This is a genomic window from Aliihoeflea sp. 40Bstr573 (assembly GCF_024105655.1).
In the GTDB taxonomy this organism is placed as follows: Bacteria; Pseudomonadota; Alphaproteobacteria; order Rhizobiales; family Rhizobiaceae; genus Aliihoeflea.
Genome location: NZ_JAAAMH010000002.1, coordinates 219,939 through 273,088, shown reverse-complemented (window position 1 = coordinate 273,088; position 53,150 = coordinate 219,939). Strand labels below are relative to the sequence as shown.

61 protein-coding genes, 1 tRNA gene and 1 pseudogene (2 of these 63 cut by a window edge) are annotated in these 53,150 nt (G+C 63.3%); 17 read left to right on the top strand and 46 right to left on the bottom strand.

All coding sequences use genetic code 11. The annotated features are described in order from the left end of the window. The 4 genes from GTK01_RS04595 to aceA all read right to left on the bottom strand — a co-directional run. Positions 1 to 1,162: the 5' portion of a glutamine synthetase family protein gene (locus tag GTK01_RS04595; RefSeq protein WP_252924667.1), read on the bottom strand. The gene continues 206 nt to the left of window position 1, outside the view; only the first 1,162 of its 1,368 coding nucleotides appear in the window; its start codon is at positions 1,160 to 1,162; its stop codon lies off the left edge, out of view. A 132-nt stretch (positions 1,163 to 1,294) separates the two neighbouring features. Next, positions 1,295 to 1,762, bottom strand: coding sequence for a response regulator (locus GTK01_RS04590; RefSeq protein WP_252924666.1), 468 nt, complete (start codon positions 1,760 to 1,762; stop codon positions 1,295 to 1,297). Positions 1,763 to 1,957: 195 nt separating this feature from the next. Continuing rightward, complete coding sequence (locus tag GTK01_RS04585) at positions 1,958 to 2,194, bottom strand: hypothetical protein (RefSeq protein ID WP_024588397.1); 237 nt, start codon at positions 2,192 to 2,194, stop codon at positions 1,958 to 1,960. A 61-nt stretch (positions 2,195 to 2,255) separates the two neighbouring features. Then, the gene (gene aceA / locus GTK01_RS04580; protein ID WP_252924665.1) at positions 2,256 to 3,545 is read right to left on the bottom strand and encodes an isocitrate lyase; all 1,290 of its coding nucleotides are present in this window, start codon (positions 3,543 to 3,545) and stop codon (positions 2,256 to 2,258) included. A gap of 198 nt (positions 3,546 to 3,743) precedes the next feature. On the opposite strand from aceA, the gene GTK01_RS04575 reads away from it, so the two are divergent. Continuing rightward, complete coding sequence (locus GTK01_RS04575; protein ID WP_252924664.1) at positions 3,744 to 5,177, top strand: short-chain fatty acyl-CoA regulator family protein; 1,434 nt, start codon at positions 3,744 to 3,746, stop codon at positions 5,175 to 5,177. A gap of 345 nt (positions 5,178 to 5,522) precedes the next feature. Here GTK01_RS04575 and GTK01_RS04570 read toward each other — a convergent pair whose 3' ends face one another. Next, positions 5,523 to 6,500: an NADPH:quinone reductase gene (locus tag GTK01_RS04570; protein WP_252924663.1), complete on the bottom strand. Its 978-nt coding sequence runs from the start codon at positions 6,498 to 6,500 to the stop codon at positions 5,523 to 5,525. Beyond that, on the bottom strand, positions 6,497 to 7,084 hold the full coding sequence (locus GTK01_RS04565) for a ferric reductase-like transmembrane domain-containing protein (RefSeq protein ID WP_252924662.1): 588 nt from the start codon (positions 7,082 to 7,084) through the stop codon (positions 6,497 to 6,499). The genes GTK01_RS04570 and GTK01_RS04565 overlap by 4 nt, the downstream gene beginning before the upstream one ends. A gap of 100 nt (positions 7,085 to 7,184) precedes the next feature. On the opposite strand from GTK01_RS04565, the pseudogene GTK01_RS04560 reads away from it, so the two are divergent. From GTK01_RS04560 to GTK01_RS04535, 6 genes and pseudogenes are all read left to right on the top strand, one after another. Beyond that, a pseudogene (locus GTK01_RS04560) lies at positions 7,185 to 8,129 on the top strand (DMT family transporter); the annotation flags it as partial. Between the two features lie 158 nt (positions 8,130 to 8,287). Then, positions 8,288 to 9,646 (top strand): glutamine synthetase family protein, encoded by a 1,359-nt coding sequence (locus GTK01_RS04555; protein ID WP_252924661.1) that lies wholly within the window; start codon positions 8,288 to 8,290, stop codon positions 9,644 to 9,646. Between the two features lie 107 nt (positions 9,647 to 9,753). Next, entirely contained in the window at positions 9,754 to 10,839 is a 1,086-nt protein-coding gene (locus tag GTK01_RS04550; protein ID WP_252924802.1) for a polyamine ABC transporter substrate-binding protein, read from the top strand. 54 nt (positions 10,840 to 10,893) lie between these two features. Beyond that, positions 10,894 to 12,036, top strand: coding sequence for an ABC transporter ATP-binding protein (locus GTK01_RS04545; RefSeq protein WP_252924660.1), 1,143 nt, complete (start codon positions 10,894 to 10,896; stop codon positions 12,034 to 12,036). A 5-nt stretch (positions 12,037 to 12,041) separates the two neighbouring features. Next, positions 12,042 to 12,953, top strand: coding sequence for an ABC transporter permease subunit (locus GTK01_RS04540; protein WP_252924659.1), 912 nt, complete (start codon positions 12,042 to 12,044; stop codon positions 12,951 to 12,953). Then, positions 12,950 to 13,765, top strand: a complete 816-nt coding sequence (locus tag GTK01_RS04535) for an ABC transporter permease subunit (RefSeq protein WP_252924658.1) — start codon at positions 12,950 to 12,952, stop codon at positions 13,763 to 13,765. Before GTK01_RS04540 ends, GTK01_RS04535 begins: the two co-directional genes overlap by 4 nt. Before the next feature lie 38 nt (positions 13,766 to 13,803). On the opposite strand, the gene GTK01_RS04530 is transcribed toward GTK01_RS04535, so the two are convergent. Further along, positions 13,804 to 15,657, bottom strand: a complete 1,854-nt coding sequence (locus tag GTK01_RS04530) for an AsmA family protein (protein WP_252924657.1) — start codon at positions 15,655 to 15,657, stop codon at positions 13,804 to 13,806. Positions 15,658 to 15,854: 197 nt separating this feature from the next. Here GTK01_RS04530 and GTK01_RS04525 point away from each other — a divergent pair, with 197 nt between their 5' ends. Beyond that, positions 15,855 to 17,813 carry an acetoacetate--CoA ligase gene (locus tag GTK01_RS04525; protein ID WP_252924656.1) on the top strand — a complete coding sequence of 653 codons (1,959 nt, stop codon included), beginning with the start codon at positions 15,855 to 15,857 and terminating at the stop codon, positions 17,811 to 17,813. A 259-nt stretch (positions 17,814 to 18,072) separates the two neighbouring features. On the opposite strand, the gene GTK01_RS04520 is transcribed toward GTK01_RS04525, so the two are convergent. The 3 genes from GTK01_RS04520 to GTK01_RS04510 form a co-directional block, all read right to left on the bottom strand. After that, positions 18,073 to 19,551 carry an iron ABC transporter permease gene (locus GTK01_RS04520; protein ID WP_252924801.1) on the bottom strand — a complete coding sequence of 493 codons (1,479 nt, stop codon included), beginning with the start codon at positions 19,549 to 19,551 and terminating at the stop codon, positions 18,073 to 18,075. Between the two features lie 303 nt (positions 19,552 to 19,854). Next, positions 19,855 to 20,913 (bottom strand): extracellular solute-binding protein, encoded by a 1,059-nt coding sequence (locus tag GTK01_RS04515; RefSeq protein ID WP_371924267.1) that lies wholly within the window; start codon positions 20,911 to 20,913, stop codon positions 19,855 to 19,857. A 143-nt stretch (positions 20,914 to 21,056) separates the two neighbouring features. Next, positions 21,057 to 24,242, bottom strand: a complete 3,186-nt coding sequence (locus GTK01_RS04510; RefSeq protein WP_252924655.1) for a histidine kinase dimerization/phospho-acceptor domain-containing protein — start codon at positions 24,240 to 24,242, stop codon at positions 21,057 to 21,059. Positions 24,243 to 24,520: 278 nt separating this feature from the next. Here GTK01_RS04510 and GTK01_RS04505 point away from each other — a divergent pair, with 278 nt between their 5' ends. Both GTK01_RS04505 and GTK01_RS04500 read left to right on the top strand, forming a co-directional pair. Beyond that, positions 24,521 to 24,976, top strand: coding sequence for a phasin (locus GTK01_RS04505; RefSeq protein WP_252924654.1), 456 nt, complete (start codon positions 24,521 to 24,523; stop codon positions 24,974 to 24,976). A gap of 309 nt (positions 24,977 to 25,285) precedes the next feature. Next, a tRNA-His gene (locus GTK01_RS04500) sits at positions 25,286 to 25,362 on the top strand. Positions 25,363 to 25,686: 324 nt separating this feature from the next. Here GTK01_RS04500 and GTK01_RS04495 read toward each other — a convergent pair. Together GTK01_RS04495 and GTK01_RS04490 are read right to left on the bottom strand one after the other, a co-directional pair. Next, entirely contained in the window at positions 25,687 to 26,103 is a 417-nt protein-coding gene (locus GTK01_RS04495; protein ID WP_252924653.1) for a twin-arginine translocation signal domain-containing protein, read from the bottom strand. Next, the gene (locus tag GTK01_RS04490) at positions 26,103 to 26,648 is read right to left on the bottom strand and encodes a hypothetical protein (protein ID WP_252924652.1); all 546 of its coding nucleotides are present in this window, start codon (positions 26,646 to 26,648) and stop codon (positions 26,103 to 26,105) included. The genes GTK01_RS04495 and GTK01_RS04490 overlap by 1 nt, the downstream gene beginning before the upstream one ends. Before the next feature lie 525 nt (positions 26,649 to 27,173). On the opposite strand from GTK01_RS04490, the gene GTK01_RS21040 reads away from it, so the two are divergent. The 5 genes from GTK01_RS21040 (at position 27,174) to GTK01_RS04470 (ending at position 28,538) form a co-directional block, all read left to right on the top strand. Continuing rightward, a complete protein-coding gene (locus GTK01_RS21040) occupies positions 27,174 to 27,395 on the top strand; it encodes a helix-turn-helix transcriptional regulator (protein ID WP_371924266.1) in 222 nt (73 codons plus the stop codon). Further along, positions 27,382 to 27,681: a hypothetical protein gene (locus tag GTK01_RS04485; protein WP_252924651.1), complete on the top strand. Its 300-nt coding sequence runs from the start codon at positions 27,382 to 27,384 to the stop codon at positions 27,679 to 27,681. Before GTK01_RS21040 ends, GTK01_RS04485 begins: the two co-directional genes overlap by 14 nt. Beyond that, positions 27,678 to 27,899 (top strand): hypothetical protein, encoded by a 222-nt coding sequence (locus GTK01_RS04480; RefSeq protein WP_252924650.1) that lies wholly within the window; start codon positions 27,678 to 27,680, stop codon positions 27,897 to 27,899. The genes GTK01_RS04485 and GTK01_RS04480 overlap by 4 nt, the downstream gene beginning before the upstream one ends. Before the next feature lie 32 nt (positions 27,900 to 27,931). Beyond that, a complete protein-coding gene (locus GTK01_RS04475) occupies positions 27,932 to 28,144 on the top strand; it encodes an AlpA family transcriptional regulator (RefSeq protein ID WP_252924649.1) in 213 nt (70 codons plus the stop codon). A 64-nt stretch (positions 28,145 to 28,208) separates the two neighbouring features. Continuing rightward, positions 28,209 to 28,538 carry a DUF982 domain-containing protein gene (locus GTK01_RS04470; protein ID WP_252924648.1) on the top strand — a complete coding sequence of 110 codons (330 nt, stop codon included), beginning with the start codon at positions 28,209 to 28,211 and terminating at the stop codon, positions 28,536 to 28,538. A gap of 517 nt (positions 28,539 to 29,055) precedes the next feature. Here GTK01_RS04470 and GTK01_RS04465 read toward each other — a convergent pair. Genes GTK01_RS04465 through GTK01_RS04450 form a run of 4 tightly spaced genes read right to left on the bottom strand, consistent with a single transcriptional unit; the run spans position 29,056 to position 30,673 of the window. Further along, positions 29,056 to 29,361, bottom strand: coding sequence for a hypothetical protein (locus tag GTK01_RS04465; protein ID WP_252924647.1), 306 nt, complete (start codon positions 29,359 to 29,361; stop codon positions 29,056 to 29,058). Next, entirely contained in the window at positions 29,345 to 29,803 is a 459-nt protein-coding gene (locus tag GTK01_RS04460) for a hypothetical protein (protein WP_252924646.1), read from the bottom strand. The genes GTK01_RS04465 and GTK01_RS04460 overlap by 17 nt, the downstream gene beginning before the upstream one ends. After that, the gene (locus tag GTK01_RS04455; RefSeq protein ID WP_252924645.1) at positions 29,803 to 30,006 is read right to left on the bottom strand and encodes a hypothetical protein; all 204 of its coding nucleotides are present in this window, start codon (positions 30,004 to 30,006) and stop codon (positions 29,803 to 29,805) included. The genes GTK01_RS04460 and GTK01_RS04455 overlap by 1 nt, the downstream gene beginning before the upstream one ends. Before the next feature lie 4 nt (positions 30,007 to 30,010). Continuing rightward, positions 30,011 to 30,673: a hypothetical protein gene (locus GTK01_RS04450; protein WP_252924644.1), complete on the bottom strand. Its 663-nt coding sequence runs from the start codon at positions 30,671 to 30,673 to the stop codon at positions 30,011 to 30,013. A gap of 131 nt (positions 30,674 to 30,804) precedes the next feature. On the opposite strand from GTK01_RS04450, the gene GTK01_RS04445 reads away from it, so the two are divergent. Continuing rightward, the gene (locus GTK01_RS04445) at positions 30,805 to 30,999 is read left to right on the top strand and encodes a hypothetical protein (protein WP_252924643.1); all 195 of its coding nucleotides are present in this window, start codon (positions 30,805 to 30,807) and stop codon (positions 30,997 to 30,999) included. Between the two features lie 85 nt (positions 31,000 to 31,084). Here the strand turns inward: GTK01_RS04445 and GTK01_RS04440 are convergent, their stop codons facing one another. The 26 genes from GTK01_RS04440 to GTK01_RS04315 form a co-directional block, all read right to left on the bottom strand. Next, positions 31,085 to 31,543 (bottom strand): hypothetical protein, encoded by a 459-nt coding sequence (locus GTK01_RS04440; RefSeq protein ID WP_252924642.1) that lies wholly within the window; start codon positions 31,541 to 31,543, stop codon positions 31,085 to 31,087. Positions 31,544 to 31,554: 11 nt separating this feature from the next. Further along, a complete protein-coding gene (locus GTK01_RS04435; RefSeq protein WP_252924641.1) occupies positions 31,555 to 32,907 on the bottom strand; it encodes a hypothetical protein in 1,353 nt (450 codons plus the stop codon). Next, positions 32,907 to 33,110: a hypothetical protein gene (locus tag GTK01_RS04430; protein WP_252924640.1), complete on the bottom strand. Its 204-nt coding sequence runs from the start codon at positions 33,108 to 33,110 to the stop codon at positions 32,907 to 32,909. Before GTK01_RS04430 ends, GTK01_RS04435 begins: the two co-directional genes overlap by 1 nt. 19 nt (positions 33,111 to 33,129) lie before the next feature. Then, positions 33,130 to 33,582 carry a hypothetical protein gene (locus tag GTK01_RS04425; RefSeq protein WP_252924639.1) on the bottom strand — a complete coding sequence of 151 codons (453 nt, stop codon included), beginning with the start codon at positions 33,580 to 33,582 and terminating at the stop codon, positions 33,130 to 33,132. Further along, positions 33,582 to 33,989 carry a hypothetical protein gene (locus GTK01_RS04420; protein ID WP_252924638.1) on the bottom strand — a complete coding sequence of 136 codons (408 nt, stop codon included), beginning with the start codon at positions 33,987 to 33,989 and terminating at the stop codon, positions 33,582 to 33,584. The genes GTK01_RS04425 and GTK01_RS04420 overlap by 1 nt, the downstream gene beginning before the upstream one ends. A 41-nt stretch (positions 33,990 to 34,030) precedes the next feature. Continuing rightward, a complete protein-coding gene (locus GTK01_RS04415; RefSeq protein WP_252924637.1) occupies positions 34,031 to 34,504 on the bottom strand; it encodes a hypothetical protein in 474 nt (157 codons plus the stop codon). After that, positions 34,504 to 37,056, bottom strand: a complete 2,553-nt coding sequence (locus GTK01_RS04410; RefSeq protein WP_252924636.1) for a phage tail protein — start codon at positions 37,054 to 37,056, stop codon at positions 34,504 to 34,506. Before GTK01_RS04410 ends, GTK01_RS04415 begins: the two co-directional genes overlap by 1 nt. A 6-nt stretch (positions 37,057 to 37,062) precedes the next feature. Then, positions 37,063 to 37,458 (bottom strand): hypothetical protein, encoded by a 396-nt coding sequence (locus tag GTK01_RS04405; protein ID WP_252924635.1) that lies wholly within the window; start codon positions 37,456 to 37,458, stop codon positions 37,063 to 37,065. After that, complete coding sequence (locus tag GTK01_RS04400) at positions 37,455 to 38,045, bottom strand: DUF2163 domain-containing protein (RefSeq protein WP_252924634.1); 591 nt, start codon at positions 38,043 to 38,045, stop codon at positions 37,455 to 37,457. Before GTK01_RS04400 ends, GTK01_RS04405 begins: the two co-directional genes overlap by 4 nt. Beyond that, entirely contained in the window at positions 38,042 to 38,689 is a 648-nt protein-coding gene (locus GTK01_RS04395; RefSeq protein ID WP_252924633.1) for a hypothetical protein, read from the bottom strand. The genes GTK01_RS04400 and GTK01_RS04395 overlap by 4 nt, the downstream gene beginning before the upstream one ends. Then, entirely contained in the window at positions 38,689 to 40,596 is a 1,908-nt protein-coding gene (locus tag GTK01_RS04390) for a phage tail length tape measure family protein (protein ID WP_252924632.1), read from the bottom strand. The genes GTK01_RS04395 and GTK01_RS04390 overlap by 1 nt, the downstream gene beginning before the upstream one ends. Before the next feature lie 223 nt (positions 40,597 to 40,819). Next, the gene (locus tag GTK01_RS04385) at positions 40,820 to 40,969 is read right to left on the bottom strand and encodes a hypothetical protein (protein WP_252924631.1); all 150 of its coding nucleotides are present in this window, start codon (positions 40,967 to 40,969) and stop codon (positions 40,820 to 40,822) included. Next, entirely contained in the window at positions 40,969 to 41,373 is a 405-nt protein-coding gene (locus GTK01_RS04380) for a gene transfer agent family protein (RefSeq protein ID WP_252924630.1), read from the bottom strand. The genes GTK01_RS04385 and GTK01_RS04380 overlap by 1 nt, the downstream gene beginning before the upstream one ends. Next, positions 41,373 to 41,828 carry a phage tail tube protein gene (locus tag GTK01_RS04375; RefSeq protein ID WP_252924629.1) on the bottom strand — a complete coding sequence of 152 codons (456 nt, stop codon included), beginning with the start codon at positions 41,826 to 41,828 and terminating at the stop codon, positions 41,373 to 41,375. The genes GTK01_RS04380 and GTK01_RS04375 overlap by 1 nt, the downstream gene beginning before the upstream one ends. Before the next feature lie 30 nt (positions 41,829 to 41,858). Continuing rightward, positions 41,859 to 42,251 carry a DUF3168 domain-containing protein gene (locus GTK01_RS04370; protein ID WP_252924628.1) on the bottom strand — a complete coding sequence of 131 codons (393 nt, stop codon included), beginning with the start codon at positions 42,249 to 42,251 and terminating at the stop codon, positions 41,859 to 41,861. Next, positions 42,248 to 42,694, bottom strand: coding sequence for an HK97-gp10 family putative phage morphogenesis protein (locus tag GTK01_RS04365; protein ID WP_252924627.1), 447 nt, complete (start codon positions 42,692 to 42,694; stop codon positions 42,248 to 42,250). The genes GTK01_RS04370 and GTK01_RS04365 overlap by 4 nt, the downstream gene beginning before the upstream one ends. Beyond that, positions 42,694 to 43,050 (bottom strand): head-tail adaptor protein, encoded by a 357-nt coding sequence (locus GTK01_RS04360; protein WP_252924626.1) that lies wholly within the window; start codon positions 43,048 to 43,050, stop codon positions 42,694 to 42,696. Before GTK01_RS04360 ends, GTK01_RS04365 begins: the two co-directional genes overlap by 1 nt. Then, positions 43,034 to 43,213: a hypothetical protein gene (locus GTK01_RS04355; RefSeq protein WP_252924625.1), complete on the bottom strand. Its 180-nt coding sequence runs from the start codon at positions 43,211 to 43,213 to the stop codon at positions 43,034 to 43,036. Before GTK01_RS04355 ends, GTK01_RS04360 begins: the two co-directional genes overlap by 17 nt. Before the next feature lie 9 nt (positions 43,214 to 43,222). Beyond that, positions 43,223 to 43,558: a head-tail connector protein gene (locus tag GTK01_RS04350; RefSeq protein WP_252924624.1), complete on the bottom strand. Its 336-nt coding sequence runs from the start codon at positions 43,556 to 43,558 to the stop codon at positions 43,223 to 43,225. Between the two features lies 1 nt (position 43,559). After that, positions 43,560 to 44,081, bottom strand: coding sequence for a hypothetical protein (locus tag GTK01_RS04345; protein WP_252924623.1), 522 nt, complete (start codon positions 44,079 to 44,081; stop codon positions 43,560 to 43,562). 14 nt (positions 44,082 to 44,095) lie between these two features. Then, positions 44,096 to 45,445 carry a phage portal protein gene (locus GTK01_RS04340; protein ID WP_252924622.1) on the bottom strand — a complete coding sequence of 450 codons (1,350 nt, stop codon included), beginning with the start codon at positions 45,443 to 45,445 and terminating at the stop codon, positions 44,096 to 44,098. Between the two features lie 2 nt (positions 45,446 to 45,447). Continuing rightward, on the bottom strand, positions 45,448 to 45,684 hold the full coding sequence (locus GTK01_RS04335) for a hypothetical protein (RefSeq protein WP_252924621.1): 237 nt from the start codon (positions 45,682 to 45,684) through the stop codon (positions 45,448 to 45,450). A 64-nt stretch (positions 45,685 to 45,748) separates the two neighbouring features. After that, on the bottom strand, positions 45,749 to 47,749 hold the full coding sequence (locus GTK01_RS04330; RefSeq protein ID WP_252924620.1) for a phage major capsid protein: 2,001 nt from the start codon (positions 47,747 to 47,749) through the stop codon (positions 45,749 to 45,751). A gap of 34 nt (positions 47,750 to 47,783) precedes the next feature. Further along, positions 47,784 to 49,601: a terminase large subunit gene (locus GTK01_RS04325; protein WP_252924619.1), complete on the bottom strand. Its 1,818-nt coding sequence runs from the start codon at positions 49,599 to 49,601 to the stop codon at positions 47,784 to 47,786. Continuing rightward, positions 49,573 to 50,007: a P27 family phage terminase small subunit gene (locus tag GTK01_RS04320; protein WP_252924618.1), complete on the bottom strand. Its 435-nt coding sequence runs from the start codon at positions 50,005 to 50,007 to the stop codon at positions 49,573 to 49,575. The genes GTK01_RS04325 and GTK01_RS04320 overlap by 29 nt, the downstream gene beginning before the upstream one ends. 122 nt (positions 50,008 to 50,129) lie before the next feature. Beyond that, entirely contained in the window at positions 50,130 to 50,516 is a 387-nt protein-coding gene (locus GTK01_RS04315; RefSeq protein ID WP_252924617.1) for an HNH endonuclease, read from the bottom strand. Between GTK01_RS04315 and GTK01_RS04310 the strand changes: the two genes are divergently transcribed. Then, positions 50,515 to 50,694 (top strand): hypothetical protein, encoded by a 180-nt coding sequence (locus GTK01_RS04310; RefSeq protein WP_252924616.1) that lies wholly within the window; start codon positions 50,515 to 50,517, stop codon positions 50,692 to 50,694. The two genes, GTK01_RS04315 and GTK01_RS04310, sit on opposite strands and share 2 nt — an antisense overlap. 177 nt (positions 50,695 to 50,871) lie before the next feature. Here the strand turns inward: GTK01_RS04310 and GTK01_RS04305 are convergent, their stop codons facing one another. The 4 genes in view from GTK01_RS04305 to GTK01_RS04290 are tightly spaced (at most 47 nt apart) and all read right to left on the bottom strand, a layout consistent with a single transcriptional unit that may run on beyond the window. Further along, entirely contained in the window at positions 50,872 to 51,501 is a 630-nt protein-coding gene (locus GTK01_RS04305) for a hypothetical protein (protein WP_252924615.1), read from the bottom strand. A 47-nt stretch (positions 51,502 to 51,548) separates the two neighbouring features. After that, positions 51,549 to 52,598 carry a hypothetical protein gene (locus GTK01_RS04300; protein WP_252924614.1) on the bottom strand — a complete coding sequence of 350 codons (1,050 nt, stop codon included), beginning with the start codon at positions 52,596 to 52,598 and terminating at the stop codon, positions 51,549 to 51,551. Further along, the gene (locus GTK01_RS04295) at positions 52,595 to 52,762 is read right to left on the bottom strand and encodes a hypothetical protein (protein ID WP_252924613.1); all 168 of its coding nucleotides are present in this window, start codon (positions 52,760 to 52,762) and stop codon (positions 52,595 to 52,597) included. Before GTK01_RS04295 ends, GTK01_RS04300 begins: the two co-directional genes overlap by 4 nt. Then, on the bottom strand, positions 52,759 to 53,150 hold the 3' portion of the coding sequence (locus GTK01_RS04290) for a hypothetical protein (RefSeq protein ID WP_252924612.1). Its footprint extends 172 nt past the window's final position; only the last 392 of its 564 coding nucleotides appear in the window; the start codon falls outside the window, past its right edge; it ends in the stop codon at positions 52,759 to 52,761. Before GTK01_RS04290 ends, GTK01_RS04295 begins: the two co-directional genes overlap by 4 nt.

Here is a 53,150-nt window from a genome sequence, read left to right as displayed (position 1 = left end):
TCGGCGCGTCGCATTTGGTCTCGCGCAAGATGCCGATGAGGCCGCAGGCGAGCGAGGCGGCGAGCGCGAGATAGGGGTTCGCGTCCGAGGAGGGAATGCGGTTTTCGACGCGCCGCGACGCCGAATCCGAGCGCGGGACGCGAAATGCCGTCGTGCGGTTGTCGTAACCCCAGCGCGTGTTGACCGGCGCGGCGGAAGCCTGGGTCAACCGGCGATAGGAGTTGACATAGGGCGCCAGCATGACGAGCGCATTGGGGATATGCCGCTGCAACCCGCCGATGAAATTGTAGAACGTGTCCGTCTCCGACCCGTCCTCGTTGGTGAAGACGTTCCGGCCGGTCTTCGCGTCGACGATCGACTGGTGGATGTGCATGGCCGAGCCGGGCTCGCCCTGGATCGGCTTTGCCATGAAGGTCGCATAGGTCTCGTGCTTCAGCGCAGCCTCGCGGATCGTGCGCTTGAACAGGAACACCTGGTCGGCGAGCTCGACCGGGTCGCCGTGGCGCAGATTGATCTCGAGCTGCCCCGCACCTTCCTCGTGGATAAGCGTGTCGATCTCGAGGCCCTGAACTTCCGAGAAATGATAGATGTCGTCGATCAGTTCGTCGAACTCGTTGACGCCGGCGATGGAGTAACCCTGTCCGCCCGCGATCGCGCGGCCCGAGCGACCGATCGGCGGCACCAGCGGGTAGTCGGGGTCGGGGTTCTTGCGGACCAGATAGAATTCGATCTCGGGCGCGACCACCGGCTTAAGCCCGTGGCGTTCATAAGCTTCCACCACGCGGCGCAACACGTTGCGCGGCGTGAACTCAACCATCCGCCCGTCCTGATGAACCAGATCGCAGATCACCTGCGCCGTCGGATCGCTCTCCCACGGCACGACGGAGAGCGTGGAGAGGTCGGGCAGGAGCTTCAGGTCGCCATCGTCTTCCGGATAGACGAAGCCGTTGCCGTCTTCGGGGTAGCGGCCCGAGATCGTCGTCATGAAGACGGCAGAGGGCAGGGCGAGCGAGGTGTTGGAGGTGAACTTCTTCGACGGCATCATCTTGCCGCGCGCCACGCCCGCCTGGTCGGGTGTGATGCACTCAATGTCCTCGATGCCCCGCCATTCCAGCCAGCCGCCAGCCTCTTTCCAGTTCTTCACGCCCCTCAGGTTCTTCATGAATTGGGGTACGCGCGTCCGCCCGGCGGATCCACCGGCGCGGTCTTGCTTCTTGGGGGCAGGCATCAATCACCACAAGTCGTTGAAAGTGGCTGCATTATAGCCACCGGAACGCGGGTATTGGAAGGGCGCTCAGGCGCGCGGCGCGGGTGGTGCGAGACGGGCGACGAGATGGCGGATGGCGGGCTGCAGCGATTCCGGCGTGATCGGCTTGGCGACGACGGCATCCGGCGGTCCGAACTCTGCCTCTTCGTCGTCGCTTAGCATCCGGTTTGCGACGAAGAGGATTCCCGGTCGGCCCCTGCGCGAACCGGCGCTGGTCAACAGCGTGTCGAGAATGCCGTCGCAGTCCCGGTTCGTCGCCCCGCCGTCGAGGATCACGGTTCCGGGCAGGCGCTGGTGATAGTGCGACATCGCCTCGTCGATGCCGGTGGCGAAAGCCTTCAGGCCACACCGCTCCACAATTTTGGAAACCACGAGCGCGTTGATGTGTGCGGAACTGACGATCTGCACTAGGGCGCTATCGAGCCCTTGACCCATCACCGCCGACGCGAATTCGGTCCGACGGGGCGAATGTTCCTTGCCGTCCGTTCCCTGCATCGATCATCGCCCACGAGTGCTTCATTCCCCACCGGATCCAACCGGTCTTGCGATAGTGTCTCATCAAGGTTGCATGTCAACGGGTTGCGTTTAGCGCGGATGCAATTTCAGGTTACAAAATGCGCCTTGGCAAATACTTCCTTAAATTCCATGCGCGCGGGCCAACCGACTCGCGCGCAGCCTGTCAAATGATGGTCAATTGCCCTTGGTGACGACGACCGGGATCAACAGGTCGCCCCAATTGCCCTCGCCGCCATGATGGCGTGCCGAGCGCACCAGCTCGACCGAGACGCCAGCCTCGACAGCCTTCATCACCGACTGGTTGAGGCGGTGCAGATCGTTCGCCACCATGCGGATGACCGCCTGCTGGTCCGCATTCATGGCCGACGATTGTTCCTCGGCCCGTTCCTTGACGCGTGTATTCGGTGTCATGTCCGTGTCTCCTGGGTGGGAAAGTGGAGGACGAGCGAGATTTCCCGCCGCCCTCTATTCGCTATTCCGCGGCGGGCTTGAATTGCTCGTGCTCGGTGGATTCGTGCATGGCGGTCGTGGACGACTGGCCGCCGGTGATCGCCATCGACACGGCGTCGAAATAGCCGGTGCCAACTTCGCGCTGATGCTTGGTCGCCGTGTAGCCGTTCACTTCCGCCGCGAATTCGGCCTCCTGCAGCTCCGAATAGGCCGCCATCTGGCGCTCCTTGTAGCCACGGGCGAGTTCGAACATGCCGTAGTTCAACTGGTGGAAACCGGCGAGCGTAATGAACTGGAACTTGTACCCCATCGCTCCGAGTTCGCGCTGGAACTTGGCGATCGTCGCGTCGTCGAGGTTCTTTTTCCAGTTGAAGGACGGCGAGCAGTTGTAGGCGAGCTTCTTGCCCGGATGCGCCTTGTGCACGGCTTCGGCGAATTTCTTCGCCTGGGCGAGGTCCGGCTTGCCGGTTTCCATCCAGATCAGGTCGCAATGCGGCGCATAGGCGATGGCGCGCGCGATGCACGGCTCGATGCCATTTTTCACCTGGTAGAAGCCTTCCACCGTGCGGCCCTTGTCGTGGTCGACGAAGGGTTGGTCCCGCTCGTCGATGTCGGAGGTGAGCAGCTTGGCAGCTTCGGCGTCCGTACGCGCGACGATCAGCGTCGGTGTGCCCATGACGTCGGCGGCAAGCCGCGCGGCGTTGAGGTTGCGGATATGCGCAGCCGTCGGGATCAGGACCTTGCCGCCCAGATGCCCGCACTTCTTTTCCGAGGCAAGCTGGTCCTCGAAGTGAACGCCTGCGACGCCGGCCTCGATGAAAGCCTTCATGATTTCGAACGCGTTGAGCGGTCCGCCGAAACCAGCCTCGGCGTCGGCGACGATCGGCGCGAACCAGGTGTCGACCGACAGGCCGTTGCCTTCCGACGTCTCGATCTGGTCGGCGCGCTGCAGCGTCTTGTTGATGCGTTTGGCGAGCTCAGGCGCGGCGTTTGCCGGATAGAGCGACTGGTCGGGATACATCGCCGAGGCCGTATTGGCGTCTGCGGCGACCTGCCAGCCGGAAAGGTAGATCGCCTTCAGCCCGGCGCGGACCATCTGCATGGCCTGGTTTCCGGAAAGGGCGCCGAGCGCGTTGACGAAATCGTCCTCGTGGATGAGCTTCCACAGGCGGTTCGCGCCGTTTTCGGCCAGCGTGTGCTTGATCTGGACTGATCCGCGCAGCCGCTTCACGTCCTCTGCGGAATAGGGGCGCTCGATGCCGTCGAAGCGGCCTTCCGGGGCGGATGGGACGAGGTTGTAAAAATCGGTCATGGCTGTCTCCACTGGGTAAATCCTCTGCCGGGCCTTCTCGGTCGTGGCGCTGTTTCGGATTTACATTGCGCTGCGAAAAACAACGACAAAATAGCGCAAATGTGCCATTCCAATCGGGTCATGCTGTGTTGATCTTGACGACCGTAGCCTGTAAATCTGTAAAGATTGTCAATCGGCGATGTTGTAAAGGCGCTGTCAATGGCCGAGCAGAAGATCTTCGCAGGACCGCGCATCCGCCGGATCCGCAACGGCAAGGGCCTGACCCAGACGGCGATGGCCGAGGCGCTCGGCATCTCGCCATCCTACCTCAACCTGATCGAACGCAACCAGCGGCCATTGACCGTGCAGTTGATCCTCAAGCTCGCCTCTGTCTTCAAGATCGAGCCGGACGAATTGCAGGGGGAGGGGGCAGGGGCGGTCACCGCCCTTCGCGAGGCGTTTGCAGATCCGCTGCTGGCCGGCGAATTGCCCGGCGACCAGGAATTGATCGAGCTTGCGGAAGGCGCGCCCAATGCATCGGCCGCGGTCGTCAAGCTCTACCGTGCCTATCGCGAGCAGGCCGAGCGTCTGACGGATCTGTCGGACCTGCTCGCACGCGAGGGCAGGGCGACGATCTCCGCCGCCCGCCTGCCGATCGATGAGGTGCGCGAGGTTCTGGAGCGCAGGCCGAACCATTTCGCCCGGATCGAGGAAGAGGCGGAGACGTTCAACAAGCTTCTCGGCGGCGAGGAGCTTTTGCCGGCGCTGAAGGAATGGCTACGCCGCGAATACGGCATCGTGGTCAAGGTGCTGCCGGTCGCCACAATGCCGAACTGGCGCCGCCGCTATGACCGCCACTCGCAGCGCCTTTTCATTTCCGAACGCCTGTCGCCGTTCGACCAGTTGCGCGAAGTGGCGATGGAAGCCTGCCTCATCCGCATGAACGTGACGATTGCCGCCGAAGTACAGGCGCTGAAGCTGTCCACCGACGAGGCCCGCCGCCTCGCCCGGTTCGAGCTCGCGCGCTATGCCGCCCACGCGCTGATGATGCCCTATCATGCCTTCCACGCCGCGGCTGTGCGCGCCCGCTACGACATCGACGTCCTGCGTTCGCGGTTCGGCGTCTCTTTCGAGCAGGCGGCGAACCGCCTCACGATGCTCGGCCGCGCCACGCAGCCGGGCGTGCCCTTTTTCATGCTCGAGGTCGACCATGCCGGCAACCGCTTTCGCCGCGCTGGCGCGCAGGGCTTTCCCCAGGCGCGATTCGGGGGCGCCTGTCCCAAGCTCGCCGTGCATGCCGCCTTCGGCCAGCCGGGCCAGATTTTCGTCGAGGCGGTCGAGATGCCGGACGGAGCCGAGTTCCTCACCATCTGCCGCACGCTCGAAGGCCCGCAGGGGGCCTTCGCGGAGCGTCCGCGCCGCACGGCAATCCTCATCGGCTGCGACATCGGCTTCAGGGACGATCTCGTCTACGCCACGGCCCTTCCGGCCGAACCCCGCTCTGGCAAGCAGGCGCTGGCGGCCGTGCCCATCGGCCCGGCCTGTCGCCTGTGCGAGCGCACCGGCTGCCTCGCGCGGGCCGAGCCTCCCGTCACACGGCCGCTGGGTTTGGACGAAATGGTGTCTGGGTTGAGCGCGTTCGATTTTCAGTAGTCAGTCGATTAGCGCGTCCACATTGCGCCGGGCATCGACGACATGGGCGATCTCGACGGAACTGGTCGACACATCCACTCGATAAAACAGCAAGTGCTTTCGATAGTCGGTCATCCAGTATCGCGAGTTGAAAGACCGCCCAGCTCGGCCATGAATTCGGCATGTGATTTGCCACCGCCACGCGCTTCCGCCTTGGCCAGTTGAGCCTCGATCCGCTTGCGCGCAGTCGCATGGAGTTCGCGCCCGAGCTCTTCCTGCTCGGCGTCTGGCAGCGCTTCAACTTCCCTGATGAGCCGAACTTCTTTGTCCTCAAGATAGCATTCGCGGCGCGAATCCCAATCCGTCTCACCCCATCCGCAACACTACGTTCCCCGTCACCTTTCCACCCTCGACCGCCTCATGCGCGTCGACGATTTCGTCCAGCCCGTACGTCGCGCCGATCGTGTGCTTCAACGTTCCCGCTTCCAGCATCTCGTTCAGCTCTTGCAGCCGCACCGCACGCTCTTCGTCCGTCAGTTCGTAGACGACGAAAACCCGCAGCGACAGGCTTCCCCAAAGCAGTGCCGGGAATGAGACGGGCACGTCGCCGGCGACGTTCGAGCCGTAGCAGACGAACTTGCCGTGCTGCGCCAGAACCCCGCTTGGCAAGAGCGCAGCGGTCGAGGAAAAGTCCATGTCGATGATGCCGTCGACGCCCTTGCCGTCGGTCAGGTCCTTCACCCATGCCGCGACGTCCTCGCTGCGGTAATCGATCACCGCATCGCAGCCCGCCTGGAGTGCATGCTCGCGTCGCCCGGCCGATGCCGTGCCGATGACCCGCGCGCCGGCGGCCTTCGCCATCTGCACCGCGTAGTGCCCGACGGCGGCCGCCGCTCCGGTGACGAGCAGCGTCTTGCCCGCGATGTCGCCGTGGAGCTTCACCGCGTGCAGCGCGGTCAGGCCCGGAATGCCCATGCAGGCACCGGCCTCGAAATCCATGCCGTCAGGCAGATGCACGGCCTGCGCGGCCGGCAGGGCGATGAACTCCGCCGCCGTGCCGAAGGGCCGCTTCCACTGGCCGTTCCAGGTCCAGACCCGCTCGCCCACGCGCTTGGCGTCTACGCCGTCTCCAACCGCTTCGATGATGCCTGCGCCGTCCGAGTGCGGAATGATGCGCGGCGCAATCAGCGGCCGGCCGCGCCGGCTCTTCACATCGGATGGATTGACGCCCGAAGCCATCAGCTTGACGAGGACTTCGCCCGCGGCGGGCTTCGGCGTTTCCATTTCCCCGACGGTGAGCACCTGCCGCGCGTCGCCGTTCGTCTCGTACCAGGCAGCTTTCATCGTCCCATCCTCCCGTTCGAATCTCTGCGCCGCAACCTCGTTGCCAGCCGCGCCAATTGCAAGAGCCCGAGCGGCGCGAACCAGATCAGCGCTTCCGTCCAGTCGCGCGTCAGAAGCAGCCAGTGCGCAAGCGTCAGGAGGGCCGCCGGATAGGTGAGGCGTTGCACGGCCTTCCAGCCGCGCCCCATCGCGCGCACCGCCCGGTCGTTGGAAATCGCCGCCATGACCAAAAGCCCGGTGAAGGCCGCCCAGCCCGTCCACATCGAAGCCCAGGCCATCCCTGCGACGATGTCGGCGATGCTGCCGATCGACAGCGCGAAGACAACCATGTGGATCGCCGCATAGCCGAATGCGGCGACGCCGATCGCCCGCCTTTGCCGCAGCAGCCAGCGTGTCCACGCGGCCGCGCCGAACAGCGCTTTCAGTGGAGAGATCGCCAGTGCGAGAATGAGCAGCACCGCCGCCGCCTCGCCGGTGGGGCGGATCGAGACGCGCCAAGGCGCGCCGAGCATCAGCGGCGCGAGCATGGCGAGCGCGGGCAGCATGAGAATGCTGAACAGGAAGAGGCGCGATTGGAGCAGCATTGAGTGAGCCAATTAGCTGAACTGGCTGGATCACGCCATCTGCGTGTCAGCCGATATAGATGGCTGAGCCGCGGGCAGCGGCGTTTCTTGGAAACCGAGCATGTCGCAGGCCGCGCCCCTCACCGCCGTCCCGTCCGTCTCTCCGCGCGACGAGCGCGTTGGCTTCCTGCTCGTCTTCCTCTCCGCGCTGTTCTGGAGCCTTGGCGGCGCGATCGCGCGCTTCATCGAGGCGCCGGATTCCTGGACGGTCATCTTCTGGCGCTCGCTGTGGGCCGCCGCCTTCCTCATCGGCTACATGATGTGGCGCGACGGCTTTGCCGGCACCAAGGCGCTGTTTCGCCAGATGGGCCTGCCCGGCATCGCGGTCGCCTTGTGCTTCGCCACCGCGTCGACCTCCTTCGTCGTCGCGCTTTCCTATACGACCGTCGCCAACGTGCTCCTGATGCAGGCCGGTGTCCCGCTCATCGCCGCGCTCATCGCCTTCGTTCTCTTTCGCGAGCGCGTGTCGCTCGCCACTTGGGCGGCAATCGCCGCCGTCATCATCGGCGTCGCCATCATGGTTTCGGATTCGCTCACCGGAAACGTCTCGCCCGTCGGCGATGGCCTGGCGGTGCTGATCGCGCTGGTCTTTGCCTGCGCCACCGTCATCACGCGCCGCTACTCCCATGTTCGCATGACGCCGGCAACGTGCCTCGGCACGCTCATCGCCGGCAGCTTCGCGGCGACGCAGGCTTCGGCGTTCAGTGTTACGTCCGCCGACATGGCGTTCCTTTTCGCTTTCGGGGCGCTCAATCTCGGTCTCGGCCTTGCGTTCTTCGCCACCGGAGCCCGGCTCATCCCGGCTGCTTTCGCAGCGCTTCTGGGAACGTTCGAAACACTGCTCGGCCCGGTCTGGGTCTGGCTCGTCCATGCCGAGGTGCCTTCGGCGCGCACCATTGTCGGCGGCGCGGTGGTCTTTGCCGCGCTCCTGGTGCACATCGCGCTGGAGTTTCGCCGCCAGCGCCGCCCGGTCAAACCCGGTGTCACAGGCGTTCAGCAGCCGAACCGACGGCCCGCGAAACGGCCCATTGACTCCCGTCGGGGCGGCGGGCAGGCTGTCAAATGTGTCAACAATCAGACAGGTTTATCTTGCAACCCACGGCAACGGGCATCCTCGAAACGCATCCTGAAACATCTGCGGACCATCCGGCACCGGAACTGACAGTGTCCAAATTCGTCTCCGCGGAACACGAGCGCGAATACCGGGCCTTCATCGAGGAACATCCCGATATCGAAGCCGTCGAGTTCCTGCTGGTCGACCCCAATGGCGTCATGCGCGGCAAATGGGCGCCGGGTGATGCGCTGAAGAAGGCCTTCGAGGAAGGCGTCAATTTCCCGATGTCGCTGCACGGTCTCGATGTGTGGGGCCGCGAGGTCACCGAGACGGGTCTTCACATCGAGACAGGCGACCAGGACGGCTATTGCCGCGCCACGCGCGGCACGCTCTCCATCGTGCCCTGGGCCAAGCGCAAGACCGCGCAGGTGCTGCTCCAGACCTTCACGCCGGAGGGCGAGCCCTACATGGCCGACCCGCGACAGGTCTTGAAGAAGAAGATCGCCGAGGTGAACGCGAAGGGCTTCTTCCCCGTCGTCGCCTTCGAGCTCGAATTCTACCTGCTCGACCCGAACACCGCATGGCATGACGGGATGCCCGGTCCGGTCGGCGCCACCGCTGGTCCCGATCGCCTTCGCATGTACGGCCTCGACGATCTGGCCGAACATGCCGATCTGTTCGACATGATCCGCGACGCGGCGGACGCTCAAGGCTTGCCGATCGACACGATCATCAAGGAAGCCGCCCCGGGGCAGTTCGAGGTCAATCTCAAGCACCGCGCCGATCCGCTGAAGGCTGCGGACGACGTCATCATGCTTCGTCGCATCGTGCTCGGCTGTGCCCGCGCGCATGGGCTGACGGCCACCTTCATGGCCAAGCCCTTCCTCGAATTTGCCGGCAACGGCATGCACGTTCACGCGTCCATGCTGGACGCTTCGGGATCGAACATTTTCGGTGGCCCGCAAGGCCGCAAGGTGCTGGAATCCGCCGTCGCGGGCCTTTTGACGTCCATGCCGGAATCGCTCCTGATCTTCATCAACACGTGGAACGGCTTTCGCCGCATCACGCCCGGCTCCTATGCGCCGACCCGCGCCGTGTGGGGCGAGAACAACCGCTCGGTCGCCCTGCGCATCCCCGTCTCGAACGATACGAACCGCCGCGTCGAGCACCGCATCGCCGGCGCGGATGCCAATCCCTATCTCGTCCTCGCGGCGATCATCCAGGGCATGGTCGAGGGCATCGAGGCTAAGGCCGTGCCGCCCCCGCCGGTCGACGGAAACGCCTATGACGAGGACGGGCTGATGCTGCCCGACGACATGGACGACGCCCTGCAACTGATGGCCAGAAGCAAATTCGCCGACCGCGCGCTCGGGCCGTTCCTGGCCAAGGTCTACCGCGACCTGAAGCGGGCGGAGATCATCGCCTTCTGGGCCGAGATCACCCCCCTGGAGCGCACCACCTACCTGTGATGCCATTGCCGCTTGCCGCAGTGCAAAATCGGCAATAGGTTTTGTTTATCAGGGCGTTCGCAGCCCCAAAAAACCGACAGAGGAGAAGTCGTATGAAGTCACGCAACATGCTGCTCGGCGCAGCTGCCTTGGCCATCTCAGCCGCCTTTGCCGGCGGCGTCGCCGCGCAGGACCGTGTCGTCAACGTCTATAACTGGTCCGACTATATCGACGATTCGCTTATCGCCGAGTTCACCGAGAAGACCGGCATCCGCGTCGTCTACGACGTGTTCGATTCCAATGAGATTCTCGAGACGCGCCTCCTGGCCGGTGGCTCGGGCTACGATGTCGTGGTGCCGACGGGCCTCTTCCTGTCGCGCCAGATCGAGGCTGGCGTCTTCCAGGAGTTGGACAAGTCCAAGCTGCCGAACATCGAGAACATGTGGGACTTCGTCGAAAGCCAGGCCGAGAAATACGATCCGGGCAACGCCTATTCGATCAACTACATGTGGGGCACGGTCGGCATCGGCTACAATCCGGCCATGGTCGAGGAACGTCTCGGCACCGCCGAGATCGATAGCTGGGACGTCGCCTTCGACCCGGAAAACCTCGCCAAGCTTGCCGATTGCGGCGTCTACTTCCTCGACAGCCCGACCGACATCCTGCCGACCGTGCTGCTCTGGCTCGGCAAGGACCCGAACTCGACCGAACAGGCCGATCTCGAAGCGGCCGAGGAAGTCATGCTGGCGGTTCGCCCGCACATCCGCCGCTTCCATTCGTCCGAATACATCAACGCGCTCGCCAATGGCGACATCTGCTTCGCCATCGGCTGGTCGGGCGACGTCTTCCAGGCGGCCGACCGTGCGGCCGAGGCGGACAACGGTGTCGAGGTTGCCTATTCCGTGCCGCAAGAGGGCGCGCAGCTCTGGTTCGACCAGATGGCGATTCCCGCCGACGCGCAGAATGTCGAGGAAGCGCATGAATTCCTGAATTTCATCATGGAGCCGGAAGTCATCGCGCGGGCGACGAACTACGTCTATTTCGCCAACGGCAACGAGGCGGCAAAAGAGTTCATCGAGCCAGAAATCATCGAGGACAACGCGATCTATCCGGACGATGCGACGCTCGAAAAGATGTTCACGGTGATGCCCTACGAGCCGCGCTTCCAGCGCCTCGTGACACGAAGCTGGACGCGGATCGTCACCGGCCAGTAACGCTCAGAACGGCCCGGTTCCTCCGGGCCTTTCCTTTCCAACGAGGGAACTGCAATGAAATCGCTGGGAAGCATTCGCCGCAGCTTTGCGCCCTGGGCCGACCCGGATGCGAAACCGTTCATCGCCTTCGAAAACGTGACCAAGCGGTTCGGTGATTTCACTGCTGTCGACAATCTGTCGCTCAATGTCTACGAGCGCGAGTTCTTTGCGCTTCTGGGCGCATCGGGCTGCGGCAAGTCGACCTTGCTGCGCATGCTGGCGGGCTTCGAGGAGCCGAGCTCGGGTCGCATCCTGCTCGACGGGCAGGACCTGGCGGGGATCCCGCCCTATCGCCGCCCCGTCAACATGATGTTCCAGTCCTACGCGCTTTTCCCGCACATGACGGTTGAGAAGAACATCGCCTTCGGCCTGAAGCAGGACGGAATGCCGAAGGCGGACATCGAAAAGCGGGTCGCCGACATGCTGAAGCTGGTCAAGCTGGGAGAGTTCGCCAAGCGCAAGCCGCACCAGCTTTCCGGCGGCCAGCGCCAGCGCGTCGCACTCGCCCGTTCCGTCGCCAAGCGTCCCAAGGTGCTTCTGCTCGACGAACCGCTCGGCGCGCTCGACAAGAAACTGCGCGAGGAAACGCAGTTCGAGCTGATGGATTTGCAGCAGGAGCTCGGCCTCACCTTCATGGTCGTCACGCACGACCAGGAAGAGGCGATGACCATGGCCGACCGCATCGCCATCATGGACAAGGGTGAGGTGATGCAGGTGGCCACCCCCGCCGAGGTCTACGAGGCTCCGGCTTCGCGTTTTGTCGCTGATTTCGTCGGCTCGGTGAACATCTTCGAAGGCCGCGTTGCCGGCCGCGAAGATGGCCGCATCGAGATCGCGACGGCCGATGGCGTCACCATCCTTGCAGATGATGCCACCGCCGCGCCGGGCGAGGGGACGGTATGGTACGCCGTGCGCCCCGAAAAGATCCGCATCTCGTCACGAAAGCCTGAAAACCCTGCGCTCAACGCCATCGAAGGCGAGGTGTGGGACATCGGCTATCTCGGCGATATGACGGTCTACAACGTCAAGCTGACAAGCGGACTGGTGGTGCGCTCGAGCGAACTCAACAGCCAGCGCACCACACAGGACCCGCTGACCTGGAACGACCGCGCCTGGCTGACCTTTCCGGCGGACGCCGGCGTCGTGTTGACGCGGTAGCGGCCATGACCCGCCTTGCCTCCGCTATCGCCGCCCGCGTCACGATCATCGTGCCCTATCTGTGGCTGCTGGTCTTCTTCCTCGCTCCGTTCCTGATCGTCTTCAAGATATCGCTGTCCTTCACGGCGATCTCGATGCCGCCTTACACGCCGACCTTCGACCTTTCCGAGGGCTGGCAGGCCTTCACCGAAGCCTTTTCGGAGCTCTCCTTCGAGAACTATCTGTGGCTGTGGGACGACGCGCTCTATATCAACGCCTATCTGACAAGCGTCTGGATCGCGGGCGTCTCAACTTTCCTTGCGCTGCTGATCGGCTATCCGATGGCCTATGCCATGGCGCGCTCGCCCGACAGCCTGCGCCCGCTTCTTCTGATGCTGGTCATCCTGCCCTTCTGGACGTCGTTCCTGATCCGCGTCTATGCCTGGATCGGCATCCTGAAGCCCGAAGGACTGCTCAACCAGTTCCTTCTGTGGCTGGGCGTCATCGACGCGCCGCTCGTCATCACCGGCACCTATGCCGCGATCTATATCGGCATCGTCTATTCCTACCTGCCCTTCATGGTGCTGCCGCTCTACGCGACGCTGGAAAAGATGGACTTCTCGCTGATCGAGGCCGCGCAGGACCTCGGCTCGACGCCCGCCGGCGCGTTCTGGAAGATCACCGTGCCGCTTTCCGTGCCGGGCATCGTCGCCGGCTGCATGCTGGTCTTCATTCCTGCGGTCGGCGAGTTCGTCATCCCCGACCTTCTCGGCGGCTCGCAAACGCTGATGATCGGCAAGACCTTGTGGAACGAGTTCTTCGCCAACCGTGACTGGCCGGTGGCGTCCGCCGTGGCCATCGTGCTTCTTCTGGTCCTCGTCGTGCCGATCATGTTCTTCCAGCAGGCGCAGGCGAAGGCGCAGGAGCGTGGCCAATGAACCGTCTGTCGCGCTTCAACGTCGCTTCGCTGATTCTGGGATTTGCATTCCTCTACATCCCGATCCTGCTTCTCGTGATCTATTCCTTCAACGCGTCCCGCCTGGTCACGGTCTGGGGCGGGTTTTCCACGCGCTGGTACGTCTCGCTCTTTTCCAACCAGCAATTGCTCGACGCCGCCTGGGTCACCTTCCGCGTGGCGTTTCTCTCGGCCTCGGTCGCCACGGTCCTCGGCACGCTCGCGGCGATCGTCTTGACGCGTTACACGCGCTTTCACGGCCGCATCCTCTTCACCGGCATGGTCTTCGCACCGCTCGTCATGCCTGAGGTCATAACCGGCCTGTCGCTGCTCCTGCTCTTCGTCGCCATCGGCCTCGAACGCGGCTTCATGACCATAACGCTCGCGCACATCACCTTCTCGATGTGCTTTGTCGCGGTCGTGGTGCAATCGCGGCTGCTCTCCTTCGACCGCTCGCTGGAAGAAGCCGCGCAGGATTTGGGCGCGACGCCCACGCGCACCTTCTTCTCCGTCACGCTGCCGGTCATCCTGCCGGCCATCGTCGCCGGCTGGATGCTCGCCTTCACCCTCTCGCTCGACGATCTGGTGATCGCCAGCTTCACCTCGGGTCCCGGTGCGACGACACTGCCGATGCGCATCTACAGTCAGGTGCGGCTCGGCGTGACGCCGGAGATCAACGCTGTCTCGACGATTCTGATCGGCGTGGTCGGTGTCGGGGTGATCATCGCTTCGCTGGTCAACAAGCGCCGCGACGTCCAACGCCGCCGCGACGAACAGGCCGCCGCTCAGGGGTGAGTCTTCGGACAGGTCCGCGCCGGTCACTTCACGAAGGATCAGAGTTCCGGCGCATCCCGGACATCGGGCACGCTCGGCACCGGCGAGATGAAGGGTTCGTCCCATCCGCCGCCCACGAAGAATTTCACGGCCTCGCCGGTAACCTGGTCCTGTCCGTCCACCGCTGCGACTTCTCCGGAAAGTGCAAGTGCGCGGCCGGCCAGCGGCACGATCCCCGTCAGCGAGGCGCGCCGGCCTTCCATCAGCACTGTCGCCGTGTCGATCCGCGCCAGCCCGCGGCCGACCACGGCGCTGAACTGAAGGCCACGGATCGGCAGCGCGCCTTCGGAAACGCTCGATAGCGGGAAGAGCTGGCCCTCTGCCATGCGCGCCAGGAACGCGTTGGCGTCGATGCCGACGATGTCGCCGGCCGCGAAATTGGCCGTCAGAGTGCCTTCCGACGTCGAGATGACCGAGTTCCAGTCATTGCCCTTGCCGCGCAGGATGGCCGAGAGGTTGCCGCGCGTCTGCGGCACGAAGCGCTTGGCGCCGGCTTGCAGCGTCATGGCGCCGACGTCGATCTCGCTTGCCAGGAACCGCAATTCGACGGCGTTGGCCCCGCCGGCCGGCTCGATGCGGATACCTGCCTGGATCGTGCCGCCGAAGGCCGATGCGTCGGAAATGTCGAAGGCGGCGTTGCCGTCCTTGAGCTGCGCCGTAGCGGCAAGGCCCGCCAGCGCGAAACTGCCGAGCTGCGCCTGCGTCGCCGAAAGGCGAAGGTCGAGATTGAGTTGCCGCGCCGCGTTCTCGTCGATCAGGTCGGCTGCCTCGTCCACCCTGTCGATCTGCGGCGTGAATGCGGCAAGGAAGGTGCCGAGATTGAGCCGCTCGAAGGCGATCGAGCCACCTATGGTCGGTGTTGCGTCATCCGTCGAAAGTTCGAGCACGCCGGTGCCGGGGCTGCCGGCCAGGTCGAGCGCGACTTCTTCGATACGCAGTCGTTCGGCACTGCCGGTGATCCGGCCGGACAGCTTCGCCGCGCCGATCGTCTGGCCGGCCAATATGTCTGTGCGCGACCATTCGAGCGCGCGGCGCAACGACGGCGTCTCGAAGCTCGCTTGCCCGTCGAAGAAGGAGTTGACCGAAAGGTTGGCCGTGCCTTCGAAGCGCGCCTTGGCGGGTGCCGCGTCGAGCGAAAGCCGCACCTGCGATGTGCCGCCGGCCAGAAGCAGCAGCGGCTGCGCGCTCGACGCGTCTACACGCATCGCCTCGCTGCGCCAGATGCCGTTGGCCGTCAGCGTTGCCGGCCGGTCGAGCGCCGGCCAGTCGATCTGCCCCGTCAGTCCGGAGAGGATAATCTGGTCCTCGTCGCCTTCCATCACGGCGATCCTGCCGTCGTTGAACGTCATCTGGCCGAAGGGGTCGCTCGGGAGTTCAGACAGATCGGGCTCGACGCCGTTGGCGGCGACGATCGCCCCCGCCGCGTCGATTGCCCGGATCATTCGCCCCCCGCCCGGTGAAGGGGGAAGGTCGAATACCGGCGTTGGCCTGGTGAGGCGCAAAAGCGGATGTTCGAGGGTGAGCCGCGAAAAGACGACGTCTCCGCGCAGAGCTGCCAGGGCTGAAAGGTCGATGTCGACGCGCTCGGCTTCCAGGACAGGCTTGCTGCCCTGGGCGCCCCACTCATAAAGGGCGACGTTGGAAAGATGGGCGGAAAAGGTCGGCCAAACATCGATGCGCGGCGCCTCGCCGAGCTGCACCCGGTAGCCGCTCCAGGCCGACAGTTCGTAGGCGATCCGGTCACGCACGAGCTGCGTCGAGGCGATCCACGGCAAAGCGAGAACCAGCCCGACGCCCACGACGGTAAGGGCGGCGAGCCCGATGATCGCTCGTCTGACGACCTGTCCCTGCATTCACCCTCGCCGATTGGCGGACCAGACCGGCTGTGCGCCGATCGATCCCCGGTTCCGGTTTAATCGATGCGAATGCCATTTCAAGCATTTGTGGCCTTGGAAGGGCCGTTGCCAACGTATTTCTACGATCCTGCCAGTGCTTGTCAGCTGAGCCTGCGCTGTGCTTCAAGAGCGCGACCACTTCTGGGAGGACCCGCATGACCGAGACAGCGCCGCTCTGGACCCCGAAATCGCAGGATATCGAGGCGGCTCCCATTACTGCCTTTGCCCGCCAGGCCTCGACGGCTGCAGGGCGGGAACTGGGCGACTATGACGCGCTGCATGCGTGGTCTGTCGAGGACCGCGAGGCGTTCTGGAACCTCGTCTGGGATTTTTGCGAGGTTAAGGGCGAAAAAGGCGCGCGCGTCCTGGAAGATGCCGACCGGATGCCCGGCGCCCGGTTTTTTCCCGACGCAAAGCTGAATTTCGCCGAGAATCTGCTGTCGCGACGCGGTTCGCACGACGCGCTCGTATTCCGCGGCGAGGACAAGGTGGCGCGCCGTATGTCGTGGGACGAGCTTCACGCGCTGGTCTCCCAACTCCAGCAGCTCTTTCGCGCTCATGGCGTGGGCGAGGGCGACCGCGTCGCGGCAATGATGCCGAACATGCCCGAGACCATCGCAGCCATGCTCGCCACAGCCTCCATCGGAGCGATCTGGTCGTCCTGCTCGCCCGATTTCGGCGAACAGGGCGTGCTCGACCGTTTCGGCCAGATCGAGCCGAAGCTGTTCATCACGATCGACGGCTATCATTACAACGGCAAGGCGCTCGACGTTTCGGACAAGGTCGCCGCCGTCATCGCCAAGCTGCCGAGCGCAACCCGCGCTTTCATCGTCGATTATCTCGGCAATGCGAAGACCGCCGCCGCCAAGATCGACCGCGCCGAAGCCCTTTCAGACGCGATCTCTGGCTTCGAGCCGAAGGAGGTTGAGTTCGCTCGGCTGCCTTTCGCGCATCCGCTTTACATCCTCTTTTCGTCGGGCACGACGGGCATTCCCAAATGCATCGTCCATTCGGCCGGCGGAACGCTGCTGCAGCACGTCAAGGAACATCGCCTTCACGCCGGAATGGGCGAGGGCGATCGCTTCTTCTATTTTACCACATGCGGCTGGATGATGTGGAACTGGCTCGTCTCCGGCCTCGCCTCGGGCGCAACACTGCTGCTCTATGACGGCTCGCCGTTCTACCCCGACGGCAACGCCATCTTCGACTTCGCGCAAGCCGAGAAGATGAGCTTCTTCGGCACCTCGGCGAAGTTCATCGACGCGGTCAAGAAGGCTGGCCTCCAGCCGAAACAAACGCACGACCTGTCCTCCGTGCGCACCATTGCATCGACCGGCTCGCCGCTCGCGCCCGAAAGCTTCCGCTTTGTCTATGAGAGCATCAAGGAGGACGTCCATCTCGCCTCGATCTCCGGCGGAACGGATATCGTCTCCTGCTTCGTCCTCGGCATCCCGACCAAGCCCGTCTGGATCGGCGAAATCCAAGGGCCCGGCCTCGGAATGGCCGTCGACGTCTGGGACGACGATGGCCGCACGATCACCGGCGAAAAGGGCGAGCTTGTCTGCACCAGTCCGTTCCCGGCCATGCCCATCATGTTCTGGAACGATCCCGACGGCGCGAAGTACAAGGCTGCCTATTTCGAGCGTTTCGACAATGTCTGGTGCCATGGCGACTTCGCGGAATGGACGCCGCATGGCGGCATCGTCATCCATGGCCGGTCGGACGCGACGCTCAACCCGGGCGGTGTGCGCATTGGCACGGCCGAAATCTACAACCAGGTCGAGCAGTTGCCCGAGATCGTGGAGGCCATCTGCATCGGCCAGACGTGGGATGACGACGTCCGCGTCGTGCTGTTCGTGCGCCTCGCCGAGGGCGTGGCGCTGGACGAGGGGCTGGAAAAGAAAATCCGCACCCAGATCCGCACCGGCGCCAGCCCCCGCCACGTTCCCGCCCGTATTGTTGCGGTCAACGATATTCCGCGCACCAAATCCGGCAAGATCACGGAACTCGCCGTGCGAGACATCGTCCACGGCCGCGCGGTGAAGAACAAGGAAGCACTTGCCAATCCCGAGGCGCTGGAACTTTTCCGCGACCTGCCGGCCCTGCGCGCCTGATCTTGGTTAACCACCGTACCGCGATAATTTACCGTTTCGTCAACGTCCCTAGCATTCGGTAAAAATCTCGGCGCCGTGGCAAGGTTTCGTTAAGGGTTGCCGCGCCATTGTGGGGGCAACTTGAGACAAAAGACGCGCCCCGACAGGCCGCGCGCCTCACCGCTTCAAGTCCCTGTGTGACACAAATTCTCTAGCGCCCCTCTTGGGGCGCTTTTTTTGTCTGCACGGGCGCTGCCTTTTGAAGTGAGACCCCCACCCCTTACATCATCGCTTCGCGATCCCGGGCCAATGCCCGCGACAGCAGCACCACCGGAATCAGCGACGTCACGATGATCAGGAGCGCCGCGACCGCGCCGTCCTCCGGCTGGCCGCGCGAGGCGTTCTCGTAGACGTGGGTCGCGAGCGTGTTGAAGCCGAACGGCCGCAAGAGAATCGTCGCAGACAGTTCCTTGATCGTGTCGACGAAGACCAAGACCGCTGCCGTCAAGATTGCAGGGCCGAGCAGTGGCAGGACCACGGCGCGTGCGCTCTGGCCCGGTGTGCGCCCGAGGCTTCGAGCGGCCTCGTCAATGTTGGGTGGCAGCTTTTCGAGACCGGAGCGGATCGAGCCTTCAGCAAGCGCCAGAAACCGGATCGAGCAGACAAGCACGACCGCCGCTGCGGACCCGGTCAGCAAAAGTCCCGTCGAGATGCCGAACGCCTCGCGCATTACCGCGTCGAGCGCATTGTCGAACCGGGCGAGCGCGAAGAGCAGGCCGAGACCCATTACCGTTCCCGGCAGCGCATACCCGACCATCGCGAAGCGCGTCAGTGCGGTCACGAGGTGCGAACGCGCCAGCCGTGCCGCCTGGATCAGCACGAGCGCGATGACGATGGTGAAAAGCGCGGTAGCCGTCGCAGTCAGGATCGAATTGGTAAGCGCGTGCATGAGTGCCGGATCGGCGAATTGCTGCAGGCGCCGCGAGGCGTAGTCGCCGAAGACGTAGAGCGGAATGCCGAAGCCGGCGGCGACCGGCAGCGCCGCGAGAAGCGTCGTAAGGCCGGCCTTGGGGCCCGTCAGTTGCACGCGGGGCGGACGCGCCTTCATCTGCGTTGCGCGCACCGCGTGGTAGCGCTGGCGCCGCCGCGCCCATTGCTCGGCCATAAGGAGGGCGAAGACGATGACGAGCATGATCATCGCGATCTGCGCCGCCCCCTCGAGGCTACCCCTGTTGAGCCAGGTGGAGAACACCGACAGCGTCAGCGTGCGCACGCCCAGATATTCCGATGCGCCGATATCGTTCAGCGTCTCCATCAAGACGAGCGCGACGCCGGCTGCCACCGCCGGGCGCGAGATTGGCAGGAGTATCTTCCAGAACACCTTGCCCGGCCGCGCGCCAAGCGTGCGCGCGACCTCGGCGATGTTGCGGCCCTGCATGATGAAGACGACGCGGGTCGTCAGGTACACGTATGGAAAGAGCACGGCCGACAGCACGATCGCCGCTCCCGTCGTCGAGCGGATGTCGGGAAACCAGTAGTCCCGCGTGGTCGCAAATCCGAACGTTTCGCGGATCGCGGTCTGCACCGGTCCGGTGAAATGGAAGAACTCGCCGAACGCGTAGGCGGCCAGATAGGGCGGCACGGCAAGCGGCAGCACGAGCGCCCATGCGAGCGTTCGTCTCAACGGAAAATCGTAGGCGACGACAAGCCAGGCGGTCGTGACGCCGATCGACGCCGTGCCGGCGGCCACCAGCGCCATCAGCCACAAGGTCGTGGTAGCGGCGCGCGGCAGCACGAAATTGACGAGGTGCGGCCAGTCCTCGCCAGTGCCCGAAAGTGCGATGCCGGCGAGCGTCAGGACGGGGAGGAGCACGATCGCGGCGACGATCGCGCTCAAGACCAGCGCCAGCGGATGCCGCTGCCGCCGCGCGCGCGGCGCGGGCGGGGAGATCGCGGCGGTCCTGTCGATCAGAAGCTGGTCGGTCACGATACGCTCATCGGAAAACGGCGAAGGCCGGTCCGCTGCCGGACCGGCCTGAACATTCAGCCCTGGATGAGGGGCTTAGGAACTCGGCCCATCGTCCAGCCCCACGCGATCGACCATTTCGGAGGCCGCGCGGCGGTTCTTGGCAATCTCCGTCAAGGGCAACGTGTCGGCATTGAGCTCGCCGAAGGATTGCACGTCCGCGCTTGCCTCGACGCCTTCCTTGACCGGGTACTCGTAGACCTGCGCCGCGTAGATTTCCTGCGCTGCATCGGAGGCGAGGAAGCGCATCAGTTCGAGTGCCTCGTCCCTGTTCGGCGCGTTCTTGGCGAGTGCCATGCCAGAGACGTTGACGTGGGTGCCTGAATCCTCGTCGATGGTCGGGAAGATGACCTTGATCGCGTCCGCCCAGTCCTTCTGTTCCGGCTCTTCCTCATTGTTCATCATGAGGCCGACATAATAGGTGTTGCCGAGCGCCAGGTCGCATTCGCCCGCCATGATGTTCTGGGCCTGGCCGCGATCGTTGCCGTCGGGCGCGCGGGCGAGGTTCTCCTTGAAGCCCTTCATCCACTCTTCGGTCTCCGCTTCGCCCCAATTGGCGATCAGGGAAGCGAACAGCGCGATGTTGTAGTCGTGCTGGCCGGAGCGGATGCAGATCTTGCCCTTCCACTTCGGGTCTGCCAGGTCGGCATAGGACATCGCGTCCTCGGTGACGCGGTCCTTTGAGGCCCAGATCACGCGGCCGCGCCGGGTAACGCCGAACCAGTGGCCTTCCTCGTCGCGATACTCGGCAGGAATGTTGGCGTTGATCGTCTCGTCATCCAGCGCCTGCGTCACGCCCTTGTCCTTGGCGGCCTGCAGGCGGGCGATGTCGACGGTGAGGATGACGTCGGCCGGCGAGTTCGTCCCCTCCGCCGCGATGCGATCCTCGAGGCCCTTGTCGAGGAACAGCACTTCGGTCGCGATGCCGGTCTCCTCGGTGAAGGCGTCGAGCACCGGCTTGATCAGATCGGGTTGGCGATAGGAATAGATGTTGACGGTTTCCTGCGCCAGCGCCAGTGGCGCTGCGAGCACGGTTCCGGCAACGGCGGCGGCTGCGAAGACCGCCTTGCGGGGCAGCATCGACTGAAGATTCATCTGGGGGTCCTCCGAACAAAGGATTACCTGGAAAGCGCGTTCTCCACTCGCTGTCCAGTGGCCAGTTCTTGTTAAATCGGAGGAGATTAGTCAAGTTATTTCGCGTGGCCGATCAACAGGTTAGAAAGGTTCTAAACTATGGGTCAATCGGCCAGCACGCGCGTCGGTGGAAAGTCGATCTCGACCAGCGTGCCTTCGCCCGGCTTGGAGCTGATCGCAAAGCGCGCCCGGTTGGCCTCCACCATCGCCTTGGTCAACGGCAGTCCGAGCCCGGTTCCCTCGCGGTGGCTGCGCTTCAGCGCATTGACGCGCTTGAAGGGCTTCAGCGCCTGGTCGATCTCGGACGCGTTCATGCCGATCCCGGTATCACGTACGCGAATGGCGATGCCGCCATCGGGCTCGAGCGCCGTCGACAAGATGACCTGACCGCCCGCCGGCGTATAGCGCACCGCATTGGACAGAAGGTTGAGCGCGATCTGCTTGACCGAGCGCAGGTCGGCGACGACGTCCGGCAGGCGCGAGGCGAAGGAGGAGCGGATGATGACCCGCTCGCGGTTCGCCTGCGGCTGCATCATCGCCACGGCCTCGCCCAAGACCTCGTTCAACGACACGGCCTCGTAATTCAGCTCCTGCTCGCCGGCCTCGATCTTGGAGATGTCGAGGAGGTCGTTGACGAGGTCGAGCACGTGGTTGCCGGAACGGCTGATGTCGCGCAGATAGTCGCGATAGCGCTCGGTGCCGATCGGCCCGAAGCTCTCATTGATGATGAGCTCGGAAAACCCGATGATGGCGTTGAGCGGCGTCCGGATCTCGTGGCTGATGCGGGCGAGGAATTCGCTCTTTTGCGAGGAGGCGCGTTCGGCCTGCGCGCGCGCCTGCGTCAGTTCCTCCTCGGCCCGTTTCCAGTGCGTGATGTCGCGCAGGACCGCGCAATAGCCGCCTTCCTTCGGCAGGCGCCCGATCGTCATGAACAGCGGGATGAACCCGCCTTCCGCCTCGCGGCCGATCACCTCGCGCCCATCATTCATCACCGCCGCGACGCCCTTGCGCGCGATCCGCTCGACATAGTCCTGCGCGGTTCGCTGGCTTTCGATGGCAAAGAGTTCGCGGAACGGGCGCCCCTCGATCGCATCGGAATCGAAGCCGAACAGCGCCTCGGCCGGCTGCGAGATCGAGCGCACGGCGAAATCGTTGTCGATCAGGATGACGCCGTCCGTCGCCGTGTCGATGATGGTCTGAAATTCGGCGAGCCGCGCCCGCAATTCTTCGCCGCCGTCATCGGCGATTTCCGACGCCGGTGCCACCGCGGGCACCGGTCCGGTCCGCGCCTGCGGCAACAGCGTCAACATCAGCGCCTTGCCGCCATGCCAAGGGATCGAGTGCAGATGCGCCCGCACCGGCATTTCCGGGCCGTCGGCCCGGTTCAGCGACAGGATGCCCTCTTCGCCGCCGTCGCAATCCTCGAACAGCGCATCGAGCCCGCCGGCATCCGCGAATGCGTCGAGCGAGGCGAACCCGGTGAGGTCGAAGAACGCGGCGTTGGCAAGATGCAGCGTCTCGCCCGAATGGATCAGCGTCGCCACCGGCAAATGGTCGACCAGCCGGTCCTCCACGCTTTCGTCGGCGCTTGCGCGCGGCGCAAAGGCGGAAGGCAGGAAATGGACGTTGGCCGGGGCCGGCCCATCTTCTTTCGGTTCAATGGCGGGGTCGGCCGGGAGGGCTTCGGCCGGCTCGGCTTCCGCCGGCTTGGCATCTGCCAGCCGAACGACATTGCCGGCCGCCTCGATTTCATCGACGGCAATCTCTGGCTCGGCGAAACGCGCGCGCTCCTGCGCCTGCCGTTCGGCTTCCGCCGTCTCGCCCAGATGCGGCTCGGACTGTTCCGCGGCCGGCCCATCGCCGATCTGCTTTTTCAGCTTGGTGCCGATTTCCTGGAACGTCTGCCGGTCGCCGGGCGAAAGCGCCTTTCCATTGGTTCCCGGGCGCACATCATCGAGCCGCACGACCTTGTCGCTCGCACGCCGCCCGAAATCCGGCAGGGCCGCCAGGACCGGCGCCTCCCCCTGGAATGGATCGTCAGGGTCGATGGGCTGGGGCGCCTTGGGGCTCATCAAGGCAAGGCCGAGTTGGTCCGGGTCCGCGACGGCGTCGGCCATGCGCGCAACGCCGAAGCCGCGGAAACCTTCGAGCATGCGATCGCGGTCGTAGACTGGCAGCGCGGCCAGATCGACCGGCACCTTCAGCGCATGCCCTTCGATGGGCCACAGCACCGTGCGCCCCGACCAGGTGTCGCGCCGGTCAAGCAACGCGGCGATTTCCTCATTGAGATCGAAGCCGAAAACGGTCGCCACATCCCGGAACGAGCGGCCGATCACGTCGGCGGCATTGGCCCCCACGGCGTCGATGAATTCGGGGGAGATCTGCGCAAACCGGCCGCTGGCGTCGGTTCGCCAGACGAAGCGGATGGGCTGGGTGGGAAGCGCACGCGGCCCACCCTCTGTTGCTGGCGCAGGGGCAGTATCCGCCTCGTCGATGGCGGAGGTGGCCTCTTCCATCACCAGTTCTTCCGGCTCGGCCTCGGCGATGACCGGTTCGGACACTGGGGGCTGTTCGCTCGCAACCTCCGGCGCGTCCTCGTCCGCACGCTCGAGCGCCGGCACTTCCTCCTCGTCGGCATCGATCTCGTTCGAGGTCAGGAGAAGATGGAGCGCAGGCTCGTCCGTCAGCCGCGCGAAACCGACCGGCAGTGTGCCGCCCTCTACCGTCACGAGCTTCTTCACAAGCCGGTCGTGCTCGCGCGAAACGTCCTGAACCAGCGTCCAGAGCGCAGTGCGACCGAGCCCCAGCCGGTCGAAGTCGGCGGTCGAAGCGATCACGGCGCCGTCCGCGCCCACCATGGCAGCGGCATAACCCGCCTCGGCAATGCCCGCGATCGCGGCCTTTGCGCGCGCTTCGCCGCGCTGCAGCGGCGGCAGGGCGAGCAGGATGGCGAGTTCCCCACGCGGAAGGCGGATTTGCGCCGCCTGAAACGTCGTTATGCGGCTCGCCATGCCCTGGGGCAGGCGAAGGGAAACCGCGCGCTCGGCGCCGATCCGCGGAAAGCCAGACAGCGAGGCGATCTGCCGCCGCGCCTGCACCGACAGTCCGGCCGTGCTGTCCATCGCGCTTTCGATGTCGCCATGCCCGAAGAGCGCCGCGCCTGGTCCGTTCGCCCAGATCACCTGTTCGAGATCGGGCGCAAGCAGGACGAGCGCTTCGCCGCGCGCAAACCTTTCGCGCACGCCGCCAAGGACGGCGATATCGATGAAGGAATAAGTCGCGGCCGTCATCGGGTTCCTGTGCTTGCGCGGGGTTTGCCCTAGTTCGTCATTTCGCGGGATTCGCCCACTTAACCCTTCGTTAATAAAAGCGGATCGCTCCGGCGTCCACATTTCGCGCGCTATGCTGCCGGTCCGATTGGCGACGTGGTTAATCCGCAGGCAGTGTGGTACCGCAGCGCACGCGTTGAATATTGCATCGCACAAAAATTCACTGTATAAAACTCGGAACAAACCAGCGGCCCGGACCCAACGGACAATGGCCGCATCAACCTGAAAAGGGACAGCGCATGACCAAGACTGCTGCCAAGACCGCAGAGGGCATGGAAGCCGCTGCATTCGACGCCTCCCAGGCCACCGACCAGTTCCGCGCCTTCGCCGAAAATGGCATGGAACAGTCCAAGCAGGCCTACGAAAAGCTTCGCTCGAACGCCGAATACGCCCAGAAGTCGCTGGAATCGACCTTCGAAACCGCCAAGCAGGCCGGCAGCGAAATGTCGAGGAAGTCGCTTTCCGCGATGCGCACCAACACCGAACTGGGCTTCGCCCATGTCGAGGCGCTGATGCAGGCGAAGTCGATCTCGGAGATCATGGAACTGCAGACCGCCTTCGTGCGCAAGTCGATCGAACTTGCCATGGAGCAGGCCAAGGATTTTCAGGCCGCCTCCACCAAGGCGACCGAAGAGGTCATGAAGCCGATGAAGGACGCTTTCGAGAAGTCCGTGAAGGAACTCGAAGCCGCCTGATGCATTGTTGAGACAAGTTCCTCGGCGCGCGGATACCTCCTCCCATCCGCAGCCGGGCACCGGAGCCGCCACCTCCTCCCGGCGGCAGCCGGAAAAAGGAAAGGCCGGGATCCTCCCCCCGGCCTTTTTCCTATTTGGGGATAGCTGATTTCGGCTCTTTCATGCCGGTTTCGACATGTCGGATCAGCGACAGGGCAGCTTCCCTTTCGACAGGTCTTTTTGCACAGTGCCCCCGCATTCGCGCTTGAAATCAGGCCTGAATGCCCGTAATAGCCTGCCCAGCCAGTTGGTCGTGCGCCATATGGTCTTGCGGTTGTAGCTCAGTTGGTTAGAGCGCCGGATTGTGGATCCGGAGGTCGCTGGTTCGACCCCAGCCAACCGTACCATTCTTTTCCTTAGCGAAATCAACGACTTGATTGCTGGATGCACCGCCCAAAGGGGCCGAGCATGTCGCGTCTATGTTGCATGTTGCTACCATTGAATTTCAATGGTTTACCGTAGGCCACGGCAAGTCCATGCAACATGCAATGCAACATGCAGGCTGTTCGCGGCGCGTCGCAAGGTGTTGCCATGGTGGCAATACCTCCAAGGGCGTGCATGACACACGCACCCTGTAAGTCGTTCTCGCTCGAATATCTGGCGTTTTCTCTGGTGAACCTCGGGTCGAACCTCTGGTACCCCGGCCACGAATGCAGCCGGGGCAGGTCCGTTCAGACGGCGAACGCGCCCTGTTCGTCCCAGAGTTCTTGATGGGTATTGTGAATGATGGCACGAGAGGTCCGACCGCTATATCTCATGCCGGACACGAGGATCATCGCTGCCGAAGCGCCGTCTTCGAGCAACAAGCGTTCCAGTTCCATCATGTGCCACAAGGCTTGATCGCGGGGCGATCTCTTGTGTTCATAGAGGTTCCGAAAGTGCACAGGCATCACGTCACCGTCTGCCCGTACCCGCAACTCCCAGCGCCCGCCCATCTTGTCGTCCCAATGGTGCATGAGCGACGAGGCTTCGTCAGCGAGTGCATGCAGACGCTCGACGGGGTGAACGTCGGACAGAGCGGGCGCTGCAGCGACGACGCTGGCGATCCCGGTTGCGGTAGTTCCGCGAAGGAAAGAACGCCGATCCATTATGCGACCCTCCCAGTGAGCAGTTGCTTTGCCATCACGGCGCCGCTGCCAGTAAAGCCATAGCCGCAGGGGCCGCTCTCGTCCGGGTCCATGCCGGACATTAACAGCGCCGGATTGTCGGCGCCTTGGCTGCATCGTTCCGACCAGCCGAGAAAGTGCTCGGCCTGATCGCCGTCGTCGTCGCGCTCGTCGTCGCCTTCGCGGTCGTCGGTAGTCTGTCCTCGCACAACACCCATGCCGTGCGACTCGGTCCAGCCCAGAAGCGGCTCTTGCTCGTCTCCGCTCCATTCTTCGTCGCAGTCGTCGGCTTCAAGATCGACTTCCCCGTTGGGGGCGATAGTGCCGCAAAGCGACGGTTCGTCGTCCGCGCCATCTTCTAGGTCGCAGTCAGTGTCCATCGCGTCCAGCTTGTCGATAAGCCGTTCAATTGTCGTTGCGATGCAAAGCCGGTCGTTGGCCTTGAGTGTCAGGAATAGGAAATCGCCCTCTTTGCTGAAAAGAGGCTCATGAAGGGACAGGCCCTTGGTGTTCTGAAAGATGGTCATCTTGGCTCTCTCGGTTTGGAACCGGCTTCTCACAGCCGGCGGCAACGGCGCCTCTCACAGCGGGTTACCTGCATCCGTGGCGGACGGATAGCCGGGGGGTGAGAACCTGCCGAGAGACAGGTCGAACGCTTTTAAGGGGTTACCCTCTGGACAGCACGCTCGCCCCCGGCCATATTGAGCCGGTTGGAGCCGCGCCGCCAAGCGCGTCCATGGTTTCCCGAAAGCGGGAAACTTTCATCCGAGCTTCCTCGCCAAAGGAAGCATGACCCCGCCAAGGGTCGTATCGGAGATATCTCGGTCCGGGTTCTCACACCCACCGGACACGCTGCCCTGATTTGGTTAAATTTGCAAGAACGCCCTAACGGGCGACGGCTTGCTTCGCCTTCCGTCGGCATGAACGAGGGCAGGGGCGACCACAACCGAACGGGTGTGGCCATGATGGCCATACCTTCAAGCGCTCGGTTGTGACAGGACGTAAGTGTGAGATGGCTTGCGCATTGAGACCCGGCGCGTCAGCATCGCCGGATGCAAACGGATGATGAGACCCCTAACGTCTTCACACCCTTGACGCTTGCAAAGCGCTGGGAATGCTCATCCAAACACGTCCGCAACCTGATCAACAAGGGCCAACTCCCTGGGTTCAAGCTAGGAGGCAAGCTCTTCCGGATAAGGACGGCCGACGTCCTAGCCTATGAAGACGCGCAACGTGTTGCCGTGACGAAGCGGGAAGGCCATGACGATTTCTGACGATGAACCAATGACGCTTGCTGAGGCCTGCGAGACGGTGTTTCGCGGTCACATCAAGCCAGCGACGTTGAAAGCTGAGGCGGCGCGGGGCCGTCTGGTGATCGAGCGCATTGGGCGGCGAGATTTTGTGACGAGGAGAGCCATCAAGGAAATGCGCGAGCAGTGTCGGGTCACTTTAGGCAACCAGAACGAAAGCCAGAACGATTTTGAGCCATCGCGCGCTGAAGTTGCGAGCGCTACGGCCTATGCATCAGCACGGGCGCTCAGGGCTATGAAGAAGCCATGACTAAGCGCATGTCGATTACGTCGACCCAAGTAGCGGCGATCTGCCGTGGCGCGGCTAGGGAGGGGTTCATAGCCGAGTTGGTCATCGATGGCGTAACTGTGAGGCTGCTGCCCGAACATTTGGCAAGGCCTGATCAGAAGCCCGTTAAGAGCAAGCCGACACCCGAAGAGCTTCTTGAGGATTTCTTGGCTTCGCAAAAAAAGCGAGGCTACTTCTGACGTCCGACCCTTACGCATACCCACCGCGCGGAATGCGACGCCCCGAGGCCGCGCGCTATATCGGCGTCAGCATCACTAAGTTCGATCAGATGGTCAGCGACGGGCGGATGCCGAAGCCGAAGCGCATCGAGAGCATCGTCGTCTGGGATCGCGTGCAGCTCGACGCGGCATTCACCGACCTGCCGAACCAGCCCGAGAACATGATCGACGAGCTTCTCCAGCGCGGCTCTAGATCGAAGAGTTAATTCCCCCGGCTGCAACCTCGCGCAGCTAACCGCATTGAGTCGCGTTCGATAAGAGGGCATCGTGATGGACGAAGGGCGCTTTGATCAGCCCGTGCGCGTTTTCGCCGAGAAGCGCGGCAACATCGCCGACACGGTTACGACCACGGTCCAGGCGGCGGACATCCTGCTGCACCGTTGGCCTGGCGATCCCGGCGCCCGAAAGCATCTCGCCGCGCGCAAGGCGTGCATCGCGGTTCTGGAGGGGCTTAAAGAGGCGCGGGCCGCTCGGCTGGCTTTCGAAGCGGCTGCGAAAGAAGCCGACATCCTCGCGCCCTCGATTACGCCAATCAGCAAGAGCGAAGGTCCGCCGCTATGGCGCAGTGGTCGACGGCAAAGGCTCAAGCGCGACCAGTAGCTCACTCGTCGCGCCATATGATGCGCCGCACCCACTTGATGCTGTCGATCCGTCGCAGCTTGATGGTCTGCCTATCAGCCGCTGATAGCCTTTGAACGTCCACGCGGAGATGATCACGTGTGCTGCATCGCTCGCATTTCATTTTTCGGTCAACCATGTGGGTCGGCAGGTCGCCCATGAGGCGGATGAGGTCACCGGGATCGTAGTACCTCTTGACCGCACACGCGCTGCACCGGACGAGCACGATTTGCCCGAACTGGTGTGCATCCGAAAGCGTGTAGACGTCGCGACCCATGAGAACGGATTGAGAACATCCGGATGGGCGAGTCAAGTTGGAGCGATAGAGAGTCGCCAAACAAAAAAAGCCCGGCGGTGTGGCCGGGCTGAGTGTGGAGAAGTTGGCCGGCTGTCGACGACCAACGTGAGAACCATGCGCTTGAGCCGGACTGTCGTCTTGGGTCTAAAGCCGCGCAGCATGGGGCCAAGCATCGCGGCTCTGGTGGTGGCAGAGTGGGTGCTAGCGCTGCGGCCTTGGCTTCTGAGTATGGCCGCGACGCTCGGCTTCATCGATCCGCTCTAGAAGCTCATCCAACCGATGATTGATGCCCGAGGTGTTCTTATCCGTCAGCGCATCCGCAATGCGCTTCACTTCTGCAATAAGTCGCTCCATCTGGTCTCTCTCGCCAAACCCCAGCCCCACACCGGCGATGATAGCCTCGTTTTTCGGAGGCTGCTTTGGTTTATCCAGATACTGCTTCAGGGCGGCAAGAGCGAGAAGCAGGCCATAGACTGCGTGCACCCATAGGTCATTTGTGAATTCCATGTCCTGCCCGCTTATGCACTTTGTCGGACAGCCCCGCTTCGCCCGCAGCACGCACGGCGTTGTAGCTATCCAACAGAAGGAGGAACGGGTAGACGGCTAGGCCGGTCGATACTGTCCCGGCTTGAATGAACCCGATGGTGATCTGGAACCAGAAACCACATGCGATGAAAGCGCCGAGGGCGCGCAAGTGCGGCGAGCGCCGCCACGCCCCGTTCACCAGCAGCATGAGAAGTCGCAAGGCAGCGGCATAGAGGCAAAGCGTGGCCCAGGTTTCCTGGTCGGCAAGCTCTGCCATCTTCGCGTAGGAAGCCCCTGTTGCGAACAGGTCTTCGTTGATCGTGAGGATGACCGACCACCCCATGAGCATTCCCGACAGCGCCCACTCTGAAGCGCGTGCCGGGAAAGTCTCTCGGAATGACGTTTTCAGGTGGGCGAAAATCATCAGTAGAGACCGCCCGACGGCTTCTTGTTTGGGATCAGCCAGACAAGCAGAGCGCCGAGGCCACCGAGGACAGCCGTCACGGTTGCCTCATCAAGCGCCAGGTCGATGCCCGAGTAGATGTTGATGAACTGCGCAATTGCCAGAACGACGGCAGTCCAGAACTTCGCGGCCCGGAACAGGCCGAACATTGCAAGCAGTGGCATGTGATTACCCTTTCGAGAACAGGTTGCGGAAGAACGATGCGAGCGCGGCCCAGAGGCTTCGCGCAGGCGCAGGGACGGGGTCAGGGCGCGGGGCTGGGATTGGAGCGACGGACGGAAGTTCACGGCCTGCGGCCTTCGCGCGGTCAATCACGGCCTCTAGCGTTGCCGGCGCGACAAGAGCCTTGTTGAGCGCGTCGCCAGAATAGTACGACTGCCCGCGCTTGAGTTGCTGGTGAGCGCCCTTGGTGGCAGCGAGGACGGGGAACGAAGCCCACTCCATCGCCAGCCGCTTGCCAAACTCGGTACGGCTGATCTTGCCGGCCATGAACTCTTCATAGCCACGGCGCTTGAGAAGATGGTACGCTAGGCGGTCCTGCAAATCAGGGTCCAGAACCTGAGTGCCACGCAAGCCGAGTTCCGTGGCAAGGCCTTGGAGTGTGGCGCGCATGAACTGGTAACCGCCCGTCGCGCTCGACTTGAACAACCGCGTCCAGTCCCGCTGCGCATCGATAATCTCGCCAAGCGTCATGCTGGTGACAGGCTTCGGCAACTTGCCCTGATTGTGCCCGTAGATGATGTCGTATCCTTCGCGGCCTTCCGTGCCGACTTCGATCAAGCGAACGAAGTCGAGCAGGATGACCGCTCCGGCTGGAACGGTGCGGTCCATCGTATTTCCTTCTCAGTTGTGGGGAGCGGCGCTAGGGAAGGACGCCGTGTCCTTTCCCCCGGTGCGGCCGGGTGATTGAAGGTTTAGGAGATGACGGTAGGATCGGCGCATGAACCCGATGGAGGGATGCAATGACCGAAGACTCAGACGAGCACGAATTTCATGTTGTCGATGTCGAGATCGGCGACGTGCCCGAAACGGATGTCGTTGCCGTCACACTGACCGATGCGCGGGGCGGCCGCGTCCGACTGCATCTGAACAGCGATATGGCTGTGCTACTTCGCGAACGACTTTCTGCAGCGATCGACAAACGCGCCGGGCCGTAGCGCATGAACCCCTACATCGCGGCGGAGCTCTTGATCTGCGCAGGGCTGATGGTCGTGATGGCGCTCTATGGCATTACGCCTGCGGTCATGCCGTCGAGGCGGGCCACCCAATAGCGGGCAACTCGCGGACAAAATCCTCCACGCTCGGCTGCTCGCGTTCACCCGCCATCACCTTGTCGAGCTCGGCATAGGCGTAGAGCCAAACCTGATCGCGCCAGGCGATGAAGGCGACAGCCTCGTCCGACCATTGCGCGATCGTGCTGTCCTTGTAGCTGGCGAGCGAGTTGCCGTTGTCATAGCTGCGGGACTGCGCCGTCGCATCGACATGACGCTGGATCGCGCGGCGATAGTCGTCCTCGGTCGCCGGCGCGGGTTCGGGCGCTTCAGGCGGGTGGAATTTCGACCCGTCATAGGTCCAGCCAATCTGAACGCCATGTCCAAGCTTCCACTGATGGTAGTCAGGCCAGTTGCGCGGCATGTTGCCGTCAAACAGCGCCACGTCGGCGACGACGCCGTCTTCGATCCGGCAATAGGTCTTACCCATGGTTGGCTCCATCAGAATGCGCAGAATTCGGTGACGAGGACGAAGCCGGCGCGCCCGGCACCGCCATTGATCGTGGCGCTCGACTGGAACACGCCGCCAGGACCGCCGCCCGCTCCATAGCCCCGACCCGGCTCGCCGGGCGATCCGATGTTGTGGCGCCCGCCTGCGCCAAACCAGCTATCGGCACCCTTGCCGCTGTTGACGCGGGTAATCGATCCGGTGTTGCCGACGACTGTATTGCCGCCTGTGCCCGACGAACCGGCTTCGACATAGTCGGCGCTACCAGAGGCGCCGCCATGACCGCCAGGCGACGTTGTACCTGCACCTGTCGCAATGCCGCCACCGAGGCCGCCGGGGCAGGACAGGACACCATCGACGCCGGTTGTCCCACCGTTGGAGCCGTCACCGTTGACCCCTGCCGTTCCGCCTGCACCTCCGCCGCCGATCGTAATCGCTGTTGATGCGTTCAATTGCGAGCGCAGGCGCACCGAACGGCCATAGCTGCCGGACCCGCCGCCAGACCCAATGGTAAGGTCGAGCGTGTTGTCGCTGCCGCAACCGCCGCCACCGCCGCCGCCGACGGCCTCGAAGATCGCAAACAGCATTCCCGGATGCGGGACATAGGCGCCGGATGCAGCGAACTGCTGATAGCGCACCACGTTGACGCCACCCAACGGCACATAGGATTTCCAGGTGGCATCGTGCTTCGAGCGCTGGAAGGTGTGCTGCGTCGCGATGCCGAGACGGTAGACCTCCGAGACGATTTGCGTCACGCGGGCCGGACCGCCCGTGGTGATGATCGTCCAGCAGCGCGGCGTGGAGTCTCCACCGGAAAGCTGCGGGAGATTGGCCGCTGCTGCCTGTCCGTCAGTGCCCTCCCATCGCGTGAATGAGCCGAGCGCTGCATCATTCGCGTTGGTGATGAAGACAGCCGATGAGCCGACACCGAGATCGTCAAGACCGATCAGGCCGCGCACGGCCGGTCCATCAGCTACCGCCATCTGACCCGCGCCGGTGAAGTACGGGAGCAAGCCCTCCGCCCCGACCAGATCGGCAAATGCCGACACGTTGCCGCTGGTCAGCCGATCGATGATCTTCTGAAGCTGTTGAGGAAGCCCGGCGTCGTAGGGCGTGTGCATGATCGAGTAGGGACCGTTGGCCTGGCTGGGACCGGGCCACGGATAGGCCAGAGTGACGGCAGCAGGACCGGGTATGGCCGCGATCGGAATGCCGAGGCCCACATGCGAGCCGAAGAGGTCGCCGACGCGCACGCCGGCCAGAGACCCGGCGTTCTGGAAATTGACGTCGACACCGCCGTTGGAAACCCCGGCTGTGCCCGTCGTGTAGAAGCTGTAGGTGGGCATCAGGCGTCGTCCTTCTCATAGGCGGCGAGACGGGCTTGAAGGCGCGCGACCTCGCCTTGAAGGCGCCGGACCTCGTCGGCCAGCAAGAGTTCGCTTGTCTCGGCGCCATTCGAACGGCGCTGGAAGACGCCGGCGACGGGATCAAGCGCAATGCGCGATGGGCCGGGCACGGCTTCGCCACCCGATTGGTTCGGTTCGGTCATGTTGGGTTGTCCTGTTGGATTAGGCCATCGTGTTGTCGAGAACCCAGTATCGCCAGTTATTGGCGGGGGAGCCGAAATTGAAGGTGGCACCGCCCGGCGTCACTTCACTCGGCCGGCGCACATAAAGGGTGAAGCCGGTCGTACTGATGTAAACGCTGTAGTAGGACCAGTTGCGCAGCACCGTCGACTCGAAGCGCTGGTCAATCCACGGCGTAATATCGAGTCCGCCATCCCCCAAGACCCCGCCAACCAAGACGATGGGCGGTTGAGGGAACGTCTTTCCGAAGCCGTGGGATGCGACCCTGAAGTTGCCATATGGCGCGCCCTCGCCGAGTGTCACGGTTCCAGTCTGGAACAGTCTGGCCGCAACGAACTCCGGGTCGAAGAACATATGCTGCGGCGGGGCAGTGTTGGCATCATATCCCGGCTTTGCGATCCTCGGCCCGCGATTGTCGATAACGGCGCGGGGCATTAGTCAGCCTTTCTTGTCAGAACGACATAGGCACCTTGCGGGGACAGTCTCGCGCCGGTCTGTTTCGTGAAGGTCAGCGTGAGCGACGACGCACTGATCGACCAGGAGACGTAGCCGGCTTCAACGTCAAACCCATCGGCATTCGTGCCGGCCCCTTCGGACAGCGGGCCGGGGAAGCAGATCAACCCGTTTGACAGGCGCGGATACACCACGATGTCGGGCACATTTCCAACGAACGGGAACGGGACGTTGACGCTTTCTTGCCGGACGTCTCGCCCGGTGAACCCGGCAAACGGGCACGCGACGAACTGGTAGAAAAACGGTTGCGCGAACAGAAAGCTTTCGTGAAGCAGAAAGCGGTGCGCCGGCGCGCTGTTGACGTCATATCCAGGAGGGACCACGCGCATGATCGGCGATCCCGAAAGGCGAATGCTTGCACGATGAGCCATCAGAGGGCGGCCCTATAGACGATGTACCTCACGAAAAGACGGTATTCGTCGGTTCCCGAGTTGGTGTGCAGCCTCATCCTCAGACCGTTCGAATACACGAATACTTTAGGCCCCTCATTGTTGGGCGCTCCCAGCGGGGCGGACACGCCACCCGACTGGCCCCGGAACGTAAACCGCCATTCTGTCGTAGAAAGACCGATATTGGTTGTGGCGCGCGGGCTCGATGGATGACCCATGAACTGGACCATCGCCAGTGGCGTGAACCCAAGATCAGACCATGACGCGATATAGCCGTCGATCGGCGTTTGAACGTCGACCACGCCCGACGTATAGACCGAGAGCGCGCCGATGTTCTCGCTGTCGAAGATGACCTGATTTGGCGGCACACCCATGTCGTTGGCGTCGTATCCGGGCCGCACGAAACGCATCCGCTTCGCCCCGCCGATATCCTTGATAAAGCCCCGGTTCGCCATCAGTCGTACCAATCCAGGCTGCCGGAGGCGAGATTGATGACCATGCGGCTGTCAGGAGACCTGATAATGCCAGCCGTGATCTGGTTCACCCGTGTGGCGTTCATCGTCAGCACCCCGTCTTGGAAGATGAACGGGTAATCGTCCTGAACGCCGTTCGTGATGATGAACTGACCCGCCACCACGACCACACGGCTCTGCCCGCCCGAGACCTCAATGAACATCGCTGCTGATGACCAGCTGTCGCCCGATCCCACGCGCGCCTGCACGCCGAAGCTTGCCCAGCCGCCAATGCCCGTTCCGCCTGCCTGCGCGCGAATGGTGAGGATCGACTCGACCCCATCGACCTGCGTCGAAAGTTCCTGGATGGATTGGGCGTTCGCCGTCACCCGTCCATCTACAATCTCGATTTCGCTAGAAAGCAGGTCGATGGCACTGGCGACCGTCGTGTCCAGTTCGACCTGTACCTCTTCGAGACGCTGCGCCAGAACTTGATCTTCAGATCGAAGGACGATGACCTCTTCTGACCAGGCCGCACGGTTCGATTGATCGGCCAGAACGATTTCCCGCCGGAGAACCTGACGGTCGGCATCACGCGAGGCCATATCGTCCAGCTCGGCAAGCGCATTCAGCCGCGCCCGCTCGATCGCCTCACGCGCCCCACCGCTCGACCATTCGAGAAGCCGGGTCGTGTTTTCGTTGGCCTCCTCGACCACGCCATCAAGATAGATCGTGAACGGCCCGGTGACGGTTGCCGTCGTCACCCACGGCGTGAAGGTCTTGAACCGATCCGGTCGTGTCGTGATGGTGGCGCGCGCGGTATAGAAGCGGCCCGAGACGACGTTCTTCGTCGTGATATATTCCCCGGCCTCGACATCGGCCGTCGCGTCCTCGAACACGTTGGTTGTGCTAGGGGCAGCATCGGCCACATACAGGAACCGAACGCTCGTGATCGTCGGGTCTTCCGGCGGTGTCCAGGTGAAGCGCAGCGCAGGCACCTGATACCCTTCCGCCCCTTGGATCATGCCGACTTCGACGGCGAAGTTCTGGACCGTCGAAAGCACCGACGGATTGATCGGCGGGGTCGAGGGCAGAACGATCGGGCCAGGCTCGATGCCGCCTTCCGAATAAATGTCCGCGCCCGTCTCTGCCAGCACCAGCGTGAGGTTGAACGCCTCGTCGCACTGCCATTCACGGACCAGCCACGTCCGGCCCTCGAACGTGACCCACTCGCCTTCCTGCACCCGCAGCCCGAGCCGGCGCGAGACGGGCACCGTTGCCGAGCCGCCCTTGCGGTTCTGGCGATAGCGGATCGACAGCAGATACTGTGCAATGTCGGGGTCGGAAACCTGGAGGAAGTCGTTCGAGGTCTGCCGCGTCCTGCCGTCAGCGGCGATATCGGCATTGACGTAGACCGGCTTCAGGCTGGCCGGGTTCCACTGGTCCTCTTTCGAGATGAATTGGCCCGACAGGTGATTGTAGAGGTCGAACGACGACTTGCGCAGCTGGACCTGTTGCGCGCGATCGGTCGGGATGTCGTCGGCCGTGATGGCGGCAACCGGGATCTGCGGCGCACCGACGAGGACGCCGGACAGGCCGCGACGGTTGAGGCCATAGCCCGCCATCGCGTCATCGAACTCTTTCAGCACCTCCGTATGATCATCATCCGAGACGACATAGAGCGCAGCCTGATAGGTCGGCTTGCCGTTGCGCGGCGTGTCGCAGACGTTCATCGCCGCGAAGTAGGTGCCGAGGTCGAGCTGCCCGAGCGACTTGCCTTCGCCGATCAGCGTACGCGACGAGATGAGGCCGCGCAGCCCGAGCTGGTAGTTGAGCCGCTGGATAGCCGGGTTCTGGCTGAACTCCCACGTCGCGGCATTGTCGAGGCGGTGCGCACCCGAGCCCCCCGCGACGGTCGAGTCCTTGCGCGGATCGTAAAGGCGAAGCCCGCGCAGAATGAAGCCGATGTCGGGAACGCCCTGCTCGAACAGCGCCTCGTCATACTCGCGCTCGACAATGACATAGGCCATGCCGGCGCAGGTGCTGGTCGCCTTCCATGGCGTGCCGGAAGACGACGAGACGGAGACGAGCCTGCCATCGGCAGCCTGGCCCGGCCGGCCGTCATAGAAGCGGATCGTCAGCTTCTCGCCGAAGCCGGAGACCTGGTAGCGGGCGACCTCGTTGGAGACCGTCGCAGTCGGGATCAGGACGTGCCGTTTGCCGTAGAAATAGACCTCCGGCTCCAGCCCGTCGCACCAGCCGTTGGACAGGATGAACAGTTCGGCATTGTATTTGTTGCCGCTGCCCCACTTCGCATAGTAGGCGCGCTGGCCCTTCACGAGACCGGTGCCGAACATCGCGCCGACCGGCACGTTGCCGCCGAACTGCACCTCACCCTGGACGGCCGTGTAGCTCCGTTTCTTCGGTCGCGTCAGGTAGCTGACGAGCAGGTTCGCGCCGAATGCCAGTGCTCCCGAGATGACGGTTGCCGCCAGTGCCGAGCCAGCAAAGAGCGCTCCGGCGATAGCACCGCCGATAGCCGTAAAGATCGCCATGAATGCTTATCCCGCGCGGAAGGCCGCAGTCACGGCGGTGATGTCGTAGGTGGCCGGGCCGCGCTCTGTCTTGGTCAGGAAGCGCGCGCCGAGACAGACGCCAAGATGCTCTGCGCTGCCGACCTGGAGCACGACGAGGTCGCCCATGCGGGCCATTGCCGGCGCGCAGGGTTCCAGATGCGTTTCCATCAGCGTGACGAGGCTCTTGTGCCCGAGACGGCGGAGAACGCGCTGCGCGCCCTTCAGCGTCGAATAGCGGCCCGCATATTGCGTGATGATGCCCTTGGCACCGAGCGCTGTCGCAACGCGCAGGCCCATCAGGAAGCAGTCGGACTTGCCGACGACGTACGGCTTGGCGAGTTCCCTGGCGATGACGGCCTCGACCTTCTCGAAGCGTGTCATCCTTGCCTTTGCCCCCATTCAAGCGGCCATTGCGCATTGACGGCCACGTATTCCAGGCTCGTGTCGTTGGCGGAGTTGTCGAAGTTCTGCTCTGCCGGTGAGCGCTTCACCAGCGTGGCCCCGCGCGCGGATCGGCCGGGCGGCTGAAGATCAATCGAGATCGTCAGCGTCCGTTCGCCGTTCTCGCCCGCCGCGCCCTTCTGGTAGGACACCTGATCGATTTCGTAGATGGACGAGGCGAGGATGCCGAGCACCTGGTCGGTGACAGGGTCGCCCGCCAGATGCGCGATGATGACGGGCGCGTTCTGGTACTCGTAGCTCTCCAGCGTAGCGATTGCGTCGTCGGGGTTCGCCGTTGGCACATTCGAGAACACGATCGTGCGCGTCGTCACCGCGACGCCGAGCGCCGAGTTCATGCCGCCCGTCTGCAGCCATCGGTTCGGGTAGTAGACGAGCCCGTTGTAGGTATAGAGCCGGCCGCCACGGTGATAGCCGACGCTCTTGCCGGGCAGGTCGAACCGGATCAGGTCGAAGCGCTTGATCTGCCCACTGTCGAGCGCGGCCTCTACGGATGGGTCAAGGCTCATGAGAAGAATACCTCAGTTGCCGAAAAGCCAATGCCGCGCGCGGTCTTCTGCCTATTGGCGGACCAAGAGCCGCCGTCGATCTGCGCGAGGAAGGCCGGCTTTTCGAAATTGGCCGTGAGCGGCAGGGTGAACACACCGGCGTCGAGGTTCATGCGGATCGGCAGCGTGACGACGCCCCCAGCGCTGGCCTGCACGTCAGCACGTACGCGGTGAAGCGAAACGAGCGTGTCCGACTTCCGCACTTCGACATAGTCGGACACGCGGAACTGGAAGTTCGCCGGCAGCCCGGAGACGGTCACGCTGTTGAACGTGCGCGCCGTGATCGTCGCCGTGCCGTCGAAGGCGCCGCCACCCGCGCGTGTCCCTGCCAGCGGCCCCTTCAGATATTCCAACGGACGAGGCCGTGTCGTGTCGAAAGCGCGAAACGTCTCGCCCGCCTCGATGTCCATCATGAAGGCATCGGCCTCGCCCAGATGCGCCAGGTGCGGCGTGGGCGTCGAATAGCTGGCCACCCAATAGGGCGTCATCGATACCATCGCCTCCGAACGCCGCCCCTCCATGTAGGAGACACCCTTGGTCACGATCGGGTCGAAGCGTTGGGTGATCAGATCGAACCCGGCAAAGGAAGGCATCTCGATCGGCATCAGTTGCCACCATTCTGGCGCCAGTTCGCGAGCGCCTTGTTGTTCTGCTCGACGACCTGGACGCTGACGCCCTCGGCCTCTGTCCGCACAGTCGTCCGGAACATCGGCCCCTCTTCATTGATGATGCGAAGCGTCACGGCGCCCGTCTCGGCCCCAGACGCAGGCAACCGGGCAGGCGAAGGCGCAAGTCGGACAGCCCCGCCGTTCTCATAGCCGCGAAGCCCACGGCGCATCGCCTCGACGACACCGACGCCACCGGCCCGAGCGATATCGCGCTGGGACCAGACGACTTCGCCCTTGTGGACGACGCCTGCCGGGGTGCGACGGCCTCCGGGCCCGGTATAGCCGCCGCTGTCGAACAGATACTTGCCCGATGCCGACAACGCGTTCCAGTTCGTGCCGCCGCCACCGCCGCCGAAGAGCGCAGACAGGATACTGCCGCCGCCGCCTTTCATGCTCATCAGCTGCTGGGCGACACTCAGTAGGATCGACAGCAGTTCTTCGGCCTCGATCTTGCCATCGGCCATCGCCGTCATGAGGCCGTTGATCGCGGTTTCGCCCGCGCGCTGCAGCTGCTTGTAGGCTTCCTCCTGGTTCTTCAAAGCCTCGCGCTGGGTATAAGTCGCCTCGACCAGCGTCATGATCTGCTGCGCTTCCTCGTCGGTCGCAGCTGTGCCGGCGCGTCGCAAGGCGTTTGCCTTTTCCTTCTCGACGGCCGTCATGCCGATCAGCGAGCGCTCGAATTGCAGGTTCTCGATCAGATCCTGGACGGCATCGCGCTCGCGTTGCGCTTCGGCAGCCGCCTTGTCGCGGGCGCTCTTCGCCGACCGATCTGGCTTAGCCGGGGCTTCAGGATCAGGAAGGTATCGGCCACGCCAGTAGTCGTCTTTCTCGATGCTGCGGGGATCGCTGCCTCGGCCCCCGCCGAATTCGCTGTAGGGAATGCCACCTCGATCGTTCAGCGCCGAAATGCTGCTATCTGCCGCGTTGGCTCGATCCGCCACATCCTGCAATTGACCAGCAAGAATAGCGAGCGCATCAGCAAAGCCGGTAGCGTCGCCTACGCCAAGCTTCATCGTCTCGTTCAAGGCGCTCTGTACAAGCTCCGCGTCTTCCGCATCGGCGGTGCCTGCCTCAAGCTCTTCCCTCAAATTGCTGAAGGCGTTCCGAAGTTCGGTTATCGCAGGCGATTGAACACCAGCCTCTTGCAAGGCCGATGAGTATTCTGCCATCGCTGCATTGATACCATTCACGGCGTCTTCGAGCGGCTGGTAAAGAGCTTCGCGAAGGTTGTCGCCGGCCGTTATGCGGTCAGTCTGCTCCTGGATGCGCTGAAGCTCATTCGCATACTCACGCAGTTCCGGAACTGCGTCTCCCCAAGTATCCGCCACGCGCCGGATAAGATCGACCTGGCGCTTTAGTGACTCTTCTGACTGAGCCCCGTCGTCCATCATGGACGCGAAGTACTGAACGGCAGCGCCGCCGAGACCTATGACGGCGATAGTCGCCAACGATACGGGGTTCAACAGCGAGGCAAAGGCGCCCCCGAGCATTGAAACTGCACCACGCGCTCCCGCCTGACCGAGCACTTGGTTGATCTGCGCGCCTTGTTGAACTGCAATTAGGAAAGGCGACTGACCCCCTGCGAGCTGGACGCCGATATCGTTAAACTGCGCCGCAAGATTGGCCGTCTCGAAGCGCGTACGGCCAATCGCCTTCGTGGCCTTGTCGATGCCGGGAACGCCTTTGCTTCCCACACCGGCCAATGCATTTTCAGCGCGCGCCGCATCCTTTTCGATTGACGTGAAAGCTTTGCTGGAGTCGTTTCGTGCTTTCGTCAGCGCTTTCTCGAGGCTAGAAAAACGAGCCTCGAAGACGGCCAGAAGTCGTTCAGCTTCAACTGCCATGGGGAGCCTTCATGGATAACTGGTTAAAGGCGTTGGTCGCCTTGGCATCTGTCGTCGTGATATCCGGCGGGGGGTACTTCGCCTGGTCTGGATACAGTGCAGCCGAGCAGGCAGAGGTGGCGGCGAAGGAACGAGCAACAGAGGCTCGATGCCGACAGGCAGAAGAGATGCGAGACCAACTCTCGGTGGTCTACGATCTCTGCTACGAGCAAGGGTACTACGACTAAGCCGACCCCATCGCCTTCTCGACAGCAAGATCGAACTCACTCTCGGATGGCGCCTTGTTTTCTTCCGAGCCGTGCGCTCGGTTCCAGCCACGAACACGCGCCGCCCATTGACCGAGCGACAGATCGCCGACATTGGCGACGTTCATCAGGCCGGCATTTGCATGGACTGCGGCGAAGTCGATGCGCTCGTACTCGCCGCTTCCTGTTCCCCCAGGTCGTCTTCCAACTCCTTCGAGTGGACGCGCTCCAGGCTGGCACGCAATATCGCCTGTGCCAGCGCGACGCTCTCGGTCAGCGGCCGCTCGTCGACATAGCGCTTGGTGAGCACACGAGCCTCAATCGGCTTCATGCCGCCACCGAGAAGCCCAAGCCGGATCGTCTCGGAGTAGTGCTTGAGCCGTGCCATCGGGATTTCCGACGCCATGGCTGCATGCAAAAGGAAGATCGACATTTCCGTCGTCGCCTCCAGTTCCTCGATCTGGTCCATCCCGAGGCGGAAGGTGTGATCTCCTCCCGCCCAGGTCAGATCGATCGCGCCGTGGCGGTTCATCAAGCCGCCGCCACGAACGGGGCGACTTCACCGGTCGACTGCAGCGTCAGCGTCACCTCAATCGTCGTCGACTTGTCGCCGCCGGTAATCTGGAACTGCGTCAGGTGGTAGGAACCGGTCCAGGAACCGCCGCCCTCGGCCGCCGTCGCGTTCACGGCAATCTTGACATTGCGCGGATCGGGATCGCGCAGCCAGGCGTCGTATTCCGCCAGATCGGCCTCATGAAGGCGACCGGCGCCGGAAATGTCACCGGACAGCGACACCTTTTCGCGCTGCATCCACGATACCGCTTCCGGATCCTCGCAGTCATAGGTTGGGAAGTCCTGCGTCTCGGCCTGGAGGTTGAAGGATCGATCCGTGTTGATCAGGCAGGGATGGGCGAAGACTTCGGGGTCTGCGCCATCGCCAACCTGGATTAGCAGCTTGGTGCCGCGCACCGCGAGCTTCTGTGCCATGTCAGTTTCTCCGTTGAAGATGTTGCCCGTTCAGGGCGCAAGAACCGGCTGCAACAGGTACCGGAATGTGATGACGCCGTGCGTCGTGAGCCCATCGGGATCATCGAGGATACGGGCGTTCTCGAACTCGCTGAGAATGATGTGATAGTCGGCAACGGTTAGATCAGCCGCGAGCGCCTTGCGGATCGCTTCGCCAACCTCTTTCGCCTCGTAGCGCCCGTCCGCCCGGCTCCAGACATGGAGGTCGACATAGACTTCGAATATGTCGGCGCACTGATCGCCATCATCGATGGACTGCTCGTCGCCGATTGCGACATAGGGAAACACGGCATTCGGCGGAATGCGGTCATAGATCCTGCCGCCGGTGATGTTCTGGGCGACAAGGCGGTCGCGGATGGCGTCCTGCAACTGGGCGCCGATCATCGAAAGGCCTTTTGCGCGCCTGTGCGGATGGCCCGCTGGATGCGCGACCTCGCCCGCTTCTTGTTCAGCCGGAACGCCGGATAGAAGAATGGATTGCGCGGCATGTCCTTGGTGCCAAACTCCTGAAGACGCGCATTCTGAAAGGGAACGCCGCGCGAATTCCTGACGATGGTGCTGGCATTGCCAGCGTACATCGTCACGGCGAGGCCAGTCTCGCCCTTCGCTGCACGCGCCTGGCTGACAATGCTTGCGCCAGCCGGTGCGCCGTCGAACGAATAGCCGATGCTCGCGGCGAGCTTGCCCTGCTTCTTCGGTGCCATACGCTTCATGATGTCCGTCGTCTCGTCGGCAGAGACATCGAGCGCCTTGCGGATTTCCTCACGCATGATGCGCGGCAGCGAGGCGAGCTGCGCCAGGAACTTGTCCTTGCCCTTGATCTCCATCAGGCAGCTACTCCGCTTTCGACCTGCAGATAGACCCACTGGCGATCGGTGACGGCATCGACGGCGTCGATCGAATAGACCGTTTCGACATCGTGACTGGTCACCCGCATGCGCCAATCTGTCGTGATCTTGCGCGTCTGCTCCGAAGAGCGGACATAGACGTGCAGCACCTGCCGCCCTTCAAGCCGTGCAGCAACGACGGCCTCGGACCCACCTGCCGGGCGAAGCGCTGCCCGACACGAGAAGACCGCACCGAACTCGCCGACACCGGGCGTTCCATAACGATCGGCACCTCGAGCATCGAAATGAGCGCGGTGGCGCAGCTCCTGCGCGACGGGTTTACTGCGAAGAGCCATCGTCGCCCTTTCGCGGCGCATCGACTTCATTGCCGGCGCCCGCCGCCACAGCAGCGTCGGCGCATTCACGGCGCACGGTGTATTCTTGGTCCGCCTTGTAGGCGATCGTCGTGTGCCGTGTCGGCTTCCAGTCGAAGTCGCGGATGAACTTCACGCGTGCCATGTAGGGCTCCTATGCCAGCGTCGGGCGGCGCATCATGCTCAGCATGGCGACGATCGGGTTCTTGGGATCGGGATGAGCGAGACCGCCGAGCAGGTCCATCTGGTCGGGATCGTACATGCCCTGCACGGCGATAAGGATGGCCTGGCGCACGGCCTTTGGCGCGGTGGCCTCGGTCCATGCTTCATCGGCGGCGTCCTTAAGGTAGCGCAGCACCGCCTCCTGCGCGGCGTCGATGTAGGCCGAGATCACGGCGTCATCCTCGTGGGGCAGCACCTGGCCGTCGCCATCATACTCAGCGATGCGCAAGGCCTGCTTGACGAAGGCGGTCGAGATCAGCTGCGCCATGTCAGTTCGCCTTCGCCGGTACGCCGACGCGGATAGGTTCTTTCGCGCCAGATGCGGCCACAGGCGCGCTCTTACCGTCGCGACCGCGTTTGACTGCCAGACGCCATCCCTTGCCACTGTCGGGTTTCTCTGCCGTCTTCTCCTGCGCGATCCAGAACGATCCGCCGTAGGTGACGCCATCGCCTGGCTCGTAGTCATCGCCGGCCTTGTAGACGCCCTTGTCGAGAACCACCGGCAACGTAAACGGGAACTCCTTCACCTGATCGCCTCGGGCAAAGCGGAAGGTAAAGCCGCGCGCGCCGTCATGCACGACGTCCAGGTCATCGAAGCCGAGGCCGTCAACACCGTCACGACCGTCCTTGCCATCCTGGCCCTTCTCTCCGTCCTTCGGGACGCGGAAGTCCTTCACGGTCTTCTCGACCGCCGCCATGCGGGCCGCGATCGGGTCGACCAGCCCCTCGGTGAACTCGCGAATGACGGGTGCGATGTGCCCCATCAGCGCGGTTATGTCGCCAATCTTCATTCGATCACCAGAGGTCAGGCCGCGAGGCCGAGTTCCTTGCGCAGCGCGGCGCGTGCGATGAGAGCCTTTTCCTCGTCCGACAGTTCCGGCTCGGGAGCGGGCAAGGCGACAGGAGGCGGGTTCGCGACGCCTTCGATGAGCTGCGCGTCACGCGCCTCGATGGCCGCAAGGCTGTGATCCTGCTGCTGGAGGTAGATCGTGCCGCCGCCCTTGATCTTGTCGAGACCGATCATCTGGCGCTGCTCGTCGAGCGTCGCCATGCCCTTGGACTTGGCCGCTACATCGAACTGCGTCGCCGTGTCCATGCGCAGCAGTTCCTTGGTGTCGAACATCGTGCCGATGCTGACCCCGTCCATGCCAAGGCCTTCGTCGAGGCAAAGCTCGATCGCCTCAATGAGCACCTGAAGGCAGGAGCTGTAATATTCCATGTTGCTCGCCTGGACGTTCGCCGTCGATGGCGGCGTGCCCATGCCGATCTTGTAGGGCGGCACGTGGTAGGTCGAGCAGACCACGTCGGCCGACCACTTCAACTGCTCGATAAGCTGGCTGTCGGTCGCCTTGGCCGAAACTGCGTGGTAGGTGAGCCCGCCGCCGACGACGGCAACCTTGCCCCGGTTTTTCCCGCCAAATTCTGTGTCGAAGTATTCCTTCAGACGGATGGCGTCGGCATCGTCGATCTCGTTTGCAGCCGACAGGATGCCGCCGGGCTGCGAGCCGTTTTGGAAGAACAGCGTCGAGTTGTTCTGGATCGCCAGCCCCTGCATCGAAGAGAGCCCACCGGCGAAGATCGGCGACGTGCCGATCAGCGGATGAAACATGCAGTTGAAGCGGTCGTGGATGATCTCGCGCGCCGGTACGGTGATCGTTTCGGGCATGCCGGCAAGCTCGTCCGTGCGCAGTTCGTAGAAGACCGACCCGTCCGTCGACACCAGGGGCGTGACGAGGTCCGGGTCGAGCACGTAGAGCCGCACCACAACGCCGCGCCCATCGCGCTGCTTCAGAACATAGGTGTTGCCCTTTTGGAGCTTGGACAGCACCCAGCTCTCGACGAACTGAATGCGTGTCTGAAAATGGTTCGGCTTGCGCAGCACCGGCGAATAGGCCGGGTTCGTTGTTTCCTTCCACACATCGTTGCCGAGGTGCTGTACAAGCTTCACCGGCAGCTTGGCGATGTCGGAAGCGATGAGGGTGCGGCAGGCGAAGTCGGCATGATTGGCAAGAACGCTGTCGTACTTGACCTCGACATTCTGCTGCCACGCGCCGGCATAGCTTTCGAGCACGGTGCGCCATGAGCCACGACGCGGCATCACGGGCGCAGGCGCAGCCTTCTGGCGCCTGCTGATGTCGAAGCCAAACAAACGCATGATCAGCCCTTCGCCTCGGCGATCTTCGCCTTGAGCGTTGCTGTATCCCAGCCGTGATAGGGGCGCTTGCCAACCTTGTCCTGATACTCGTCGCGCAGAGCCTTCAGGTCGTCGGGCTTTGCCTTTGGTGCAGTGTCGGCCCGCATGTCGGTTCGCTCATAGCCGAGACGGCCGAGAATGGTCGCATAGCGAGGATCGCGGGCACGAAGGGCGCGCGTCATATAGGACTGGCTTTTCATGATGCTCTCCTTCGGTTCATGAGAAGGGCGAGCCGAAACCCGCCCCTCGTGATGAGCCGAACGATTACGGCGTGACCGGCGCGGGATCGCCCCAGGTGATGTTGTCCATCCACGCGACCGCGCTGGCGCGGCGGCGTGCCCAGTTGATTGTGCGCTCGGCGCGGAACGCCACGCTGTTCGTCTGGAACATCGAGACAAGCTCGGCCGGTGTCGGCGTGTCCGAGTTGTGGGCCGGCGCGCTGTCCATCTCGAGCGATGCCTCGGTCGACATGGCGATCTCGACGCCACCGTCGTCCGCGAACCAGACATCCTCGGCATTCACCAGGGCGACGTAATCGCCGAGGTAGTTGGACACGATGACCGGCAGTTCGAAGAACGTGCCGCCCTGCATCGAAATGCCGGGGAATTCGCGCTGGCCGAGCGGGTTCAGCATCATCATGAGGCGCAGCGCATAGGTCGCGCCCATGATCCAGACGCCGGACTGCAGCGGGTTGTTGGCAGTCACGAAGTTCTGGATGATGGCCTGCACGTCCTCGCGCACGCCGTCAGCGCCCGTCGCGGTGCTGTTGGTCGTCGCGGCGACGCCGTTGAGGATCGAGCCGGGGCGCACGCCGGCAGTCGGCGCGACGGTCGGATCGATGAACGTCAGATCCTCGCGCTTCGCGATGGCCTTGGCCAGCGAGTTGCGGATCAGCACGTCCGACGACGGCGAGCTGTCGCGGATCAGTTCCATCGTCTGCACCGCGATGGTCGCGATCTTCAGCGGGCTCAGTTCCGTGCGGCCGGCCGTCATGCGGGTGAGCGGCTTGGCCTTGCCTTCACCGACCCAGTTCGCATCGCTCTCCGAAGCCTCACTGATGAGCGGAACGCGGAACGGGATGCGGGTCAGCGACGGGATGTTGCCGGTGCCGAAGCGACCGAGAACGGTCATCGGACGCAGGAATTCGACGAAGTCGGCAAAGCCGCCCTCGTTGCCGATGAGTTCAGACGTGTTGCTGGTCGTCATCGCAGAGACCGCAGCCTTCACGATGTCGATCAGGTCAGCATCGGTTTTGCCGTAGAGGCCTTCGGCAACGCTGACGATCGGCTGATGCGTCTTCGTCGCGATGGCGAGGCACTTAGCGTAGCGCGCGAAGCGGATGCCCTTGTCAGGCTCGTTCGCCTTCAGCGCGACGCCGGAGCGCAGCGCCGTTGCCTGGCTCGCCGTCTTGATCTGGTTGGCGATGACCGGCTTGGCATTGTTGGCCTGCGCCTTCTCCAGCGAGCGGAGACGCTTCAGGTCGCCGTCGATGGCGTCGAGCTCATCGGACAGGGTGTCGAACTCTTCCTGCTCGGCTTCGTCGGTGGAACGGCCCTCGTCGATGCTCTTCTGCATGACTTCGGCCATGCGAGCCGACTTGGCCTGGCGGGATGCTTCGAGAGCAGCGATCTGCTCGGCAATGGTCTTCATTTCGGTGGCCTCCTTCGGCCTCAGGTTCACAGGTTTGTGGGATTTCCCCGAGGCGCCGGGGGCAGGCTTCTTCGCAGGGCGCTCGATGGTGCCGGTCGCGGCTGGAGCGTTCGCGTCGAATTGCTTGATGACCGCGACACCCGTCGCGTCCATGTTCTTGATCGAGGTCATGATGGCTTCGGGCTGAGCCGGAATGGTCACGGCCGACAGTTCGAAGACCTCCGACTTGATGAAGCGGATGCCGCCATCGTCGATCCAGGCATATTCGATTGCGCGAAAGCCGATCGAGACAGCGCGGACGAGACCGATCTTGATGGACTGCCAGGCCTCGTCGATCCGGTCCTTCAACGTGCCGGGCTCGTCGATGGTCGGGATTTCCGCTTCGAACGTGATGCCTTCTGCAGTCGGCGTGTCGAACTTCACCGTGCCGATCGGCTGATGCGCGTCGTGCTGCCAAAGGAAGGCCAGCGGGTTGGAAAACTTCACACCCAGCGGCTCGACGATGTCGCCGACACGATCCGGCGTCGGCGTCGTGGCGATGCCGCGAATGATGCGCTTTTCCTCGTCGACCGCCTTGATGACCAGAGACGAGTAGGCGCGGCGCGTCACTGTCATGACGACCTCCTTCATGTTCGAACTGTCGGGCTTGTCAGCCGATGATGACGACCTGGGCTTTGCGTCGGCGCGGGGCGAACTCGGAGAACGACGCACCTGCCGCCTGCGCAATCGAAGTCATGCCGTCGATGCGTCCGCGAGAGCGCTTCTTGTCGAAAGCGCGGTTGTTCATGGCGTCGGAAACGAGGATGGCGTTCGAGGCACACATCGTCGTGACCGGCGATTTCTCGATGGTGATCGACCCTTCAAGGATGCAGTCTTCCAGGCGCTCAATCGACTTCGGCATGCAGAGCGAGCGCTCGACGAAGGTGATGCGCGTTCCCTGGCCGTGGCTGACAAGCTTCAGGCCTTTGCCTTCCGGCTCATCCGGACCCTTGAAGCGCCAGACCGGAAAGTCGATCGCCTCGCATGCGTCGATGAAGTCGTCGATCTTCGCCGGATCGAAGGTGAGGAATTCGACGGTATGCCGCGCTGCCAGCGCCTTGGCCTTGGCTGCCACGAACTCGTAGTCGATCGTTGCGCCGGGCACTGCCTCGATAAGTCCCATCTCCGCCCAGCGGTCATACGGCGCGTTGTCGTCGCGCGATCGGTCGGCGATCCCTGATTTCGTGGTGAAGTACCATGTCTTGACGAAGCGGTGCGCCTTACCGCCGATCTGTCCGAGCCAGATGGCGGAAAGCGCCGTCAGGTCGTTTTTCTTCGACAGGTCGAGGCTGAGCCAGCACGGAAAACCTTCCAGCGCCGTCTCGTCGATTTCGCCTTGGCAACTGTCCCAGGCTTCCTGCGTCGTCCAGAAGCCCTCGGCGCCGGTCGGCATGCCGAAATAGAGCCGCTTGGTCGCCAAGGCCTCGGACAGCAGCAGCTTGGCGGTGTTGACGCGGCTGCGCACGTTGTCGATCGGATAGGTGACGCCAAGGGCCGGTAGCGCCTTCGACCAGCAATCCTCGTTGTCGAAGACCGTTTCCCAGTCGCTCTCGTCAACGCGGGCAATGAAGCCGAACAGGCTGTCGTCCTGCGCCTGGCTGGTGACGACCTTCTGGAACAGCTCCGAATATTCCGTTCCGACGATCTGGTTCGTGGCAGGCGTGTTCGTGCCAAGCACCATCAGCGGATCGCCGCTCATCTTGTCGATTGCCGCCTTCCAGATGCCGAGCGGAGTGGCGGACTTGAATTCATGGATCTCGTCCGCCAGCACGGCGTAGGGACGAGGGCCGGAGATGCTGTCGCCGGAGGCCAGCGACTGAAACTTCGAACTGGTCGCGGGGTGCTCGATTTTCCACGCGAGGTCGCCGGTGCCGCGAATGACGATGTCGCCCCGGCTTTCCAGGCTCTCGAACTCGTCGTCAGCGCGATCCGGCATGTTGGCCCGGCACATCGACACCGCATCACGGAACAACACGTTCGCCTGATCCTTGTCGCCGGCAATGGCGTAGACCTCGGCGCGTTCCTTGGCCGCGAAGCCCATCATGTCGATGCCGAGTCCGGCCATCAGCGGCGACTTTGCCTGTCCCTTTCCTGTTTCCAGCCAGGCCATGCGAAAGCGGCGTAGGCCGTCCTCGCGATGCCATCCGAACAGCGATGCGACAACGAAGCCGTGCCAGGGCAGGAGGTGGAAGGGCTTGCCGGCCGCTGCGCCTTCGGTGACGCTCAGCACCGCCGGGAAGAACCCGCAGTGCCGCTTGGCCTTGTCGACGTTGAACCTCAGGTTCCGATCAGCGCCGCTATCCAGGTCACGCAGGTGTCGGGCGCAGGCCTCGCGGACGAAATGGCCCGCCGTTATCTTCCCGTCCAGCACCGCGCATGCGTAGAGGGTCGCAAGGTCGTCAGCTACCGGTCGGGCGGAGATAGGCATCGGATGCACGTTCCTTGCGATGCTTACGCTCTGCCCGTGACGCCTGGGTCCGTCGCCGGGGCGAAATGCCAAGCTCGGCTTCCAGCGACGCGGCATCCGTGCCGGCCTCGCGCATCGCGGTAAAGAACGGGCTGATGCGGGCTATGGCCTTCGGATTGCCGCGCTTCGGCTTCGACACAACGCCGTGCTCAGCTACTTCGCGGTACATGCGGTCGAACATCAGATAGGCGCAGACGAGGCGCTGCACCGAATGGGCATTGGCCGGCGCCAGCAATTGCCGGTCCTTCAGTTCCGCCGTGATGACACGCCAGTGTTCGCGGGCTGCTGCGATCTCCAGAATGTCCGAGAACAGCGACTCCCAGTCGGGCTCGATGATGATCGAGCCAGTGCCTTCGATGACGTTCATGAGCCTTCACCCCTACGGGGTGCCCTCAACTTTTTGTCTGAAACTGTTGCGCGCGCAAACGGAGGGGGGGCGCGGGTCTGGCTGGGAAGTCGGTTCTAACTTTCGAGATACCCCCCCCTGGGTCACCAGTTCCAGGGGTGGCTCGGGTCGGTCGGTCTGCCGGTCAGGTCCGAGCCGATGCTGTAGCCTCGTGCCTCTTCACGTTGGATCAGGGCGTCATGGCACGACTTGCACGCGCTCTCGCAGTTGTTCAGGTCGAAGAACAGCGCAGGGTCGCCCTTGTGCGGTGTCTTATGGTTGACGACAGCGGCTTGCGGGTGGTGGCGGTTCGTCGTGACCAGAGAGCAACCGCAGCGCTGGCAGGTGTATAGGTCACGCTTGAGGGCTTGTAGTCGTATGCCGCGTGCGCCGTGCCAGCGCTTGTCGCTGTAGAGGTGCTTGTACTCTTGACCGGCCGTACGGTGGCGTGGTGGCTTGTGATGCATCTGCTGAACGAAAGGAACATCCATGACGGGCTTTGACCAGCCGCCGCCGAATGCTGTTGGCGTTCAGGACAAGGGCGATCACTTCATTGTCGTGGTGAACGCCAATGGACAGCAACCTGTGGAGACACGTTTCCGAGAGAAGGCGGACGCCGATCGCTTTGCAAATCTTGAGCGCCGGCGGCTTGGAATTGCTCCCATCTAGCATGCGGGAGGCTCTGCGGGGCAAAGACGTAACCGCCAACTTGGCGGATACGTACTATTCCAAATTGGAAGAGTATCGGCTCTGTTGAAACTTCGCGGCGCCGCGAGGTTCTAGTGCGGTTGAGGCGGTCGCAACTCTGCGAAGTTAGTAAAGATATGTGGTATTCCGTTACCTAAGTCAACCTGCCGAGCGCGAGTTCCCCAGCAACTTGAAGTGGATAGCGCAATCTCGGAGATGCTGGTTCAGCACTAGCGCCATCTGTCGCTCGGCTACACCATTCTGACGGGCAATGTCGCCGGCCGTCTTGCCGAGGACGCAGTAGTCGATGAGCCGGATGGCAGCCATCTTTCCCAGGCTCTCGTAGAACCCTTCCAGGCGGTCAAGCGCTACAACGCGAGACTCTGGGAGGTCGGTGGCATATCCGGACGCGGTGCCGCGAAGGAAGTTGGCCGAACTCGCAATCGTCATCCCAGCCTTCTCCCACAATCGGGCCAGGAGATTGCCGGCTTCGAACAGAGCGTCGTGCTTGCGCCCGTATCGCCATTCAAACGTACCTGGACGGGCGCGTGTGGGCTGAGGCGAGGCGCGCGAAGCGCTGATCCTCGTGCTGATGTACTGGATTTTCGAGTTGTCTTTGCCACCACCTGCAAGGTTCGTTATCCGGCGCTCTTCGACACGCAATCGGGCTCTGGCAGAAGATCGCGCTTCCTCACGCGCCCATGCGTCGGCGACACGCGTGTCTTCGACCGGCAGAGGCGGTCTCTGGGTCGTGCGGGCCTCGTCGCGCCGTTCTGCCTGTTTCTTCAAATCGATGCGCCGGGCTCCGTCGACGCGCTTGGCTGGGCTTCTGGACGTCATTTAAGGGGAATGCTCCCGACAATGGGGTGAGACACTGGAGGCAGGGCCGCGAAAGTTGTCTCGGGAACGATCGCGTTTGAGTAGTGCTTGCCGGCGTAGGAGCCCGACCGAATGAGTAGCTGTTTCCCGTCGCGCCTCAGCGTCAGAGAGACGATCGGCGAAGACGGGTCGTTTGCCCACCGCTCGATCACGCGAAGGTTCTTTGGCTCCAGAAATCGCTGCGCGTCGGCCAGTTCCGTCCGAAGGTCGACGAGAGCGCGAAGGCCCTTTACTGCCTTCCAGCCGCGATTGACGATCGCCATCGTGGTTTCGTGGTCGTCGGGCGACCAGCCTGGCAGATCGACGGTCAGGTCGTGCATTGCCGCCTTGGCTTTATCGATAGCCTTCTTCGGGTCGAACTCCCTCGCCAGCAGAGAACGCCCGACAGCGCGGCCGATGGATTTCCGCTCGTCTACGGCGTTGCCGTGCCGATCCTTGACGCCCGTATGCGTAACGATGACGAGGTCGCCATTCGACTGAACGAGTTCGCCGTAGAGGAAGCTTGCAAACCCGGGGGCCTGGTCGTCGATTTGGCGCCGGACAAATGCCAGGTTCGCGGCCACCGGTTCGATCTGCGCGAAGAAATCTTCCAGCTCGTCACGGCGCGCCGCCATTTCCTTCCAGAATGTGATGTATTCGCGGCAGGCGGCTTGCTGCCGGTATCGCTTTTCGGCGTCGTGATAGTTCTCGCCAAAGTGCTTGATGGCGCAGTGTCGGCCGATGAAGCGCACGACATGCTCGATGGGGAAATAGGCCATTCGACCCCGTTCGAACTTGGGACCGTGCCGGCTGCAGAAAGGACACGGAACCCGCGATCCGCCCTCGCGCAGGCCGACAGGCACCCGGATTTCCTCCGAGAGCAATTCGATACCCTCGTCCTGCTCAGGCTTACTCGTCGACACGTTGGCGAAAAGCTCGGGATAGCCGGTTCCCTCGATATGGGTTCTCCACGCGGCAATGAACGCATCGTCTGGCTGGGTTGGAAAGACTGCATGATGAGTGCTCATACAGGCCTCGCCTTCATCGCGTCCGCCTTGCGGATGGCCTGGACCGCCTCCAGCGGAGTGAGGTTGTAGGCAGCTCGCAGATACGGGATGACCGGATGCGGCTTCTTTTCGTCGGGCGTCTCGGCGAGCCAGGAAGCCGCCTTGGAAACTGCTTGCTCTGTCATGTCCCGCCCCGCTTCCTCTTCAGCGCCGCGGCGAGGATGTCAGCGTGTCGCGCGAACTGCTGTTTCACGGCGTCCTGCTCTTCTTGAAGTTTCAAAGTGCGCTCGGATCGATCGCCGGCTTGCTCCGCAATCCACAACTGGACGTGGCGCCACCACGCTCCGCCCTCGACGACATGGTGGTGGTACTTCCCGCCGGGCTCTAACTGACGCCTTATGCTGTCGGCATCGGTCTTCCAGCAGTCCATCACTCGCGCATCGTTGGAGCGGTACCAGGCGTGCATGTCTGTTTTCGCCCGCATGAGGCCGTAAGACGTGACGCTGAAGCGGTTCCAAAACACGAGGGTGGAGCCGGTCGTCTCGGATCGGCTCACCGTCCAGGACTCCGAGG

What these genes read in the sequence shown, in the direction of transcription:
- GTK01_RS04590 (WP_252924666.1), bottom strand. Translation starts at nt 1,762, where the DNA reads ATGCAGGGAACGGACGGCAAGGAACATTCGCCCCGTCGGACCGAATTC.
- GTK01_RS04585 (WP_024588397.1), bottom strand. Translation starts at nt 2,194, where the DNA reads ATGACACCGAATACACGCGTCAAGGAACGGGCCGAGGAACAATCGTCG.
- aceA (WP_252924665.1), bottom strand. Translation starts at nt 3,545, where the DNA reads ATGACCGATTTTTACAACCTCGTCCCATCCGCCCCGGAAGGCCGCTTC.
- GTK01_RS04575 (WP_252924664.1), top strand. Translation starts at nt 3,744, where the DNA reads ATGGCCGAGCAGAAGATCTTCGCAGGACCGCGCATCCGCCGGATCCGC.
- GTK01_RS04570 (WP_252924663.1), bottom strand. Translation starts at nt 6,500, where the DNA reads ATGAAAGCTGCCTGGTACGAGACGAACGGCGACGCGCGGCAGGTGCTC.
- GTK01_RS04565 (WP_252924662.1), bottom strand. Translation starts at nt 7,084, where the DNA reads ATGCTGCTCCAATCGCGCCTCTTCCTGTTCAGCATTCTCATGCTGCCC.
- GTK01_RS04550 (WP_252924802.1), top strand. Translation starts at nt 9,754, where the DNA reads ATGCTGCTCGGCGCAGCTGCCTTGGCCATCTCAGCCGCCTTTGCCGGC.
- GTK01_RS04545 (WP_252924660.1), top strand. Translation starts at nt 10,894, where the DNA reads ATGAAATCGCTGGGAAGCATTCGCCGCAGCTTTGCGCCCTGGGCCGAC.
- GTK01_RS04540 (WP_252924659.1), top strand. Translation starts at nt 12,042, where the DNA reads ATGACCCGCCTTGCCTCCGCTATCGCCGCCCGCGTCACGATCATCGTG.
- GTK01_RS04535 (WP_252924658.1), top strand. Translation starts at nt 12,950, where the DNA reads ATGAACCGTCTGTCGCGCTTCAACGTCGCTTCGCTGATTCTGGGATTT.
- GTK01_RS04530 (WP_252924657.1), bottom strand. Translation starts at nt 15,657, where the DNA reads ATGCAGGGACAGGTCGTCAGACGAGCGATCATCGGGCTCGCCGCCCTT.
- GTK01_RS04525 (WP_252924656.1), top strand. Translation starts at nt 15,855, where the DNA reads ATGACCGAGACAGCGCCGCTCTGGACCCCGAAATCGCAGGATATCGAG.
- GTK01_RS04520 (WP_252924801.1), bottom strand. Translation starts at nt 19,551, where the DNA reads ATGGCGCTGGTGGCCGCCGGCACGGCGTCGATCGGCGTCACGACCGCC.
- GTK01_RS04515 (WP_371924267.1), bottom strand. Translation starts at nt 20,913, where the DNA reads ATGAATCTTCAGTCGATGCTGCCCCGCAAGGCGGTCTTCGCAGCCGCC.
- GTK01_RS04510 (WP_252924655.1), bottom strand. Translation starts at nt 24,242, where the DNA reads ATGACGGCCGCGACTTATTCCTTCATCGATATCGCCGTCCTTGGCGGC.
- GTK01_RS04505 (WP_252924654.1), top strand. Translation starts at nt 24,521, where the DNA reads ATGACCAAGACTGCTGCCAAGACCGCAGAGGGCATGGAAGCCGCTGCA.
- GTK01_RS04495 (WP_252924653.1), bottom strand. Translation starts at nt 26,103, where the DNA reads ATGGATCGGCGTTCTTTCCTTCGCGGAACTACCGCAACCGGGATCGCC.
- GTK01_RS04490 (WP_252924652.1), bottom strand. Translation starts at nt 26,648, where the DNA reads ATGACCATCTTTCAGAACACCAAGGGCCTGTCCCTTCATGAGCCTCTT.
- GTK01_RS21040 (WP_371924266.1), top strand. Translation starts at nt 27,174, where the DNA reads ATGCAAACGGATGATGAGACCCCTAACGTCTTCACACCCTTGACGCTT.
- GTK01_RS04485 (WP_252924651.1), top strand. Translation starts at nt 27,382, where the DNA reads ATGACGATTTCTGACGATGAACCAATGACGCTTGCTGAGGCCTGCGAG.
- GTK01_RS04480 (WP_252924650.1), top strand. Translation starts at nt 27,678, where the DNA reads ATGACTAAGCGCATGTCGATTACGTCGACCCAAGTAGCGGCGATCTGC.
- GTK01_RS04475 (WP_252924649.1), top strand. Translation starts at nt 27,932, where the DNA reads ATGCGACGCCCCGAGGCCGCGCGCTATATCGGCGTCAGCATCACTAAG.
- GTK01_RS04470 (WP_252924648.1), top strand. Translation starts at nt 28,209, where the DNA reads ATGGACGAAGGGCGCTTTGATCAGCCCGTGCGCGTTTTCGCCGAGAAG.
- GTK01_RS04465 (WP_252924647.1), bottom strand. Translation starts at nt 29,361, where the DNA reads ATGGAATTCACAAATGACCTATGGGTGCACGCAGTCTATGGCCTGCTT.
- GTK01_RS04460 (WP_252924646.1), bottom strand. Translation starts at nt 29,803, where the DNA reads ATGATTTTCGCCCACCTGAAAACGTCATTCCGAGAGACTTTCCCGGCA.
- GTK01_RS04455 (WP_252924645.1), bottom strand. Translation starts at nt 30,006, where the DNA reads ATGCCACTGCTTGCAATGTTCGGCCTGTTCCGGGCCGCGAAGTTCTGG.
- GTK01_RS04450 (WP_252924644.1), bottom strand. Translation starts at nt 30,673, where the DNA reads ATGGACCGCACCGTTCCAGCCGGAGCGGTCATCCTGCTCGACTTCGTT.
- GTK01_RS04445 (WP_252924643.1), top strand. Translation starts at nt 30,805, where the DNA reads ATGACCGAAGACTCAGACGAGCACGAATTTCATGTTGTCGATGTCGAG.
- GTK01_RS04440 (WP_252924642.1), bottom strand. Translation starts at nt 31,543, where the DNA reads ATGGGTAAGACCTATTGCCGGATCGAAGACGGCGTCGTCGCCGACGTG.
- GTK01_RS04435 (WP_252924641.1), bottom strand. Translation starts at nt 32,907, where the DNA reads ATGCCCACCTACAGCTTCTACACGACGGGCACAGCCGGGGTTTCCAAC.
- GTK01_RS04430 (WP_252924640.1), bottom strand. Translation starts at nt 33,110, where the DNA reads ATGACCGAACCGAACCAATCGGGTGGCGAAGCCGTGCCCGGCCCATCG.
- GTK01_RS04425 (WP_252924639.1), bottom strand. Translation starts at nt 33,582, where the DNA reads ATGCCCCGCGCCGTTATCGACAATCGCGGGCCGAGGATCGCAAAGCCG.
- GTK01_RS04420 (WP_252924638.1), bottom strand. Translation starts at nt 33,989, where the DNA reads ATGCGCGTGGTCCCTCCTGGATATGACGTCAACAGCGCGCCGGCGCAC.
- GTK01_RS04415 (WP_252924637.1), bottom strand. Translation starts at nt 34,504, where the DNA reads ATGGCGAACCGGGGCTTTATCAAGGATATCGGCGGGGCGAAGCGGATG.
- GTK01_RS04410 (WP_252924636.1), bottom strand. Translation starts at nt 37,056, where the DNA reads ATGGCGATCTTTACGGCTATCGGCGGTGCTATCGCCGGAGCGCTCTTT.
- GTK01_RS04405 (WP_252924635.1), bottom strand. Translation starts at nt 37,458, where the DNA reads ATGACACGCTTCGAGAAGGTCGAGGCCGTCATCGCCAGGGAACTCGCC.
- GTK01_RS04400 (WP_252924634.1), bottom strand. Translation starts at nt 38,045, where the DNA reads ATGAGCCTTGACCCATCCGTAGAGGCCGCGCTCGACAGTGGGCAGATC.
- GTK01_RS04395 (WP_252924633.1), bottom strand. Translation starts at nt 38,689, where the DNA reads ATGCCGATCGAGATGCCTTCCTTTGCCGGGTTCGATCTGATCACCCAA.
- GTK01_RS04390 (WP_252924632.1), bottom strand. Translation starts at nt 40,596, where the DNA reads ATGGCAGTTGAAGCTGAACGACTTCTGGCCGTCTTCGAGGCTCGTTTT.
- GTK01_RS04385 (WP_252924631.1), bottom strand. Translation starts at nt 40,969, where the DNA reads ATGAACGTCGCCAATGTCGGCGATCTGTCGCTCGGTCAATGGGCGGCG.
- GTK01_RS04380 (WP_252924630.1), bottom strand. Translation starts at nt 41,373, where the DNA reads ATGAACCGCCACGGCGCGATCGATCTGACCTGGGCGGGAGGAGATCAC.
- GTK01_RS04375 (WP_252924629.1), bottom strand. Translation starts at nt 41,828, where the DNA reads ATGGCACAGAAGCTCGCGGTGCGCGGCACCAAGCTGCTAATCCAGGTT.
- GTK01_RS04370 (WP_252924628.1), bottom strand. Translation starts at nt 42,251, where the DNA reads ATGATCGGCGCCCAGTTGCAGGACGCCATCCGCGACCGCCTTGTCGCC.
- GTK01_RS04365 (WP_252924627.1), bottom strand. Translation starts at nt 42,694, where the DNA reads ATGGAGATCAAGGGCAAGGACAAGTTCCTGGCGCAGCTCGCCTCGCTG.
- GTK01_RS04360 (WP_252924626.1), bottom strand. Translation starts at nt 43,050, where the DNA reads ATGGCTCTTCGCAGTAAACCCGTCGCGCAGGAGCTGCGCCACCGCGCT.
- GTK01_RS04355 (WP_252924625.1), bottom strand. Translation starts at nt 43,213, where the DNA reads ATGGCACGCGTGAAGTTCATCCGCGACTTCGACTGGAAGCCGACACGG.
- GTK01_RS04350 (WP_252924624.1), bottom strand. Translation starts at nt 43,558, where the DNA reads ATGGCGCAGCTGATCTCGACCGCCTTCGTCAAGCAGGCCTTGCGCATC.
- GTK01_RS04345 (WP_252924623.1), bottom strand. Translation starts at nt 44,081, where the DNA reads ATGAAGATTGGCGACATAACCGCGCTGATGGGGCACATCGCACCCGTC.
- GTK01_RS04340 (WP_252924622.1), bottom strand. Translation starts at nt 45,445, where the DNA reads ATGCGTTTGTTTGGCTTCGACATCAGCAGGCGCCAGAAGGCTGCGCCT.
- GTK01_RS04335 (WP_252924621.1), bottom strand. Translation starts at nt 45,684, where the DNA reads ATGAAAAGCCAGTCCTATATGACGCGCGCCCTTCGTGCCCGCGATCCT.
- GTK01_RS04330 (WP_252924620.1), bottom strand. Translation starts at nt 47,749, where the DNA reads ATGACAGTGACGCGCCGCGCCTACTCGTCTCTGGTCATCAAGGCGGTC.
- GTK01_RS04325 (WP_252924619.1), bottom strand. Translation starts at nt 49,601, where the DNA reads ATGCCTATCTCCGCCCGACCGGTAGCTGACGACCTTGCGACCCTCTAC.
- GTK01_RS04320 (WP_252924618.1), bottom strand. Translation starts at nt 50,007, where the DNA reads ATGAACGTCATCGAAGGCACTGGCTCGATCATCATCGAGCCCGACTGG.
- GTK01_RS04310 (WP_252924616.1), top strand. Translation starts at nt 50,515, where the DNA reads ATGACGGGCTTTGACCAGCCGCCGCCGAATGCTGTTGGCGTTCAGGAC.
- GTK01_RS04315 (WP_252924617.1), bottom strand. Translation starts at nt 50,516, where the DNA reads ATGGATGTTCCTTTCGTTCAGCAGATGCATCACAAGCCACCACGCCAC.
- GTK01_RS04300 (WP_252924614.1), bottom strand. Translation starts at nt 52,598, where the DNA reads ATGAGCACTCATCATGCAGTCTTTCCAACCCAGCCAGACGATGCGTTC.
- GTK01_RS04295 (WP_252924613.1), bottom strand. Translation starts at nt 52,762, where the DNA reads ATGACAGAGCAAGCAGTTTCCAAGGCGGCTTCCTGGCTCGCCGAGACG.